A 57,671-nucleotide genomic window follows, 5' to 3' on the forward strand; every position below is an offset into this window, starting at 1 on the left:
TCAGTACCACACTCCACGCGCCGCGCTGCGCCATCGGTGCAGCGCATGACCTCAAAACGACGCACTGCCGCTTGCCCACCCGCCGCACGGAAGACCGCCGCTTCAGCGACCTGAAAATTCCCCGGCCCCTCGCCAAACACCACGCAATGCCCATCAACCCGGTGTTCGAAGTAATAGTGAAGCCGCTCCTGGGCGCACAGCCGCTGCAGAAACTGCAGGTCCGATTCCCGGTACTGCGTGCAGAAATCACGGGGCGGGTAATCGCCGGCCAGTTCAAAGCGCCGATCCTGATCGACAATGCCGTGCTCCCTGAGCACCTGATCCAGTATTTGCGGCACTGAACGGCTGCTGAAAATGCGCTGACTGAAGCGCTGGGCCAGACAGGCGAGTTTCGGCCCCAGCTGAACCTGACAGAGCCTGATCCCCAGGCTGTGATCGCGCTGGACCAGTTCATGCAACTGTCCATGTATGGCATTTCCCGCCGGCCCGAACAGCAAGGAGGCCGAACGATACAGCAAGCTGGCGAGGTCGAGCGCCGGGTCTTCGATCAGCAGGTCCACGTCGAACACGAACGGCTCGCTGATGGATTCTCTACCGGCAAAAGACAGAACCTCGAAGGCATTGGACAGACCTGCTACGTCCAGGCGAAATGACGGCTCGTTGACTGGATCGACCATGGGCGTTTCTCTACAGGAGGGACAGCCGGGGATTCTCGCCGAGAGACATGGCCGAGTAGAGAGGCGAAATACAACTTAGGAAAAGACCTACGCGAAAAGAGGACGAAATCCCTTGGACGGCCAAGTCGCGGTCTTTTTCGCTGAAAGAAAGAGAATTGCCCTACCGGGTCATCTGAAATTTCCGCAGCAAACGGTAAACTTTCAGACAACCCGATGAGCGCAGTGCTTACCTCAGGAAGACAGGTAAGAGGAACGGGTCAGGCCCAGACGCAGGGCATCGAGGAATTGGGTGCGCTCGCTGGCACTGATACGAGCACTGGCGCACTTGTCGCGGTAGTGAGTCATCAGTTCTTCCGGCGACAGGTGCACGTAGCGCAGCATGTCTTCGATGGTGTCGTGGGTCTCGATACCGGCGTGGTACACGCTGCCGTCGGCGTTCTGGTAGATGTTCACCGAGTCGGTGTCACCGAACAGGTTGTGCATGTCGCCGAGGATTTCCTGGTAGGCGCCGACCAGGAACACGCCCAGCAGGTAGTCCTCGCCTTCGTTCAGAGCGTGCACCGGCAGGCTGGTTTCGATGCTCTGCTCGTCGACGTACTGGTTGATCTTGCCGTCGGAATCGCAGGTCAGGTCCTGCAGTACCGCGCGACGCAGAGGCTCTTCGTCCAGGCGGTGCAGCGGGATGATCGGCAGTACCTGGTCGATGGCCCAGGTGTCCGGCAGGCTCTGGAACACCGAGAAGTTGCAGATGTACTTGTCGGCCAGCTTGTCGTTGAGCTCGTCCAGCACCTGGCGATGGGAACGCTGACGTGCCTTCAAGGAGTTGTGCAGGCGACGGCATACGGCGAAGTAGCATTGCTCGGCCAGGGCTTTTTCCGCCAGGGTCAGCTTGCCATCGGCGTACTGGGCGGCAACATCGCTCATGTAGTGCGTGGCGCGCCAGTAGGTTTCGGTGACCATCTCGATGTCGGTCGGGCCCAGCAGATCCACCAGCCACTGCACGGTTTCCGGCAGCGCTTCCTTGTTCTCGATCTGTGGCACGTCGTCGTTGTGTTTCTCGACGTCGGTCACCTGGATCACCAGCATGGCGTGGTGGGCGGTCAGGGAGCGGCCGCTCTCGGAGAAAATGTTCGGGTGCGGCAGGCTCTGCGCGTCGCAGAATTCCTTGAGCATCCCGACCACGACACCGGCGTAATCGTCCATGTCGTAGTTGATCGAACTGGCGTTACGCGAGTGCGTACCGTCGTAGTCCACGCCCAGGCCACCGCCGACGTCGATGTGATCGACCGGCAGGCCGAGGTTGCGCAATTCGCCGTAGTAACGGATCGCTTCCTTGAAGCCGTGCTGGTAGTCCGCCAGGTTGGCGATCTGCGAACCCATGTGGAAGTGCAACAGGCGGATGCCTTGGTCCAGGCCCGCGGCGCGGAAGCGCTCGACTACCGACAGCAATTGCGCCGCCGACAGGCCGAACTTGGATTTCTCGCCACCGGTGTCGGCCCACTTGCTCGACGCCAGGGACGACAGGCGCACGCGCAGGCCAACCTGTGGCTTGACCTTGAGCGAGGCGGCTTCTTCGATCACCAGGCCGACTTCGGATTCTTTCTCGATCACGATGAACACGTTGTGGCCAAGCTTCTGGCCCATCAGCGCCAGGCGGATGAACTCGCGGTCCTTGTAGCCGTTGCAGACGATGGTGCCGCCCTTCGGCGCCAGCGCCAGCACCGCCAGAAGCTCTGGCTTGGAGCCGGCTTCCAGGCCGATGGAGACGTTCTGGGTAGCGATGATGTTCTCGATCACCGCTTCTTGCTGGTTCACCTTGATCGGGTACAGCGCGGTGTACTTGCTCTGGTATTCCAGGCGCTCGATGTTGGCGTCGAACGCACCGGTCAGCTGACGCACGCGGTCTTGCAGGATGTCCGGGAAACGTACCAGCAGCGGCAAGGACAAGCCGCTTTCGCGCAGCTGTTCGACTTGCTCGAACAGATCGATGGGTGAGCTGCTCGGGCCGTTGGGACGAACTTCGACGCGACCGGCGTCATTGATCGCGAAGTACCCGGCCCCCCAATGGCGAATCCCGTAAACACTGCGGCTGTCCGCAACTGTCCATTGGCTGCCATCGTCTTTGCGTGTGCGTCGTACGGACATTGAAGTCCCCTATAAAGAAGTCATAGTGCGTCGCCTGGATTCAGGCCGGCGCAGTCTAAAGAATGAAAATGACGGTTCGTCAACGAAGGGATAGACCTCGCCGACCGCAGTGAGTTTAGAAACCGGTCATGAACAGGCTCTGTGAAAACCATGGTGACGACGCCAGGCCTGTACTCAGGCAGGTCTGGATCAAGCCGCGGGTGGTTTTCACAGAGGCTGCTAGCCGCCGGACTTCTTCGCCTTGAAACCGTGCTTGATCAGCTCAGCCAAGAGTAGCTCGACATGATCGCCCTGGATTTCAATGATCCCGTCTTTCAACGCCCCACCGGTACCACAGCGTTTTTTCAACGTTGTGGCCAGCTCCTTGAGTGCGTCTTCGGCCAAGGGCACGCCGGTGATGGTGGTCACCGTCTTGCCGCCACGGCCCTTGCTTTCACGACGCACGCGCGCAATGCCGTCGCCGGCCGGGATAACGGTCTGTTTGCAGATGCAGGCGTCAACCGGTTTACTGCATTCCGGGCAATGACGACCTGCGTCGGTGGAAAATACCAGGCCACCAAGGGCGGCGAAGGATGCGGCTTTTTTGGCCACCGGCAATCCTCTTGGGAGGACAAAGACTGGTCGCGGCAACCTGGGCAGGTGCCATCGACCGCGAAGCCCCACTCAGGCAGGGGCAGCGCTACTGAAACGGTAAAACCTTCATTTCACTGTAGGAGCGAACTTGCTCGCGATGGACGTCAACGATGACGCGGGGCATCAGTCAGTCCGTGTCGTTCTTGCGTTTTTCGCGAGCAAGCTCGCTCCTACAACAGAAAGCAATGCCGTTACAGTTTGAAAAGGTCGCGCAGTGTAACGGCAAAAACGCCGATTGCTAAGAGCCAATCGGCGCCAATTTATAGCTGTATTGCGACGTCTTGCCCGCGAGACTTCAGATAGCGTTTCAATGCCGCCAAAGAGTCCGGGCAGTAAGGCTTTTGCTCGATATCCCGCAGCACTTGCCCGATGGGCATGAAGCGCGCTTCCAGCACCTCTTCCGGCTGCAGGATCAGCGGGCCGTCCCACACCGCCGAAAACGCCGAACACCAGAGGCGATTGCCGGTGTCCTCGAAGAAAAAATGGTCGTGAACGGCCAATTCCACCCCGCTCACCCCCAGTTCCTCTTCCAGCTCCCGGGCGGCCGACTCGGCATAGGTTTCGCTGGCGAGCACCATCCCGCCCGCCGCCACGTCCCAATAACCCGGATAGATCGCCTTGCTCAGAGTGCGCCGGTGTACGCAAAGCTCACCGGCGGAGTTGAACAACATGATGTAGGTACCGCGCCCGATCAACCCGCGCTCGCGCAAGTCGGACCGGACCAAGGCGCCGAGCAGATTGTCCTGCTCGTCGACCCAGGCGATCTGTTCGGCATCCGAGGCCGCCCGATGGGCGGCCTCGCGCAGGTTATCGATAGAGCTATCGGCCATGGCTCAACCCTGATTCAGCAATTGACGCAAATCGATCACCGCGGCGTTGGCCCGGGAGATGTAGTTGGCCATCACCAGCGAGTGGTTGGCCAGCACGCCGAAACCGCTGCCATTGAGGATCATCGGGCTCCAGACCGCTTCCTGCGATGCTTCCAGTTCACGAATGATCTGGCGCACGCTGACCGTGGCGTTCTTCTTGGCCAGCACATCGGCGAAGTCCACCTCGATGGCGCGCAGCAAATGCGACAACGCCCAGGCCTGGCCGCGGGCTTCGTAGAACACGTTGTCGATCTGCAGCCATGGGGTTTCGACGATCTCTTCATCGACCTGCGGCACCTGCCCAGGGGCCACCACTTCGGTTTTCAGCGCCGTGTTGAGTTTGACCCGGCCAACGCTGGCCGACAGGCGTTGCGACAGCGAACCCAGACGGGTACCGACATCACCCAGCCAGTTGTTCAGGTTATCGGCACGGGCAAAGAACAGCGCGCTCTTCTGGTTCGGATCGGACAGGCGAGTCTGATAGCGGGTCAGGGAGTTGATGCCCTCCTGGAACTCGGACTCACTGGATGGCAGCACCCAGCTTTTATTGTCGAAGTTGAAGCGCGGCTCGGCCTTTGCCAGGTCGGCGTCTTCGGTGGACTGCGACTGCGAGCGGGCGAAGTCTTTACGCAACGCACGGCTCAGATCGCGCACCTGCACCAACACGCCATATTCCCAGCTCGGCATGTTGTCCATCCACAGGCCTGGCGGCAGGCGGTCGTTGGAAATGTAGCCGCCCGGCTTGTTCAACAGGGTACCGGCGACACTCTTGAGGGTTTCCACCGTGGTGTAGCCGACCACCATCTGCTTGCCGTCCCGTTCGGCGGCCAACTGCGCATTCTGCTGCACCGGAAACAGGTCAGGTTCCGCGCTCCAGTACCAACCCAGAGCAATCGTCACCAGCAGGTAGATGCCAATCAACGTGGCCAGCGCCCGGCTGAAAAACAGGCCGCCCAGATAACTGCGGGTTGCCGACTTCGGTTCAGCGGCACGTTCAGGCGCGCTACCGGCGCGGTTCTTCCAGTCCAGCATGGCGATATCCTTTCAATTACTTGCGTTCATCGATTCGACCACAACCATACAACAACGTGCCTTTGCCCGGCACCCGCCGTTGGCTTTACAGCGAAATTTATCCCATTACCCCTAAGGGAATCCCCTAGACCACCGAGAACGAAAACCTGTCCGGCTTCTGGCAATGCCACCGCTGCCCCGGGTACTGGGCGCCAGCAGCCTGAGGATTGCACTCGATGCCGGCCAAGCCCAAGGATTGCTGGACCTGCGCAAGAACTGGCGGGCAATTGGCGACTGTTTAGTCAGAAACTGAATGGGTGGGTGTCGCAGATTATTAACGTACGACACTCATGTAACGGAAAAGAGATGCTAGCATAGAGCCACCAGTCGACCTCAGCGTACCCCCTAACCAGTAGTCAGGATATGACCGAGCCAGAAGACCCCAGCCGCGAGCGCCTCAAGCATCACTTTGCCCAGCGGGTAATTCATCAAGCACGTCAGATTCTTGAGCTATGGCAACGCCTGCAACGCAATGAATGGTCGACCCAGGAACTGGCGGAACTGAGCGAGGCCAACCTTCGCCTGTTGCGTTTCGCCGAACGCTTCGAACAACCCGAACACACGCAACTGGCGCGTCTCATCGGCCAGTCCCTGGAGGCTGTCGACGCCAATCGCGGACGCCTCAGCAGCGGCCTGATCAGCGACCTCAACCGATTGATGCAACGCCTGTCGCGCACCGGCCTGCGCCATGGCGATCAGCTCGACCAAACGTTCCTGCCGCCCTTGCGCAAACCGGTCTATGTGATGCTGCAGGATCATGACCGTGCCGAGCGACTGGCCAAACAGCTGGAGTTTTTCGGCCTCAGCGCCCAATCCCTGGAGAGCGTGCCGGCATTCCGCGCCTCGATGGTCGAGCGCCTGCCCTCAGCCATCGTTATGGACGTTGACTTCAGCGGCCCTGGCGTCGGCCTGAAACTGGCGGCCGAAGCCCAGGAAGGTCTCGACCAGCGTTTGCCACTGCTGTTTTTCAGCCTGCATGAAACCGACACCCCGACCCGCCTCGCCGCCGTGCGCGCCGGTGGCCAGGAGTTCCTGACCGGCACCCTTGAGGCATCAAGCCTGCTGGAAAAAATCGAAGTGCTGACCTGCGTCGCCCAGTACGAGCCTTATAAAGTGCTGATCATCGACGATTCGCGCGCCCAGGCCTTGCACACCGAACGCCTGCTCAACAGCGCGGGGATCATTACCCGGACCTTGCTCGAGCCGATCCAGGCCATGGCCGAGCTGGCGGACTTCCAACCGGACCTGATCATCCTCGACATGTACATGCCGGCCTGCACTGGTACGGAGCTGGCCAAGGTGATCCGCCATAACGACCGTTATGTCAGCGTGCCGATCATTTACCTGTCGGCCGAGGATGACCTCGACAAGCAACTCGACGCCATGAGCGAGGGCGGTGACGACTTCCTGACCAAACCCATCAAGCCCCGGCACCTGATCACCACCGTGCGCAACCGGGCGGCACGGGCACGCAACCTCAAGGCACGGATGGTGCGCGACAGCCTCACCGGCCTGTACAACCACACGCACATCCTGCAATTGCTCGAAGACTGCAGCTTTCGCGCTCGCCGCGAGGGCAAGCCGCTAAGCTTCGCGATGCTCGACATCGACCACTTCAAGCGCGTCAACGACAGTCACGGCCACCCCATGGGCGACCGGGTGATCAAGAGCCTGGCGCTGTTCCTCAAGCAGCGCTTGCGCAAGACCGACTTCATCGGCCGCTACGGTGGCGAAGAGTTCGCCATTGTCATGCCCGATACCGACCTCGACGCGGCCGTCAAAGTGCTCGACGACATCCGCAAGCGTTTTGCCGAGATTCATTATCCCGCGCAACCCCAGGATCTCTGGTGCACGTTCAGCGCCGGAGTGGTGGACCTCAGCGAACACTCCGACAGCCTGTTGATGGCCAGCCAGGCGGATGAGGCGCTATACCGTGCCAAAGGCGCGGGACGCAACCGGGTGCAGGCCGCCCGAGCATAAAAGCAGAGTGCCACTTTTTCATCGAAAGAGCCCGATACGGTCATAACCCTGTAACACAAACGCAATAACTTCAGGCACTTACCATTCTGCCGTTGGTAGTCCTTGATGCGCCTGAAACTGCTGACCAATCTCAATACCCTGCTTTTAGTTGCCGTGTGCGTGGCCCTTGGCGCCACACTCTGGTGGTCGCAAAAAGCCCTCGAACGCCCCTATCTGTTGATGGAGCGCTATCTGGGCTTATCCCAGCAATTCCAGAATGACGTGGCACGCAATATTGTGGATTACCTCGCCAGCGGCGATGCGCTGCGCTTGAGCAGCGCCAGCCAGGCCATCGACACACTGCACGGTGAGCTCGGCGAGTTGCCACCGGACCTGGCTGAAACCTTGCGCCCGAGCCTGACCAACCTGGATGAATTCAGCAAAACCGATCTGCTGGCCGCCGGCAAGCTCGCGGGCGACCCACAGGCCCTGCTCCTGCAAGCCGAACGAGAGCTGGGCGCCAGCCTTGACCAACTCAGCCAGTACGCCAGTGGCAACGCGAGCTACCTGGCCCCGCTACTCACCGCCTCCCAGCACCTGGGCAAGCTGTCACTGGCCCGGGACAAACTGGTCAGCAGCGGCCGCAGCGAACTGGCCGCCGATGTCGAGCGCGAAATCAACAACATCCGCAGCCAGGCCGAACAGCTGGACGCCCTGCCGTTATTGGGCGTGACGGCCAGCGCTGAATCGAACACGGATGATTTCGCCGCGATGATGGGCCTGGAGAACAGCGAGAAAGCCGCCGCCGAAGATGCCGGCGTCGGTTTAAAGCGTGAGCTCAACAGCCTGCTCGGCCGCTACCCGGCGGAACTTTCGCGCACCCGCGAGCAGATCCAGAAACGCGCCGAACTCAGTGCCGCGACGCACCTGAAAATCGCCGCCGTGCAACAAGCCATCGCCGGGCTGGAGCCGGTGGTACGCGCCCAGCACGGGCAGATCCAGAGTGAAGTCCGAATGATGCAGGGGCTGATGATCGGCTTGATTCTGTTGATCGCCCTGCTGATCGACACCCTGCAACGACGCCTGGCGCGGACCCTGACCAACCTCGCGCCGGCCTTGTCGACCTGGGCGGAAGGCGATTTCAGCCGGGATATCCAACTGGGCAACACCAACCGCGAACTGCATGATATCGAAGCCTCGCTCAATCGCTTGCGCGCCTACCTGGTGGACCTGGTGGGGACCATTCGGCTCAATGCCGAACAGGTCGCCGGCAGCAGTCGAACCCTGGCCGAACTGAGCAATGACCTGCACAGCGGCGCCGAACACCAAGCCGGCGACACGGCAATGATCCGCGATTCCCTCGGCGAACTGGAAGCGACCATCCAGCAAGTCGCCGGCGACGCCAGCCAGGCCGCCGATGCCAGCCGCCATGCCGGCCAGGCGGTCGAACATGGCCAGAGAGTCATTGGCCTGAGCCTCACCGGCCTGCATGCGCTGGTGGGCGAAGTGCAAGGTAATGCGCAGATGATCGAGCACCTTGCCGAAGAGTCCGCGACCATCGGTGGCGTACTGACGGTGATCCGCTCGATTGCCGACCAGACGAACCTGCTGGCCTTGAACGCCGCCATCGAAGCGGCTCGGGCCGGGGAAATGGGCCGCGGCTTTGCCGTAGTGGCCGAAGAAGTGCGCTCGCTGGCACAACGCACCGCCGGGGCCACGGCCGACATCCAGACCCTGATCGCCGGCCTGCAAACCGCGGCGCGCCAATCGGTCGAAGGCATGCGCGCCCAGGTCGAACACGCCGAAGCCACCGCCAACCAGGCGCAGGCGGCGGACGGGGCGCTGGATAAGATCGTCGGGGCGATCCAGACCATATCCGACACCGCGGTACGCATCGCCGATGTCACCGCCCAGCAGAGCGGTGCAGTCAGTGAAATCCGCGACCACAGCGAGCGCATTCACCAGTTGGGTGGGGATAACTTGCTGCGTATCGGCCAGGGGCGTGAGCAAGGGGAGAATTTGTTGGTGTTGGGTGGGCGACTGCACACTGCCGTTCAAGCCTTCCGCGTCTGACCGCCCCCTCCTGATCGTTCCCACGCTCTGCGTGGGAACGATCACCTTGTCTCGCGCACTCGGCTATCATCCCCCCAATTCCGATACGCGAGATCGTCATGCGCCGTTTGCTTTGCCTGCTGCTTTTAGTACTCGCCCTGCCGGCCACCGCCGGCGGGTTGCTGGAGAGTCGCCCCAGTTCAACCCTGGGCTCGATCAACAACAGCGCCGATTTCCTGCCGGTGCGTGAAGCCTTTAAGTTGAGCCTGGTAGAAAGCACGCCGCAATCAATCAAGCTGCGCTTCGTCGCCACCGAGGGCTATTACCTTTACCGGCATCGCTTCCAGTTCCGCGCCGACCCGGCCGATGTCACCCTCGGCCCGGCACAACTGCCCAAGGGCGAACAAAAGCACGATGAGTACTTCGGCGATGTCGAGGTCTACCACGGCGTACTCGATGTAGAACTGCCGCGCACCGATCAACGCGCTTTCACGCTGGTGGTAACCTATCAGGGCTGTGCCGACAAAGGCCTGTGTTATCCACCGGAAACCGAGCGCCTGGGCATCGACGGCAGCGGCCCGACGACAACCCATGCCTGGAACTGGCGCGAGTTGGCGCTGTTTTTCCTGGCAGGCCTGGGCCTGACCTTCACCCCGTGCGTGCTGCCCATGCTGCCGATCCTTTCCGGCGTGGTGTTGCGTGGCCAGGTCGGCGGCTGGCGTGGTTTCAATCTGTCGTTGGCCTATGTGCTGCCGATGGCCATCTGTTTCGCATTGCTGGGTGCGCTCATGGGCCTGTTCGGTGCCCAGCTCAATCTGCAGGCACGCCTGCAATCGGCCTGGGTGCTGGTGCCGTTCGCGATGTTTTTTGCGCTGTTTGCCCTGGCAATGTTCGGCGTCTTCGAACTCAAATTACCCCACGCCATCAGCAGTCGCCTGGACCGCATTGCCGGGCGCACCGAGGGCGGCTCGCTGTGGGGCGCCGCGGTATTGGGCGTGGTTTCCAGCCTGTTGGTTTCGCCCTGCGTCTCGGCGCCGCTGGCCGGTGCGCTGCTGTACATCAGCGCCAGTGGCGATGCACTGGGCGGCGCCCTGAAACTGTTCATGCTTGGCTTGGGCATGGGTGCGCCGCTATTGCTGGTGGCCACCGGCGGAGCCGCCTGGTTGCCGAAAAGCGGACCGTGGCTGATCTACGTGAAAAACGCGATTGGCGTGTTGTTGCTGGGCCTGGCGATCGCCTTGCTCAGCCGGGTGCTGCCGGGCCAGATCACTTTGCTGCTGATCGGCCTGCTGGCCGCTGGCGTCGGGTTGTTCATGGGAGCACTGGAGTTCGTCTACAAACCGCCGCGAAAACGCCTGGGCCAATTGCTCGGGATATTCCTGCTGTTTTATGCGCTGGCCTGTTGGTACGGCGGCTTCAGTGGCCAGACCGATCCGTTCAACCCGGTCAGCCAGCCGCCCATGGTAGTTGGCAACGAGCCCGTGCAAAACCCCAGCGCCTGGCAAACCGTCAGCACCCCGGCAGACCTCGACCGCGTGCTCGCCGAAGCCCGCTCGTCCGGCACCCCGCTGCTGCTCGACTGGTACGCCGACTGGTGCATCAGCTGCAAAGTCATCGAACATGAAGTGCTCAACGATGCCAACGTCGTCGAACGCCTCAAGGGCTATCGGCTGATCCGCTTCGACATCACCGCCAGCAACGCCGAACAACGTGCCCTGCTCGACCGCTACCAACTGTTCGGCCCTCCCGCCCTGATGTTTTTCGGCAAGGACGGCGTCGAACGCGTCGATGTGCGGGTCATTGGCGAGATCAATGCCAGGGACTTCGCCGAACGTGTCGACAAGGCTAATGACCGGATTTAATCAGGCGGTCATATATTTCGCGCAAACATCGGTCATCGTGCTGGCTATTGCAGAGAACTGGACAGTCACAAAGGCTTTGCGGCATAGTCGCCGGGTTCTGACAAATGCACACGGATAACCAAGGAACAGCCGATGGCAACGCTACTCGTATTGCATGGACCCAACCTGAACCTGCTTGGCACCCGCGAACCGGGCACCTACGGCGCTACGACGCTGGCGCAGATCAACCAGGACCTGGAACGCCGCGCCCGTGAAGCCGGCCACCATTTGTTGCACCTGCAAAGCAATGCCGAGTACGAATTGATCGACCGTATCCATGCCGCCCGCAGCGAAGGCGTGGACTTCATTCTGATCAACCCAGCAGCTTTTACGCATACAAGTGTCGCATTACGTGACGCGCTGCTGGCGGTGAGCATCCCATTCATCGAAGTGCATTTGTCTAACGTGCACAAACGCGAACCTTTCCGCCATCACTCTTACTTCTCCGACGTAGCGGTAGGAGTGATCTGCGGCCTTGGCGCCAGCGGTTATCGACTGGCCCTGGAGGCCGCACTAGAGCAGCTTGAACAACAAGCTAAACGCCCCTGACCGACCCTTGGGAGTTGATGATTCATGGATATCCGTAAAGTTAAGAAACTGATCGAATTGCTGGAAGAGTCCGGCATCGACGAGCTCGAGATCAAGGAAGGCGAAGAGTCCGTACGCATCAGCCGTCATAGCAAGACCCCGGCTCAGCAGTACTATGCGCCAGCTCCAATGCCTGCTCCGGTTGCCGCGCCTGCCGCTGCCGCCGCTCCGGCTGTCGCTGCCGCCCCTGCAGCTCCGGCCGCGCCAGCATTGAACGGCGCCGTTGCCCGTTCGCCGATGGTCGGTACGTTCTACCGCAAGTCTTCGCCAACCTCGCCGTCCTTCGTTGAAGTCGGTCAGACCGTGAAGAAAGGCGACACCCTGTGCATCGTTGAAGCCATGAAGATGATGAACCACATCGAAGCTGAAACCAGCGGTGTGATCGAATCCATCCTCGTCGAAGACGGCCAGCCGGTTGAGTACGACCAACCGCTGTTCACCATCGTTTGAACTGCGGAGAGCCTTTGATGACTGCGAAGTTGGAAAAAGTTCTGATCGCCAACCGCGGTGAGATCGCACTGCGGATTCTGCGCGCCTGCAAAGAGATGGGCATCAAGACCGTCGCCGTTTATTCCAAGGCTGACAAGGAACTGATGCACCTGGGCCTGGCAGACGAGTCCGTCTGCATCGGTCCGGCATCGGCCGCCCACTCCTACCTGCATATCCCGGCAATCATTGCCGCGGCCGAAGTGACTGGCGCCACCGCCATTCACCCAGGCTACGGTTTCCTCGCGGAAAACGCCGACTTCGCCGAACAGGTCGAGAACTCCGGCTTCGCCTTCATCGGCCCGAAAGCTGAAACCATCCGCCTGATGGGCGACAAGGTTTCGGCCAAGCACGCGATGATCGCCGCTGGCGTACCGACCGTTCCAGGTTCCGACGGCCCGCTGCCGGAAGACGAAGAAACCGCTTTGCGCATCGGTCGCGAAGTCGGATACCCGGTGATCATCAAGGCCGCTGGCGGCGGCGGTGGTCGCGGCATGCGCGTGGTGCACAAGGAAGAAGACCTGATCGCATCGGCGAAACTGACCCGCTCCGAAGCGGGCGCAGCGTTCGGCAACCCGATGGTCTATCTGGAAAAATTCCTGACCAACCCGCGTCACGTGGAAGTCCAGGTACTTTCCGACGGCCAGGGCAACGCCGTGCATCTGGGCGACCGCGACTGCTCGCTGCAACGCCGTCACCAGAAAGTCCTCGAAGAAGCGCCGGCACCGGGCATCGACGAGAACGCGCGTGAAGAAGTCCTCGCCCGCTGCGTCAAGGCGTGCATCGACATTGGCTACCGTGGCGCCGGCACTTTCGAGTTCCTGTACGAGAACGGCCGCTTCTACTTCATCGAGATGAACACTCGTGTCCAGGTAGAGCACCCGGTATCGGAAATGGTCACCGGCATCGACATCGTCAAGGAGATGCTCAGCATCGCCGCCGGCAACAAGCTGTCGTTCACCCAGGATGACGTGGTCATCCGCGGTCACGCACTGGAATGCCGGATCAACGCCGAAGACCCGAAAACCTTCATGCCGAGCCCGGGCACGGTCAAGCACTTCCACGCACCAGGCGGCAACGGCGTTCGCGTCGATTCGCACCTGTACAGTGGCTATGCCGTTCCGCCGAACTACGACTCGTTGATCGGCAAGCTGATCACCTACGGCGCAACCCGTGACGAAGCCATGGCGCGCATGCGCAACGCGCTGGACGAGATCGTTGTCGACGGGATCAAGACCAACATCCCGCTGCACCGCGACCTGACCCGCGACGAAGGCTTCTGCAAAGGGGGCGTGAACATTCACTACCTCGAGCACAAGCTGGCTGGCGAGAAGCACTAAGCTTCGACCCATCAACAAGGCCGCCTTCGGGCGGCCTTGTTGTTTCTGAACATTACACACCCCCCCCGTAGGAGCGAGGCTTGCCCGCGAACCAGTCGCTGCGGTGTGTCAGGCGGAACAATGCGCCCCCCCCTTCGCGGGCAAGCCTCGCTCCTACGAAGAGCACGCTAGTGTCGACCTGTCGTCTTCTGCCTCGCGCTCGCGTAAACTTGCGCGCTTCTCGCAGCCCGCTAGGCTGCAATCAATATTTTTCAAAGGTGCCCGCCATGCCTTGGCTGCAAGTCCGTCTCGCCATCAGCCCAGAACAAGCCGAAACCTACGAAGACGCTTTCCTTGAAGTGGGCGCCGTGTCGGTGACCTTCATGGACGCCGAAGATCAGCCGATTTTCGAGCCCGAACTCAACACCACGCCGCTGTGGTCCCACACTCACCTGTTGGCGCTGTTCGAAGGCGGCACCGAGCCAGGCCCGGTACTGGCTCACCTTGAGTTGCTGACCGGCAGCCCGCTGCCCGAGCATCACAGCGAAGTAATCGAAGACCAGGACTGGGAGCGCAGCTGGATGGACAACTTCCAGCCCATGCGTTTCGGCCAGCGCCTGTGGATCGTGCCGAGCTGGCACGCCGCGCCCGAGCCAGACGCCGTGAACCTGTTACTGGATCCGGGCCTGGCCTTCGGCACCGGCACTCACCCGACCACCGCGCTGTGCCTGGAATGGCTCGACGGCCAAGACCTGAAGGACTGCAACGTGCTGGACTTCGGCTGCGGCTCGGGGATTCTGGCGATTGCCGCACTGCTGTTGGGCGCCAAACAGGCCGTGGGCACCGATATCGACGTGCAGGCGCTGGAAGCTTCCCGTGACAACGCCGGGCGCAACGGCATCGCCGACGAACTGTTCCCGCTGTACCTGCCCGAAGACCTGCCGCAGGTTCAGGCCGATGTGCTGGTGGCCAATATTCTTGCCGGCCCGCTGGTTTCGCTGGCGCCGCAGTTGTCGGGCCTGGTCCGTCCGGGCGGTCGCCTGGCACTGTCGGGCATCCTCGCCGAGCAAGGCGATGAAGTGGCCGCAGCCTATGCCAAGGACTTCGATCTGGACCCGATCGCCAATCGCGATGGCTGGGTGCGCATCACTGGCCGTCGGCGCTAGAATGGACGCCTGCATCTACCGGATCGCCGCATGACCGACAGTTTCGTCACCCAGTGCCCGCATTGCCAAACCAGCTTCCGCGTCAGCCATGCCCAATTGAGCGTGGCCCGCGGGGTCGTTCGTTGTGGCTCATGCCTGCAGGTGTTCAACGCCGCCAAGCAACTGCTGGAGCAGGCCGGCAAGGAAGCACCCGTGCCGACGCCGGCACCTCGGGAGACCGTCGAACCGCCGCCGCAGCGCGCCATCAGCCAAAAACAATGGACCGCCACCGAGCTGGACCTGGACAGTCTCGACCTGGACGAAGAACTCGCCCGGCTTGAACAGCGGGAAATCCAGCCGACCACCGAGTTCGGCCGGCACCGCGAAGACACACTCAGCGCTCGCCGCGACAGCGCCGAGCACGACGAAGCCCCCTGGCCCGACAGCCTGTTCAGCGAGTCAGCTGCCGATCGCGCCCAAGCGGCCGACACACTTGACGCGCTCGATGCGCTCGACACACCACCGCCACCGAGCGAACCCACGCGCACCGAACCGTCGCTGTCACTGGAACCGGTGGACCTGGACGATGAACCGCAGCCTGCGCAACTGCGCCTGAACGACCCACTCGTCCCCCCTGTACATCACGAGCGTATGACGGCAACGACAGAGATCGACGACGACCTGCCTTCGATCGAGCCGCCGCGTAAGCGTCGCGAACGCAGCGAAGCAGGCGTTCGCGCCGAAGCGCTGCAGGACCTGACCGACGATCCACTGCAACTGGATTGGCAAAAACGTCGTTCGCCATGGGGTCGTCGGCTGTTCTGGCTGTTGTTGATCCTGCTGGGAGCCGGTGCACTCGTCGGCCAATACGTCGCCTACCATTTCGACGAGCTGGCGCGCCAGGACCAGTACCGCCCCTGGTTCCAGCAACTGTGCCCGCAAATTGGCTGCACGGTGCCCTCAAAGGTCGACATCGCGAAAATCAAGAGCAGCAACCTGGTGGTGCGCAGCCACCCCGAGTTCAGCGGCGCCCTGGTGGTCGATGCGATCATCTACAACCGCGCCCCTTTCTCGCAGCCCTTCCCGCTGCTGGAGCTGCGCTTTGCCGATCTCAACGGCCACCTGATCGCCAGCCGCCGCTTCAAGCCCGGCGAGTACCTCAACGGCGACCTCGAAGGCAAGGTGGAGATGCCTCCGCAAACGCCAATTCACATCGCCCTCGACATCCTCGACCCTGGCGCCAAAGCGGTGAATTACAGCCTGAGCTTCCACTCCCCCGAGTGAAACGATTCACTGATCGGCCATTGACGACGGCTTCATGACGTTGCCCGCCCGGACCAAACCGCTGGCAATAACAGAATAACTGTTCAGATTTTGTTCAATTCAGCCTTTATCCAGTCATCGAGAGCGGGTATCATGCCAACCCTTTTTCGAACTCTCATGATCCGGCCCCACACCAGGGAAGTCCTATGTCGGCGGTACGCATCGGTCCATACACATTACACAACGGCTTGATTCTCGCCCCGATGGCGGGTGTCACCGACCAACCCTTTCGTCAGCTGTGCAAGCGATTGGGCGCGGGACTAGTAGTCTCGGAAATGGTCACCAGCGACATGAGTCTGTGGAACACCCGCAAGTCACGCATGCGCATGATCCATGCAGGTGATCCCGAGCCACGCTCGGTGCAGATCGCCGGTGGTGACGCACAGATGCTGGCGGATGCAGCCCGGGCCAATGTCGAGCTGGGTGCGCAGATTATTGATATCAACATGGGCTGTCCGGCCAAGAAGGTCTGCAACAAGGCCGCCGGCTCCGCGCTGTTGAAAGATGAAGCATTGGTAACCGAGATCCTTCAGGCCGTCGTGGCCGCGGTCGATGTACCGGTTACCCTGAAGATCCGCACCGGCTGGGACCGGGACAACAAGAACGGCCTGACGGTGGCGAAGATCGCCGAACAGGCAGGCATTACGGCGCTGGCGGTGCATGGGCGCACCCGTGCCGACCTGTATACCGGTGAAGCCGAGTACGACACCATTGCCGCGATCAAGCAGGCGGTGTCGATGCCGGTCTTCGCCAACGGCGATATCGATTCGCCAGAAAAGGCCCGGTACGTGCTCGACGCGACCGGTGCCGATGGCCTGTTGGTGGGCCGGGCTGCCCAGGGGCGGCCATGGATTTTTCGCGAGATCGACCATTTCCTGCGTACCGGCGAGAAGCTCCCGGCGCTGGACCTGATCGAGGTGGAACGCATCCTGCTAGAGCATCTGGTTGCACTGCACGCCTTCTATGGAGACGTGATGGGCGTACGCATTGCTCGAAAGCATGTGGGCTGGTATCTCGCAACCTTGCCGGGCGCCAGGGAGTTTCGCGCCCACTTCAATCGTTTGGATGGTACGGAAGCACAATGCGCCAACGTTCGGGAGTTCTTTGCCGGGCGTTACAAGAGCCTGACAGGGGACGGAGAGTGGGTGGCCGCATGACGATGATGACCGAGACTTTAGTGAGTGGAACAACACCCGTGAGCGACAACGTGAATTTGAAACAGCACCTCAATACGCCAAGCGAAGAAGGCCAGACCCTTCGCGGGAGTGTCGAGAAGGCGCTGCACAATTATTTCGCCCACCTTGAGGGCGCTGCCGTCACGGACGTGTACAACCTGGTGCTCTCCGAAGTCGAGGCTCCCCTGCTCGAGTGCGTGATGAACTACGTCAAGGGCAACCAGACCAAGGCCAGCGAGATGCTCGGATTGAACCGGGGCACGCTGCGCAAGAAACTCAAGCAGTACGATTTGCTGTAAGCATTCAATCAAACCAGAAAGGCGCCCGCGTAAGACCGGTCGCCTTTTTTGCTGACTCCTTTGCTTTTGATGGAAATTGAGATGACCGACCAGACTACCCGCCTGCCGATCCGCCGCGCCCTGATCAGCGTTTCCGACAAGACCGGAATCCTCGAATTCGCCAAGGAGCTTGAAGCCCTGGGTGTCGAGATTCTCTCCACCGGCGGGACGTTCAAGCTGCTGCAGGACAACGGCGTTGCCGCAGTGGAAGTCGCGGATTACACCGGCTTCGCCGAAATGATGGACGGCCGGGTGAAAACCCTGCACCCGAAAATCCACGGCGGGATCCTCGGTCGTCGCGGTATCGACGACGCCATCATGAACGAGCACGGCATCAAGCCGATCGACCTGGTAGCGGTCAACCTGTATCCGTTCGAAGCCACCATCAACAAACCTGGCTGCGACCTGCCGACCGCCATCGAGAACATCGACATCGGCGGCCCGACCATGGTTCGTTCAGCAGCCAAGAACCACAAGGACGTGGCCATCGTGGTCAACGCCAGCGATTACGCCAGCGTCCTGGAAAACCTCAAGGCCGGTGGCCTGACCTACGCCCAGCGTTTCGACCTGATGCTCAAGGCCTTCGAACATACCGCCGCCTACGACGGCATGATCGCCAACTACATGGGCACCGTGAACCAGGCGGCTGACACCCTCAGCACTGAAGGTCGCAGCGAATTCCCGCGCACCTTCAACAGCCAGTTCATCAAGGCCCAGGAAATGCGCTACGGCGAGAACCCGCACCAGAGCGCGGCGTTCTACGTTGAAGCCAAGCCTGCCGAAGTCGGCATCGCCACCGCGACCCAGCTGCAAGGCAAAGAGCTTTCCTACAACAACGTGGCCGACACCGATGCCGCGCTGGAATGCGTGAAGAGCTTCGTCAAGCCGGCCTGCGTGATCGTCAAGCACGCCAACCCGTGCGGCGTGGCCGTCAGCCCGGACGCCGAAGGCGGCATCCGCAAGGCCTACGACCTGGCCTACGCCACAGATACCGAGTCGGCATTCGGCGGCATCATTGCCTTCAACCGTGAACTGGACGCCGAGACCGCCAAGGCCATCGTCGAGCGTCAGTTCGTCGAAGTGATCATTGCCCCGAGCGTCAGCGAAGAAGCCCGCGCCATCGTCGCCGCCAAGGCCAACGTGCGCCTGCTGGCTTGTGGCGAGTGGTCGGCGGATCGCGCCGCTGCCTGGGACTACAAGCGCGTCAACGGTGGCCTGCTGGTGCAGAGCCGCGACATCGGCATGATCGGCGCCGATGACCTGAAGGTCGTGACCAAGCGTGCCCCGACCGAACAGGAAATCCATGACCTGATCTTCGCCTGGAAAGTCGCCAAGTACGTCAAGTCCAACGCCATCGTCTACGCCAAGAACCGTCAGACCATCGGTGTCGGCGCGGGCCAGATGAGCCGCGTTAACTCTGCGCGTATTGCTGCAATCAAGGCAGAGCATGCCGGCTTGCAGGTAGTGGGTTCGGTCATGGCTTCCGACGCCTTCTTCCCGTTCCGCGACGGTCTGGACAATGCGGCCAAGGCGGGCGTGACGGCTGTGATCCAGCCAGGCGGCTCAATGCGTGACAACGAAGTGATCGCTGCAGCTGACGAAGCCGGCATCGCCATGGTGTTCACCGGCATGCGCCACTTCCGTCACTGATTTCTTTGCTTGATCGTACCCACGCTCTGCGTGGGCACGCAGCCCGGGACGCTCCGCGTCCCTCGGACGCAGAGCGTCCGTAGAGGCATTCCCACGCAGAGCGTGGGAACGATCAGTCCCCTACAGAATTAGCGTCATCCGAGGTTTTTGAAATGAATGTTTTGATCATTGGCAGCGGTGGCCGTGAACACGCCCTGGCCTGGAAAGTGGCTCAGGATCCTCGTGTGCAGAAAGTGTTCGTGGCACCCGGTAACGCCGGCACCGCCATCGAAGCCAAATGCGAGAACGTCGCCATCGACGTGCTGGCCCTTGAGCAACTCGCGGACTTCGCCGAGAAAAACGTTTCCCTGACCATCGTCGGCCCGGAAGTGCCGCTGGTCGCCGGTGTGGTCGACCTGTTCCGCTCCCGTGGCCTGGACTGCTTTGGTCCGACCGCCGGCGCTGCGCAGCTTGAAGGTTCGAAAGCGTTCACCAAGGACTTCCTGGCGCGCCACAAGATCCCGACCGCCGACTACCAGAACTTCACCGAGATCGAGCCAGCCCTGGCTTATCTGCGTGAAAAAGGCGCGCCGATCGTGATCAAGGCCGATGGCCTGGCCGCTGGCAAAGGCGTGATTGTCGCCATGACCCTGCGCGACGCCGAAGACGCCGTGCGCGACATGCTGGCAGGCAATGCCTTCGGCGACGCTGGCTCGCGCGTGGTGATCGAAGAGTTCCTCGACGGCGAAGAAGCCAGCTTCATCGTCATGGTCGATGGCAAGAACGTCTTGCCAATGGCTACCAGCCAGGACCACAAGCGCGTCGGCGACGGCGACACCGGACCGAACACGGGCGGCATGGGTGCCTACTCCCCTGCCCCGGTTGTAACCAGCGAAGTACACAAGCGCGTCATGGACCTGGTGATCTGGCCGACCGTGCGCGGCATGGCCGAGGAAGGCAACGTCTACACGGGCTTCCTGTATGCAGGCCTGATGATCGACAAGGCTGGCAACCCGAAAGTCATCGAATTCAACTGCCGTTTCGGTGACCCGGAGACCCAACCGGTCATGCTGCGTTTGCAGTCGAGCCTGGTACTGCTGGTGGAAGCAGCCTTGGCGCAGGCGCTGGACAAGGTCGAAGCGCAATGGGATCCACGTCCGAGCGTCGGCATCGTCCTGGCGGCAGGCGGCTATCCTGGTGACTACGCCAAGGGTGCGGCCATCAAGGGCCTGGATGCAGCGGCGGCACTTGACGGCAAGGTCTTTCACGCCGGTACCGCACTCAAGGACGGTCAAGTCGTGACCGCCGGTGGCCGCGTGCTTTGCGCCACGGCCATGGGCGCCAGCGTCGATGCAGCCCAACAGCAGGCTTACAAGCTGGCGGCCAGCATCGATTGGGAAGGCTGTTTCTATCGCAAGGACATTGGCTACCGCGCCATTGCCCGCGAGCGCGGCGAACAGGAATAAGGCAACATTTCGACAGGCAGGGGCTTGCGACCCTTGCCTGGCTATTCCGGCGCCGCGCATAGTTATATTCTGGCATTAACCTACGAAGGGATTTCGCCGTGCGCTGGCTCAGGATTGCCATAAGTCTAACCGTCACGTTGCTGACCTTGCTCTGCATGCTCCCGGCCCAGGCCGCGCAAGGCAGTGGCTGGGCGGTATTGCTCGACGAACAGGGTGACCTACAGCTGAGCGACATCCGCTCCGCCCGCTACACCAATCAATTCAGCCCCATCGAACTCGACCACCTCACGGCGGCCGAGCCTGACGGTGCGCTATGGCTGCGTTTCCGGCTCGCACCGGGCAAGCATGAACAATTGCTGCGGGTGTTCGCGCCCGACCTGCTGCACTTCAACATGTATGTGCTGGACGGCGACAAGCTGATTGACCAGTCACAGACAGGCAATGAACAACCCCTGGCGGACCGACCCTTGCCCAGCAGCGACTTCATGCTGCCGCTGCCGCAAAGCGACAAGACCCTGGATGTCTACCTGCGACTGGTTTCTGAACACCAGTTGCGACCCTATATCACCTTGCAATCTGCGGTCGTCACCGCGGCCAACCAGAACCAGACGCTGATCTACGGACTGCTGCTGGGCTGCATTTGCATGCTGATCCTGCACAACCTCATCCGCTACGCCTATACCCGCTCGACCAGCAGTGTCTGGCTGGCGGTGTGCGAAGCCTTGCTGATGCTCAGCCTGGTGCTGTTGTTGAACCTGGCGGGCCCCTGGATCCCGGACTGGCAGGCCGTGCAGACGCCCGGCGCCTATCTCGCCTTGCTGCTGACGGCCCCCAGCGGGCTGATATTTGCCTATCGCTTCTTCAAGCCCCTCGGGCCACATCCGCTGAACAAGCTGATCGTGGGCGACATCCTGTTCATCATGATCTGCAGTCTGCTGCTGCTGTTCGTCAACACGCTGCCGCTCAATATCATCACCTACGCACTGGTCGCCCTGGCAGGCCTCAGCATGTTGTTCGTCAGCACCTATCACTGGCAAAAAGGTTATCGCCCGGCGCGGCTATTCGTGGCGGCCATGGTGGTGTTCAACCTTGGCACCCTGATCATCCTGCCAGCCTTGCTGGGGCTGACCCTGATCGAACCCCATGACCTGATCACCACCCTGCTGGCATTCATCTGCATCAGTGGCCTGTTGATGAGCATTGCCCTGAGCGAACGCCAGCGCAGCATCACCGAAGCGCGTTTCAGCATCAGCCGCGACCTGGCGGCCAGCAACGCCGAGATCAATGCCAAGGCTGAGTTCCTGGCAAAGATCAGCCATGAGATCCGCACCCCGATGAATGGCGTGCTGGGCATGACCGAGTTGTTGCTGGGCACACCGCTGTCGGTCAAGCAGCGCGACTATGTGCAGACCATCCACAGCGCAGGCAACGAACTGCTGACATTGATCAACGAGATTCTCGACATCTCCAAACTCGAGTCCGGACAGATCGAACTCGACGATGTGCAGTTCGATCTCAACGCACTGATCGAAGACTGCCTGAGCATCTTCCGCGCCAAGGCCGAGCAGCAGAACGTCGAACTGATCAGCTTCATTCAGCCACAAGTTCCGCGCGTCATCAGCGGTGACCCGACGCGCCTGCGCCAAACCTTGCTGAGCCTGCTGGAAAACGCCCTGAAGAAAACCGACGAAGGCGAGATCCTGATCGTCGTCGCCCTCGACGAACGCAGCAGCCATCCTCGCTTGCGCATCGCCGTGCAGGACAGCGGCGAACCGATGGATGCCGAAGAGCGCGACGCGCTGATGCACGCCGAACTGCACAGCAAGCATTTCCTCTCGACCAACCACCTGGGCGGTAATCTGGGGCTGGTGATCGCCCGTCAGCTGATCCGCCTGATGCAAGGCGAATTCGGCATCAAGAGTGGCAACAACCAGGGCAGCACCTTGTGGCTGACCTTGCCCATGGACCCGGACCGCCTGGAGCATCCAACCTGCGACCTCGATGGCCCGCTGCAGGGTGCGCGGGTGTTGGTGGTGGATGACAACGACACGTGCCGCAAGGTGCTGGTGCAGCAGTGCAGCGCCTGGGGCCTGAACGTCAGCGCGGTGCCCTCGGGCAAGGAGGCCTTGGCGCTGTTGCGCACCAAGGCGCACCTGCGTGACTACTTCGATGTGGTCCTGCTGGACCAGAACATGCCCGGCATGACCGGCATGCAACTGGCCGCCAAGATCAAGGAAGACCCGAGCCTGAACCACGACATCCTGCTGATCATGCTGACCGGCATCAGCAATGCGCCGAGCAAGATCATCGCGCGCAATTCGGGAATCAAACGCATCCTTGCCAAACCGGTGGCCGGCTATACCCTCAAGACCACCCTGGCCGACGAACTGACCCAGCGCAACAAGGGGCTGGCGGTGCCGCAGCACCTGCCACCCGGTCCGCCTCTGCCAATCAAGGTTCCCAGCGATTTCCGCATTCTGGTGGCCGAAGACAACAGCATTTCGACCAAGGTCATCCGCGGCATGCTGGGCAAGCTCAACCTGCAACCAGACACTGCCAGCAATGGCGAAGAAGCCCTGGTGGCCATGAAGGCGCATCGCTACGACCTGGTGCTGATGGACTGCGAAATGCCGATCCTCGACGGTTTTTCGGCGACCCAACAGCTGCGTGCCTGGGAAGTCGGCAATCAGCGCACTCGCACCCCGGTGGTGGCGTTGACCGCACACATCCTCGCCGAGCATAAGGAGCGTGCACGCCAGGCCGGCATGGATGGGCACATGGCCAAACCGGTCGAGCTCTCGCAATTGCGCGAATTGATCGAACACTGGGTTGCCCAGCGCGATCAGCAGAACCGCGCAACGACGCCAGCGTCCTGAGCCGACAGAGCCCCCGGCGCCTGTTAGACTCCCCCTCGACTTCCCCCACCAGTGAGCCTGCCCCATGCTCCACGTGTTGTTCAGCGTTTACCTGAAGATGTTGGTGCTCTATAGCCCGTTCTTCGTGTTGTCCTGCTTCATCAGCCTGACCCGCGGTTATTCGCGCAAGGAACAACGTCGACTGGCGTGGAAAGTGGCCATTGCCACGCTGGTCTCCAGCGTCTTGCTGTACCTGTTCGGGCGGGTGATTTTCAGCGTCTTCGGCATCACCGTGGACGCGTTCCGCATCGGCGCCGGCAGCGTGCTGTTCATCTCGGCGCTGGGCATGGCGCAAGGCAAGTCGGCGGTGCAGACCGATAATGTGCAGCAGGACGTGACCATCGTCCCCCTGACCATTCCGCTGACAGTCGGCCCAGGGACTATCGGTGCCCTGCTGGTAATGGGCGTCAGTCAGCCGCACTGGGACGACAAACTCACGGCCATTGTCAGTATTGCCCTGGCCAGCTTCACCGTCGGCGTGGTGCTGTACCTTTCCAACCGTATCGAACGGATCCTCGGTGATCAGGGCTTACAGATCGTCAGCCGCTTGATGGGCTTGTTCGTGTGTGCGTTGGCGGCGCAGATTATCTTTACCGGGGTGAAGGGGTATTTGGTGCCCTGAATGCACAAGGCACCTGCCAGGACCTGCTAAATCTTCAGGCTGGTGATCTCGAGACGTTCAGACTGCCGCCGTGCACCTAGCCACTGCACGGTATCCTCCCTGTACTCGCCATAAATGCCTGCATTGAAGCGAGCCGTATAAAAATACGCGTTTACCGCACCATGCAGATCGCTAAAAGCAAACTCACGCCCTGTGAAAAGCCTGCCGACTGGTCCGCGAGTATCAAAAAAAACCGAAGCGCTACTCAGGGACCCACGTTCATTGATCACCCCAATGCACGCCCTGATGCGCGTCAGCCCCTTCACTTTCAGCGCTGCCTGTTGGCGGAAGATCTGCTCCACGTTCAGCTTGTCCGGCAACTCGGCTACCTTATCCAAAACTGCCAGTAAAACGCTCGCCTGCTCACCATCCAGATTGTTTTCAAAGACCGTCGCAAACGCCTCTCTCAACGAGAACGCCTTTTCGGCAAGGGATGTAAAGGTACCGGTCGTCACATTTTGCCAATCGTAGATCCAGCCACACTCATACAAGGTACTTTTGTAAGCCTCGAACCAATCCAGGCCGTTCGGTTCGTCAGGGAAGTCTTCATCGGCAGCAAACTGAGTAAAAAGCAAAGCATCAATCACATCTTGTTTCGTTGCGGACGATAACGCTTTTGATACAGCCAGCACGCAACATCCATTGATGTAAATCGAATAATCCATCTGTATTTATCCTTCGTGCAAACCAGAGAAAAACACCTCTGACCCAGGCCAACTACCTTTACTTCCTGTGCCGCGCAAATCTTTTGGCCCGCACGTCTCTGCGCCGCAGCCCAAGGACAGACTCAATATCATCTTTTACTTCAGCGTAGGCAAAAGGATTGAAAGTGAGAAAATTTGAACCCTGGTAAATATCAACATTGGCGACCTTGAGATCAAAGAACATAACCTCGCCACCAAACTTATTACTTTCATGATTAACAGACGAAAAGGAAATGATAATGAGGCCATTCTTCGCTTGTTCACACGGCAATATGGCCAGCTTCACGCCTTTTGCTGTCACGACTTCGTAGTTGAACAACTTTACTGTTTCAGGTTCTTTTTCCAAAGCAGCCAATGTGGAGTCTGCCACGGCACTCAGCACCGTTGCACCGGGAATGGCGGCTTTTGCCGCAGCGATCCCCGCTTGGACAATAGACGTGACGACGTTTTTCATCGTCCCCGAGCCAGACTGCTTGTTGTATTCCACGCTCGCATGGACTGGAACAGCACACCCCATATCCAACATGCAATTGATAAATGCTCGATGCCACGCAGCGGGATTCGGATCATTTTTAGTTTCGTGATCGGCCTCCAGCTTCGAAAAACTGATGAGGTTTTCGATAATCATCATGTTCTCAAGCGATATACCATCGCCATAACCGATGAGTGAATTACCCAGAACCAAAGCATCCAGTTCCTTGGTAGGGCTCGAAGCAGCCGAATCCACTAAACTTCTTGCGCGAGGGGCGTCAACCAACAGTGCCTTGGCCCTGGCAAGACGCGCCTTGCCCAAATCCGTGCAACCCTTGAGAGCGTTTGTATCTTCAAAACTTTGCATATCCAACATTCCTTTGAATTCGTTTATAGCCCTCCTGGGCGTAAAAACGAATTTAACCCACTCCCTTACCGAGCAACAAACCCAATTAAATTTCCACATATGTAAAAGCTGAACAAGCACACCAAAGGGCGGATTATTCGAGCAAAAGAACCCGAATAAACCGCCCTATACAACTGCGACTTGTTTAGTTGATGTCGAGCAACTTTTCGCCGTAGCTACGCGGCGTGTACACCCATGACGCCCCTTGAGGCCGAGGAAACACACGAGTCGTCGATGAGCCAATCAACACCATGGTCCGCATGTCGACCTGATCCGGCGTCAATTGACCCAGCGTCGTGACCCGCAATGTCTGACCCGGACGCCCGACATCACGTCCCAATACAACGGGCGTGTCAGCACTGCGATGCAGGGCGACGATCTCCAGCGCACGCCCCAGCTGCCAAGGCCGGGAACGCGAGATCGGGTTGTAGAAAGCCATCGCCAGATCGGCTTGCGCCGCCAGGTCCAGACGCTTCTCGATGATGTCCCACGGCTTGAGATTGTCCGACAGCGACAGTACGCAGAAATCATGCCCCAACGGTGCACCCGCTTGTGCAGCTGTTGCCAGCGATGCCGAAACGCCCGGCAGGATTTCAAGGTCAACGTTGTGCCACGCTGGATCGCGGGACTCATGCAGTGCCTCGAGCACCGCCGCAGCCATGGCAAATACACCGGGATCCCCGGAAGAGACGACCACTACGCAGCGCCCCTGCGCCGCGAGCTCAAAGGCGTGGCGGGCACGCTGCATTTCTTCACGGTTGTCGGTGCAGTGCAGGACCTGATCCCCACGGAATGGTCCCGCCATGCGCACATAGGTTTCGTAACCGAGAACGTCATTGGCACGGGCCAGTTCCGCCTTGACCGCAGGCACCATCAGGTCAGCAGCGCCAGGGCCAAGACCGATCACCGCCAGACGACCGCGAGGACGGCCAATCGACAAGGGGTCCAGAGGCTGCTCGGCAACGGCAATGGCAATGGCCACATCGCCGAATAGGGAAACAGGCTGGTCGATGGCGTCATGCACCCATTGACTGACGGGGCCGACCTCATCGACAAATCGCAGGGGCACACCAAGCTCAAGCGCCGCTTCACGCAGCGACGCACTCGACATTTCACTGGCGGCGGCCAGCAGACAGGCCAACGACTGCACGGCGATTTTTGCCTGATGCAAAGCCACGCGAACCGCACTTGGCACATCGGCCACGTCGGCACTGACAGCCACCACTACGTTGCGTGGATAAATCAGCAGTTCATTGGCCGCCGGCACACGCTCGGCATGCCCGACGTGAACGGCCAGCCGCGCTTGCGGGTTTTCCGGTAACTGCGCCTGCACCAGCCAGGGTGCCGCGCCTTCGATGCGCACCGACTCACCGGCGAGCAAATCGCAAACGAAGCGTTTGCCCAGCTCAAGATCACCCAACGCGTAACCGCTGGGCGGGTTCAGCAGGCAGGTACCAAAACGCAATTCGCCACTGGTGGTGATCGCCGCCGACACGTCCAGCGCAACAGCAATCTCCCGCGCCAGCACGTTCACGCCTGCCAACCCACCGAGCAACGGCACCACGGCGCTACCGTCTTCGGCGACGGCAAGCACGGGGGGCTCGGCCCCCTTCTCCAGCAGCATCGGCGCGAGGGTGCGAATGACAATGCCGGCCGCACACAGGGCGATGATCGGCGTGTCTTGTTGATAAAGCTCACGCAATGTCGCACCGAACTCGTGGTACGTGCGATCGGCACCGACGACCCGTTCGGCCAGGCCGTGGATCAAGGCGCCGGGGTACAGCTGTTGAATGCTGCGTGCGGTAGCGAGGCTGCCATTGCCGAGAATGACAATGGCCGGAGCTGGACGAGTCATCAGCCTTGCCACCTCTCACCGGGAACGATGATCAGCGAGAAGTACGGCGACGACATCGGCTCGACCTGATCCAGCGGCACGATCTTCTGGTTGGCCATGGTCGCGCGTTCGACGTACAGCGCACGCTCGGCCAATCCGAGTTCTTCCAGCACCTGACGGACTTTCGGGAAGTTACGTCCCAGTTTCATGATCACCGCCGCATCGGCGTCGGCCAGACGACGCTTGAGATCATCGTGAGGCAGCACGCCGGACAGCACCGACAAGCTCTGATTGCGATACACCAACGGCGCACCCAGTACCGAAGCGCCGCCGAGCATCGAGCAGACACCCGGCACCACTTCGGCTTCATAACGCTCTGCCAACCGATCGTGCAGGTACATGTAGGAACCGTAGAAAAACGGATCGCCTTCGCAGATCACTGCCACGTCACGACCCGCATCAAGATGCGCTGCCAGCTCTTCACCGGCCGCATCGTAGAAATCGCTGATCACTTGCTCATAGGACAGCGGTGCCGGCAATGCCTCGGTGGTCACCGGATACACCAGTGGCAGCAAGGTTTGTGCGTCCTGTAAATGCGCTTCGATGATGCCGAAGGCGTTGCCCTTTTTACCCTTGGCGACGAAGTACGCCACCACCGGCGATTCGCGCAGCAGGCGCAGGGCTTTGACGGTTATCAGTTCCGGATCACCCGGTCCTACGCCAAGGCCGATCAAGCGTCCAGGTTGCTGCATCATTCGATCTCCGTGGCGAGGGCATTGACGGCGGCGGCGGCCATGGCGCTACCGCCCAGCCGGCCTTGCATGATAACGAACGGCACGCCGCGACTGTCGGCGGCCAGCGCTGCCTTGGATTCGGCGGCGCCAACGAAGCCCACCGGGAAGCCCAGGATCAGCGCCGGTTTCGGGGCACCGGCGTCGAGCATTTCAAGCAGGTAGAACAGTGCCGTCGGCGCGTTGCCGATCACTACCACACTGCCTTCCAGATGTGGACGCCAAAGCTCCAATGCAGCGGCGGAACGGGTGTTGCCCAATTCACGGGCAAGCTCGGGAACGCTTTCATCACGCAGGGTGCAGATGACCGGGTTGTTCGCCGGCAAACGCGTGCGGGTTATGCCCTCGGACACCATCCGTGCATCACACAGGATCGGCGCGCCGGCGGCCAGCGCATCGCGCCCGGCCTTGCCCGCGCCTGGGGAAAACTGCAAACCGTCAATCGCATCGACCATGCCGCAAGCATGGATCACACGGACCGCGAGTTTTTCCAGATCGGCCGGAATGCGCTCGAGGTTGGCCTCGGCACGAATGATCGCGAAGGAATTGCGATAGATCTCCTGACCGTCGCGGATGTAATCAAGCATCAAGGGGGCTCCGTGAGCGGGCGTCGAGCAAGGCCGCGACCGCGTCGATAGTAAGATTGCGAGCGTGCAGCGCGCCGAAACCCGGCTGCGCGGCATCGCGAAAATAGAGGTCGTAGTGACCAGGGCACGTCGCCAACAATGTGACGGGCGCCGTGTGTGCGCACGCGCAGGAGCGCGGGCAACCCGACAAGTGAACCTGCACCTGTGCGCATTGATCATGCAGCCGTTCGGCCAGTTGCCGCGCGTCGCCCTTGGTATCCGCCAAGCCTTTGCCGCAACCGGCCGATCCGGTGCAGGCCACCAGATGGGCCAGGGTCTGATCGGCGTCGACCAGATAACCCAACGCCTGCAATTGTTGGCGCAGGGCTGGTGAATCCTCATTGCGAACATTGGGCAGCAACAGGCTCTGCCAGGGGGTCAGGCGCAGGCTGGCATCACCAAACGCCTCGGCCAGATGAGCTGCCCCCTTGAGCATCGTCGGGTCCAGCCGCCCCAAGGGCGGCACGGCGCCGACATAGACCAGGCCTTCCTGACGCTGTGGGTAACTGCCGATGTGCAATCGCGCAGGGGCAGTCGGGCGCTGCCATGGTTCTATGGCAAACAAGGGCACTCGCTCGGCCAGGCGTTGCAGCAGCGAATCAAGCGAATGCTCGGCCAACAGATGCCGCATCCGGGTCTGATCCGGCCGTGCAAGTTCAAGAAACAACTCCAGCACTGCCACCACCAAGGCATGTCCGTCACACAGCAATACCGCTGCCGCCGGTGGCTCGGAGGGGCACCCCGCCAGGCCGAAAGCCAGCACTGGCTCGCCGTTTCGCGCAACCGCACTCAGCCAGAGGTCATGGGGATGTTCGAGCATTGCCAAGGCTTCACCGCCATCCAGTTGCACGGCGAACTTGGCCGATAACTCATGGAAGCGCACATGGGTTTGCAAGCTGTCGAGAATTTCCCGGGCCAAGGGTCTGCTGTCGATCAGCATGTGCCGGTCAATGCCGGCGCTGGGGCTGAGCATCAGGTTGCGCACATCATCGCCTGCCACGTTGACAGGCCCCAGCCCGACGGCCAGCAGGCTGTCGATCAACGCCGAGGCCTGTTGGCCAATCCCGCGAATTTGCAAATTGGCGCGGTTAGTCGCCTCTATCACGCCCCCGGCATATCGTTCGGCGGCATCAGCCACCGCCACCGCCTGATCTGCGCGGATAGCCCCGCCAGCGAGTTTGATCCGACAAATACCGCCATCCAGTGCCTGAACGACACGCAACAACCCGGGACAGGCCGATGGGCGCAAGGGACTGGATGTCTGGGGTGAATTCACGGGGGATGACCGGCAACGGGACGAAGGGGCGCATTATGCCTGCTTTGCCCGGTCGGATGAAAAAGCTCAACTGGATTGACGACGAAGCGCGCCACTCAAGGTCATCGCTCGTGTCGCTTGAAGACTCAAACGCCCACCGGATTTTCTGTTTTGAGTGCAACCCCCGTGCATTTAACAGCAAGTAGCAGTTCTTCACGCCAACTTCATTTCAACCTCAAACAGGCTGCTGTACTTTCACCAACAGGAAAATTACTTCCTCCAATACAATATTTATTCACGGACTGAATATGAACAATAACAACTTCTCCGGCGTATTGACCGGCCCGAATCTGCTTTCGTGCATTGAAGACATGTCACTTGCGGATCATGACCACCTGACCCACTGCACACAGATCGCCACCCTATCCGCCGACACGGCCTGCAGCCGCTTTGTCGATTCGACAAAGTGGCTGAATGAATATGTAAATACGCTGGACTTCTTAGGTTGGTCCGTCTTCCAGGATGCAATCTTTACCCGCACCCGTCACGACGTCTTGAGAAGCGTCGCGGACTTCCTGGTCGAGAGCGCTGGGAAGATGCCCGACCGCCGACAAGGCAACGCGATGATTGACACGCTCGACGCACTGAAACCCGACAAGCCGGCGCTGCTCTCCCTGGACCAGGAAAGTCTCCTGGGGCGGCACTTTCAGGTTATCCCTGCCCGCTATGACGCCAACGGGTTTCTTGAAATCGCGGTGTTCAATCTTGAATTGGTGGCGTCCACAAAAGAAAGCAACTTCCTGTACGTTGAATCGGAAAAGCGCTCCGCCACAATCATCCAGCAACGAGCCTGTCTCAAACTGGACAAAGGAAAACTTGAAACAAAAAGAACGCTTATTGATAAAAAACGTCGCGAGATCAGAATGAAAAGATTCGACCTTCCCAGAACCAACCCATAAGACAATCTGATTAAATCTCCATCACTTTTCAGGGCAACCATCGCCCTTGACCGCGATTTCATCGACTGCCGACGGGCGAATGCAATCGACACCGCGTTATGATGCGCAACCGCGCCGGGCGAGACAGACATGAGCGCGGTGATGATTTGGCTTTTGTCTATAGAAGAGGAATGGCATGCCCCCTTGGCTGACAGTTGTAGGCATCGGTGAAGACGGCTTCAAGGGCTTGGGCAAGAACGCTCGAAACGCCCTGCTGGGCGCTTCGCGGATCATTGGCGGTCAGCGGCAACTGGATTTGCTGCCGGTATGCATTCGTGGCGAGCGACAATTGTGGCCCAGCCCGTTTTCGCTGGCCCCGGTGCTGGAACGGCACGGTGAACCGGTTTGCGTGCTGGCCAGCGGCGACCCGATGTTCTTTGGTGTCGGCGCCAGCCTCGCCCGGCAATTGCCCAGCGATGAGATGCTGATCTTGCCTGCACCCTCTTCCTGCTCACTCGCCGCCGCGCGCATGGGCTGGCCGCTGCAGGATGTGGTGACGCTGTCGGTGGTTGCCCGCCCCATCGCGGCACTTAATGCGCAATTGTCCGGTGGCGTTCGTTTACTGGTGCTGAGCAATGACGGCCAAAGCCCTGCCGCGATCGCGGCGCTGTTGCGCGAACGCGGTTTCGGGCCGAGCCGCCTGAGCGTGCTGGAACATTTGGGTGGTGAGACCGAGCGACGCATCGACGGTAGCGCCAACGACTGGGCCGACCCGGCTGTCGCCGACCTGAACCTGATCGCCATCGAATGCATCGCACAAGCAAACGCGCCGCGCCTGTCGCGACTGGCCGGCCTGCCAGACTCCGCCTTCAAGCACGACGGACAACTGACCAAACGCGATGTGCGCGCGATCACACTCGCTCGACTGGCACCGATTCCCGGCGACCTGTTATGGGATGTCGGTGCCGGCAGCGGCTCCATTGGCATCGAATGGATGCGCGCGCATCCAAGTTGCCGCGCGCTGGCCATTGAGGCTGATGAAGGTCGGCAACTGTTGATCGAGCACAACCGCGACGCACTCGGCGTGCCCGGCCTGCAACTGATTCGCGGCAGCGCACCGCAAGCCCTGGCGGGCCTCGAACGCCCGGACGCGATTTTCATCGGCGGCGGGGTCACTCGCGAAGGCGTGCTCGACACTTGCTGGGCAGCGCTCAAACCTGGCGGCCGCCTGATCGCCAATGCGGTCACGCTGCAAAGTGAAATGACCCTGATGGCCTGGCGCGAACGGCACGGCGGCGAGCTGACGCGTATTCATATCGCCCAGGCACAGCCCCTGGGCGACTTCGACACCTGGCGCCAGGCGTTGCCGATTACCTTGCTGGACGTGGTCAAACCCTTCGATGCGTGACGAAACCGCCGAACAACCTGCCCCATTGCGCAGCGGCCTGACCACGGGCAGCTGCGCCACCGCGACCAGCCTGGCAGCGGCTCGCCTGCTACTCGGTGGTGTGAGCTCGGACGCGGTGGAGATCGTGCTGCCCAAAGGCAAGCAGGTGCAGATGCGCCTGGAATTCTGTCGCCTCATGGAAGGCGGCGCCGAGGCCGGGACAATCAAGGATGCCGGGGACGATCCCGACGTAACCCACGGTGCGCTGCTCTACTCTCAAGTGCGCCTGCGCAGTGAGCCGGGGACAGGTTTCATTGCGGGCCGTGGTGTTGGCACGGTAACCCGACCGGGGCTGGTGCTGGGTGTCGGCGAGCCAGCGATCAATCCGGTGCCGCGCAAGATGATCAGCGATCACCTGGCGCTACTCGCCAACGAATTCGGTTACCGCGGCGGTTTCGAGGTCACAGTGAATGTCGAGAACGGTGAGGCCCTGGCATTGAAAACCATGAACCCGCGCCTGGGCATTCTCGGTGGCCTGTCGATCCTGGGCACCAGCGGCATTGTCCGGCCGTTTTCCTGCGCAGCCTACATCGCCTCGATCCACCAGGGGATCGACGTGGCCAAAACCAACGGCTATCTGCACATCGCCGCGTGCACGGGCAACGCCAGCGAAGACACCATGCGCAGGGTCTACAACCTGCCGGAAATCGCCCTGATCGAAATGGGCGATTTCGTCGGTGCAGTGCTCAAGCACCTGCGCAAGGTACCGGTGGAAAAACTCAGCCTGTGTGGCGGCTTCGGCAAGATCAGCAAACTGGCAGCCGGGCACATGGACCTGCACAGTCGGCACTCGAGCATCGATCTGCCGCAACTGGCCGAATGGGCCGCCGCGGTCGGTGCCGATACGGCGTTGCAGCAAGGCATCCGTGAAGCCAATACCAGTCAACAGGCCCTGGCGATGGCCAGCGCCGCAGGAATCGCCCTCGGCGATGCCGTGTGCCAACACGCCCTGCTCTTTGCCCGCAGTGTGGTGCCGGCGCAGGTTCAGGTCGAAGTGTTTGCCATCGATCGCCAGGGCGGGATTGTCGGCCATGCGGGAGCTTTTCAATGAAGCGCATTCTGCTGCTGGGCGGCGTGACCGAGGCCCTGGCGATTGCCCGGACCCTCGGCCCACGACACATCTATAGCCTGGCGGGTGTCGGTCGAGTGCCGACGGACTTGAACTGCCAGGTGCGTGTGGGTGGCTATGGCGGCGCCGAAGGCCTGGCGCAGTTCATCCGCCATGAACGGATTGATCTGTTGCTGGATGCGACTCATCCCTACGCCGCCCAGATCAGTCAAAACGCTGCGCTGGCGGCTCGCTTGAGCGGTATCGCCTGCTGGGCGCTGCGACGTCCGGCATGGCAACCACAAGCCGGCGATGACTGGCGCGATGTCAGTGATTGGCCCGAGTTGATCGAGGCGCTGAAACCCTTCCGTCGACCGTTGTTCACCCTGGGTCGCGAGCCCTTGCAACATCTGGACGAAATCCCGCCGGAGCAGTTCTGGACCTTGCGCGCGCTGGACGTATACCCCGGCAATGACCGCTGCGAAGTGATCGGCGCCCGTGGACCGTTCCAGATCGTTGATGAACGCGAGTTGTTCGAACGTCGCAACATCGACGTACTGATCAGCAAAAACAGCGGCAGCACGGCCACCGAGCCGAAGCTGGAAGTGGCGCGCGAGCGTGGAGTGCCGGTGCTGGTGTTGAAGCGGCCGGAGTTGCCGGTGCCAGATCGAGAGTTTGGGTCGGTGGTAGATGTGCTGGACGCCCTAACGGAGTCGGACTATTCCTGAGACCTGTTGAGCCCTGCGATTTGCTGACAACACTCTCGGACTGATCTGACTGTCCGCACCAGGACTCTAACCCTATAGTCCTCTCCCTCCTGATCTATCAAGAGTAAGTCATGGCCGAACGATTTACCCGTTTTGACGCCGCCGAGTTTCTCAAAACACCGGAAGAAATGGCGGCTTATCTGGACGCCTGCTTTGAAGAGGATGCAGGCGACGGTGTACTGATACGCGCAGCTCTGAACGATATAGCCCGAGCAAAGGGCATGACACAAATTGCCCGTGATGCCGGCCTGGGACGCGAGAGTCTGTACAAAGCGCTGAGCAGTAGTGGCAATCCGGAATTCGCGACTATCATGAAGGTTATGAAAGCCTTGGGCCTGCGCTTGCATGCCATCGCTGATTGATTGCGCTGCGACACCACACCGCACGCAGTGTTTTTACTTATCGGCCCTGATCAGGCTAAATAGCCGCGCCTGATCGCCCACCCACCGGATTTGTCCCATGTCCCGACAACGGCTCGCAATTGCCTGGATCGCCTGCTTCGCAGTGCTGTTCAACATGCTCGCCATGCCGATGTCCGGAGCGATGGCGCAGACGGCGAAACTGCCAGCCGAACAGTTGCTGTGGGGCAGTTTCTGCTCGTCCAGCGGCACCAGGATGGTGGCGATTTCCCTGGGCGACATCGAGCAGAAAGCCCCGCAAAGCGACGACCATTCCAACATGCAGCATTGCTGGTGCTGCAGCGGCTCCGCGCCACTGGTGGCGTTGCCCGGGCATGAACCCCAACTGTATTACGCGCAGTTCGAATCGAATCGAAGCCTGCCTCCCGCTGCATTCAATACCCCGACACCCCGCCAGCAATGGCCCAGCCTCAACCCCCGTGCCTCTCCTCTGGTGTGATTGTTTCTCGCAATTGATCTGCGTTTTGAATCGCCTGGAGAACTGCCATCTTGAACAGACTCATCGTTCTGGCCGCGTTGCTGCTGCCTGCCTGCTTTGCCAATGCCCACGAATACACACAAGGCGATCTGCAGATCGCTCATCCCTGGTCGCAAGAGTTGCCGCCCAATGCGCCGAACGTCGCGGCCTATTTCGTGATCCACAACGCAGGCAAGACCGCCGACCGCCTGCTCAGCGTCGACTCGCCGATTGCGGGTGAGGCCCAGCTGCATGAACATCTGATGCAAAACGACGTGATGAAAATGCAGCACGTACCGAGCGTGGAAATCCCCGCTGGCGGCGAAGTCACTTTTGCGCCGATGGCCTATCACGTGATGCTGCTGAACCTGAAGGACCGCAGCCTGCTGAGCGACGGCAAGCGCTTCCCGCTGACCCTGCACTTCGAGAAGTCCGGTGACGTGACGGTCGAAGTGGCGGTGCAGAAGCAAGCGTCCGAGGCCACGCAAAAGCACGCGCACGTTCAGTAAACAGCTATCGCGACGCCGCCCATGCGCCCGCCAGGCACCAGGTCATCCGCCCACCGTCGTCAGCCATTGAGCCTGACGCGCGGCAGCTGGATCAGCCTGTTCGCCATGTTGATGATCTTTATCGGTCCGCTGATTTCTCAGTCGATGCCGATGGATCAGCGCGCCTCAATGTCCATGAGCATGTCGATGGACATGAGCATGGACATGTCGGCGATGGAGCACGCGGATCACGCCGCACAACCGACTGACGAGCATTGCCCGCCAGCATCCGGGCACCACGCAATCTGGGAAAAATGCGGCTATTGCAGCCTGCTGTTCAATTGCCCGGCGCTCACCGGGGGCGGGGTATTCACAGCGTTCGACACCCCACCCGCCAACACATGCACCACACCATCCCCTCGCCTGGGCCATGCCCGGCAAACCTTCTTCCCCGGCGCCCGCACCCGCGCCCCGCCCGTCGTCGCGTAAACACCCACCGCTGGTTTCACACGGTCCTGTAGGAGCGACCGTGTCGTTTACGACTGTTCGATGGAAATTGTCATGTCCAGGATTGCCGCTGTCCCCTGCTTGAGCGCTGCCCAAGCCACCCTCACCCTGAACGAATCCAGCATTCGTTTCAGGCACGCCACCGCCATCCTGTGCGGTGCGTTGCTGGCGCCATCCGCGCTGGCCGATGAACACGCAGATCATAGTGAAGAACTGAGCCCGACGGTCATCACCGCCATTGCCCCGAGTTCGCCACTGACCATCGTCACCAACCCCAGGGACCCGCGCCAACCCGTGCCGGCCAGCGACGGCTCGGACTATCTGAAAACCATTCCAGGCTTCGCCCAGGTGCGCAATGGCGGCACCAATGGCGACCCGGTGCTGCGCGGCATGTTCGGCTCGCGCCTGAACATCCTCACCAACGGCGGCATGATGCTCGGCGCGTGCCCCGGCCGGATGGACGCACCGACCTCGTACATCTCCCCGCAAACCTACGACAAGCTAACCGTCATCAAAGGTCCGCAGACCGTGCTCTGGGGACCGGGTGCCTCGGCCGGCACCATCCTCTTCGACCGTGAACCGGAACGTTTCGGCGAGCTCGGCACGCGGGTGAACGCCAGTGTGCTGGCCGGCTCCAACGGCCGCTTTGACAAGTTGGTCGACGCCGCCGCCGGCGGACCATTGGGCTATGTGCGGGTGATCGGCAACACCGCCCAGGCCGACGACTACAAGGATGGCAACAACGACACCGTGGCATCGCGCTACGACAAATGGAACGGCGACGTCGCGCTCGGCTGGACCCCGGATGCCGATACCCTGCTCGAGTTCACCGCCGGCAAGGGTGACGGCGAGGCGCGCTACGCAGGACGCGGCATGGACGGTTCGCAGTTCAAGCGCGAGAGCCTCGGCCTGCGCTTCGAGAAGTCCAACATCAGCGACGTGCTGGAAAAGCTCGAGGCGCAGGTCTACTACAACTACGCCGACCATGTGATGGACAACTACACGCTGCGAACGCCGTCCGGCACCGGGATGATGGCCGGCCCCATGGCGTCCAACGTCGACCGTCGGACCCTTGGCGCGCGAGTCAAGGCCACCTGGCGTTGGGCCGACGTGCAGTTGATCGGCGGCATTGACGCGCAGACCAACGAGCACCGCCAACACAGCGCCATGGGCATCGACACCTACAAGGACCTGCCGTACACCAAAGATGCCGACTTCCATAACTACGGAGTGTTCAGCGAACTGACCTGGTACGCCGCCGAGCGTGACCGACTCATCACCGGCGCACGCCTGGACCGCGCTTCGGCCAAGGATTACCGGCAAACCATCGGCTCGGGAATGATGACCCGCCCCAACCCGACCGCCGACGACACCCGCGTCGATACGCTGCCCAGTGGTTTCATCCGCTACGAACATGACCTGGCCGACAGCCCGACCACGGTGTATGCGGGCCTGGGTCACACCCAGCGTTTCCCGGACTACTGGGAACTGTTTTCACCCAATTCCGGCCCCGCCGGATCGGTGAATGCCTTCGATTCGATCAAACCCGAGAAAACCACCCAGCTCGACTTCGGCCTGCAATACAAGTCCGAAGACCTCGATGCCTGGGCCTCGGCTTACATCGGCCAGGTGCGCGACTACATCCTGTTCAACTACACACCCGCCATGATGGGCATGAGCTCGCAAGCGCAGAACATCGATGCGCGAATCATGGGTGGCGAACTGGGCTCCGCCTACGAACTCACCGAACACTGGAAAGCCGACGCCACCCTGGCCTACGCCTGGGGCAAGAACAGCAGCGATGGCAATGCCCTGCCGCAAATGCCACCGCTGGACGCCCGCTTCGGCTTGACCTACATCGAAGACAACTGGAGCGCCGGCGCACTGTGGAGAGTGGTCGCCGCGCAAAACCGTATCGACCAGAACAAAGGCAACGTGGTCGGCAAGGACTTCGACAAGACCCCGGGTTTTGCCGTGTTCTCGCTCAACGGCGCCTATCGGATCAACCAGCACTGGAAGGTCAGCAGCGGCGTCGACAACCTGTTCGGCAAGGCCTACGCCGAACACCTGAACCTGGCCGGCAACGCCGGTTTCGGCTACCCGGCCAATGACCCGCAAGCCATCAAGGAACCGGGGCGCACGCTCTGGACCAGGATTGATATGAGTTTCTAACAAAAAAAGTCAAAAGATCGCAGGCTGCGCCAGCGCCTACATTGGCACGCGTACACCCTGTAGGAGCTGTCGAGTGAAACGAGGCTGCGATCTTTTACAGACAATTGATTCGCCAAGCGGAGCACAACCGATGAAACAGCCCAAAGTGAATTTCTACAACCTGGCCTGGCGCTGGCACTTCTATGCCGGATTGTTCGTTGCACCATTCATGGTGATGCTGGCCCTGACCGGCACGATCTACCTGTTCAAACCGCAACTCGACTCATTGATGTACAGCAGCCTGCTCAACGTCCCGGCCGGGCACCACACAGTGCCGGCCGATGACCTGCTCAACCGGGTGAAAACCGCTTATCCACAAGCAACGATCAAACAATACCTGCCGCCTGTAAACGCCGAGCGCAGCGCCCAGTTTGTCGTGCTCAACGGTGAAAACGAGCTGAACGTGTTCGTCGACCCGTACCACGGCGACATTCTCGGCGAGCAAGACGCCAAGAAGAACCTGCAAGCGGTCGCGCGGGCGATTCACGGCGAACTGATGATCGGCACCGTCGGTGACCGACTGGTGGAACTGGCCGCTGGTTGGGCAGTGGTGCTGGTGGTGTCCGGCGTGTTCCTGTGGTGGCCGCGCGGTCAGGCCGCGGGCATTCTCTGGCCGCGCCTGAGCAGTCGAGGCCGGGTGTTGTGGCGAGACCTGCACGCCGTCACCGGTTTCTGGGGCGCCTCGTTGCTGTTGGTGATGCTGCTCAGCGGCATGACCTGGACCGGCTTCTGGGGCCAGCAATACGCCGCCGTCTGGAACGTCTTTCCGGCCGCGATGTGGGACAACGTGCCCAAGTCCGACGTCGAAGCGCGCAGCCTCAACAGCGCCACCCGCCAGACTGTGCCGTGGGCCATGGAAAATACGCCGATGCCGATGTCGGGCGATCATGCCGAACACATGGCCCACGATGCAGCGCCAGCCGGTCCGGCCGCGCCGACCATCAGCCTGCAGGACGTGCAGAACATCGCCGTGCAACGCAAGGTCGAGCCAGGCTACAGCATCACGTTCCCGACCACGGCCACCGGCGTTTTCACCATCGCCGTGTTCGCCGATGACCCACGCAACGACGCTACCCTGCATGTCGATCAATACACCGGCGACGTCCTCGCCGACGTACGCTACGAGCAGTACGGCGCCGTCGCCCGCGCCACGGAAATCGGTGTGATGCTGCACGAAGGCAAGATGTTCGGCGCGCTCAACCAGATCATCGTCCTGCTGATCTGCCTGATGATCTTGCTCAGTGCGGTCAGCGGCGTGGTGATCTGGTGGAAGCGTCGTCCACAAGGCAAGTTGGGTGTCCCGCCGCTGCGCCACGACCTGCCAAAATGGAAAACCGCGATGGTGATCATGTTCGCCCTGGCGGTGGCGTTTCCGTTGGTGGGCGTTTCGCTGGTAGTCGTCTGGCTGCTCGACCGGCTGCTACTGTCACGCTTCAATCGACAAACTGAAAGCACCTCGACTTAACCATGAGCCTGGCGAGATGCGCGGGATTGCCGCGCATCTCGCCCGCCCCAATGTGGCGCATCCCGACGCACCACTACCCTGACCACGTCCCGTGATGGTGCGCTCTCAAACCCGCGCAACCGCTCTAACACGACATTCCCCTGCCTTTTCCCGACTGGGCACAGCCCTTGCTAAAGACCCTTCAGTAGTCCGCATCTGCCAACCAAGAAAATTCATAAGTTCATGGAGATCGCACAATGAAGCGTCGCAGTTTGATCAAGGCTTTCACACTCACGGCAAGCATTGCCGCGATGGGCATGACCTGGACTGTCCAGGCCGCCGAGACCATCAAGGTCGGTATCCTGCATTCGTTGTCCGGCACCATGGCGATCTCCGAAACATCGCTCAAGGACATGGCGCTGATGACCATCGACGAGATCAACGCCAAGGGCGGCGTGAACGGCAAGATGCTCGAAGCGGTGGTGGTGGACCCGGCGTCGAACTGGCCTCTGTTCGCTGAAAAAGGCCGGCAGTTGCTGACCCAGGACAAGGTCGCCGTGGTGTTCGGATGCTGGACCTCGGTGTCGCGCAAATCAGTGTTGCCAGTGTTCGAAGAACTCAATGGCCTACTGTTCTACCCAGTGCAGTACGAAGGCGAAGAGATGTCGCCGAACGTGTTCTACACCGGCGCCGCGCCGAACCAGCAAGCGATCCCCGCCGTCGAGTACCTGATGAGCGAAGAAGGCGGCAGCGCCAAGCGTTACTTCCTGCTCGGCACCGACTACGTCTACCCACGTACCACCAACAAGATCCTACGTTCGTTCCTGCACTCCAAAGGCGTGGCCGACAAGGACATCGAAGAGGTCTACACGCCGTTCGGCCACAGCGACTACCAGACCATCGTCGCCAACATCAAGAAATTCTCGGCCGGCGGCAAGACTGCGGTCATCTCGACGGTCAATGGCGACTCCAATGTGCCGTTCTACAAGGAACTGGCGAACCAGGGTCTGAAAGCCACCGACGTGCCGGTCGTGGCGTTCTCGGTGGGCGAAGAAGAACTGCGCGGCATCGACACCAAGCCGCTGGTGGGCAACCTCGCGGCATGGAACTACTTCGAGTCGGTCGAGAACCCGGCGAACAAGAAATTCGTTGCCGACTGGAAAGCCTACGCGAAGAAACACAACCTGCCAGGCGCCGACAAAGCCGTGACCAACGACCCGATGGAGGCCACTTACGTCGGCATCCACATGTGGGCGCAGGCGGCCGAAAAAGCCAAGTCCACCGACGTCGACAAAGTCCGCGAAGCCCTGGCCGGCCAGACTTTTGCCGCGCCGTCCGGCTACACCCTGACCATGGACAAGACCAATCACCACCTGCACAAGCCGGTGATGATCGGCGAGATCCAGGCCGACGGTCAGTTCAACGTGGTGTGGCAGACCGAAGGGCCGATCCGCGCCCAGCCGTGGAGCCCGTTCATCCCGGGCAACGACAAGAAGCCGGAGTATGCGGTGAAGAGCAACTGAGCCAACCCGCACAGCCTGATCGTTCCCACGCTCTGCGTGGGAATGCAGCCAAGGACGCTCCGCGTCCCAAAAGCGGACGCGGAGCGTCCGTTGAGGCATTCCTTTGCGGCGCGCGGGAACGATCGACATAGGACATCCGCTATGCCCACCGCCCTTTATCGCTTCATCCTTGCCATCGCACTTCTGTTGCCGATGGCCACTTTCGCCAGCGACGCCGAAGACTTCGTCGCCGCCAATCCCGTGCAGCAAGCCAGGCTTCTCGAAGCTTGGGCCGCGCAGCCTGACCCTGCGCGCATCGAACTGATCAACGCCCTGCAACAGGGCGAACTGACGGTCGATGGCCAGCCGAAAACCCTGCGCCTGAATAACCGCCTGCGGGGTCTGATCGACACCGCCCTGGCCAGCCACCAACTGCTCGCCGCCGACGCCAAAATCCGCCTGGGCGCCGCCCTGCAATTGCAGAAAAGCGCCAAAGCGGCGCAGCTGAAATTCCTCGACCAGCAACTGGCTGGCGAAAAAGATGAAAGCGTTCACGCCGCACTCAGCCTGGCCCTGGCCAACCTGCAACTGGTAGACAGCGATCCGGCCGTGCGCCTCGCCGCTGTACGCCTGCTCGGGGAAACCGGTGATCCACTGGCCCGCACTCGCCTGGAAAGTCTGCTGGAACCGGGTGTCGAAGCCGACGCCAATGTGCGCACGGCTGCCGAAACCAGCCTGGCCCAGGTCAAACGCAAACTGCTGATCGGCGAAATGCTCGGCCAGGCCTTCAGCGGCATGTCCCTCGGTTCGATCCTGCTGCTCGCCGCCCTGGGACTTGCGATCACCTTCGGCCTGCTCGGCGTGATCAACATGGCGCACGGCGAAATGTTGATGCTCGGTGCGTACTCGACCTATGTCGTGCAATTGATGTTCCAGCGCTTCGCCCCGCAGGCCATCGAGTTCTATCCGTTGATCGCGCTGCCCGTGGCATTTTTCGTCACGGCCGGGATCGGCATGGCGCTGGAGCGCACCGTGATTCGCCACCTCTACGGTCGCCCGCTGGAAACCCTGCTCGCCACTTGGGGCATCAGCCTGATGCTGATCCAGTTGGTGCGCCTGGTGTTCGGTGCGCAAAACGTCGAGGTGGCCAACCCGGCGTGGTTGTCCGGCGGAATTCAAGTACTGCCCAATCTGGTGCTGCCGTACAACCGTATCGTGATCATCGCGTTCGCGCTGTTTGTGGTGGTGCTCACCTGGCTGCTGCTGAACAGGACGCGCCTGGGTCTGAACGTGCGCGCCGTCACCCAGAACCGCAACATGGCGGCCTGCTGTGGCGTGCCCACCGGGCGCGTGGACATGCTCGCCTTCGGCCTCGGCTCGGGCATTGCCGGCCTCGGTGGCGTGGCGCTGAGCCAGATCGGCAACGTCGGCCCGGACCTCGGCCAGAGCTACATCATCGATTCGTTCCTGGTGGTGGTGCTCGGCGGTGTCGGGCAACTGGCCGGTAGTGTGTTGGCCGCGTTCGGGCTGGGTATCGCCAACAAGATTCTCGAACCGCAAATCGGTGCCGTGCTCGGCAAGATCCTCATCCTCGCGCTGATCATTCTGTTCATCCAGAAACGTCCGCAAGGCCTCTTCGCACTGAAAGGACGGGTGATCGACTGATGAACCAGCCCCTGATGCTCACGGCCAGCCAAAAGGCCGGTCCCAAAGTCACGATTGCCGTCGGTGCGGTGATCCTTGCTTTACTATTGGCGTTACCGTTGCTGTCATTGTTGTCGCCGGACAGCACTTTCCACGTCTCGGCCTACACGCTGACGTTGGTGGGCAAGATTCTGTGCTACGCCATCGTCGCCCTCGCCCTCGATCTGGTCTGGGGTTATGCCGGCCTGTTGTCTCTCGGCCACGGCCTGTTCTTCGCCCTCGGCGGTTACGCCATGGGCATGTACCTGATGCGCCAGGCCTCGGGCGATGGGTTGCCGGCCTTCATGACGTTCCTGTCGTGGACTGAACTGCCCTGGTACTGGACCGGCACCGAAAGCTTCCTCTGGGCCCTGTGCCTGGTGGTGCTGGCGCCGGGATTGCTGGCGTTGGTGTTCGGCTTCTTCGCCTTCCGCTCGCGGATCAAGGGCGTGTATTTCTCGATCATGACCCAGGCCCTGACATTCGCCGGCATGCTCCTGTTCTTCCGCAACGAAACCGGTTTTGGCGGCAACAACGGCTTCACCAACTTCCGCACCATACTCGGCTTTGGCATCACGGAGCCTGGCACCCGTGCGGTGCTGTTTTTCGCCACGGTGCTGCTGTTGGTGGCGAGCCTGTACATCGGCTGGCGCCTGGCGCAGAGCAAGTTCGGCCGAGTGCTGACCGCATTGCGCGACGCGGAAAACCGCTTGATGTTCTGCGGCTACGACCCGCGCGGATTCAAGCTGTTCGTGTGGGTGTTGAGCGCGGTGTTGTGCGGCCTGGCCGGTGCGCTGTACGTGCCGCAGGTGGGCATCATCAACCCGAGTGAAATGTCGCCGACCAACTCGATCGAAGCGGCGGTCTGGGTGGCCCTCGGTGGTCGTGGCACCTTGATCGGCCCATTGCTGGGCGCAGGCGTGGTCAATGGCATGAAGAGCTGGTTCACCGTGGCGTTCCCGGAGTACTGGCTGTTTTTCCTCGGTGCGCTGTTCATCGTCGTGACCCTGTACCTGCCCAAGGGCGTGATCGGTTTGCTGAAGAAAAGAGGTGAACAATGAGAGTCACTGCAAGCGCTGAATTCATGCTCGAACCGGCATTTTTTCCGCCCCTGGAACCGAACAGGGATGCCGGCAGCAGCCGCGATGCCATCGGCCTCGGCCAGCGTGCCGGCAAAGGCCTGAACACCCGCCACGGCACCATCCTGACCCTGGAGGACATCAGCGTCAGCTTCGATGGCTTCAAGGCGTTGAACGACCTGAACCTGTACATCGGGGTCGGCGAGTTGCGCTGCATCATCGGCCCTAACGGCGCGGGCAAGACCACGCTCATGGACGTGATCACCGGCAAGACCCGCCCCAGTCACGGCAAGGCCTGGTTCGGCGAAACCCTGGATCTGACGCAAATGAGTGAAGTGCAGATTGCCCAGGCCGGCATCGGCCGCAAGTTCCAGAAACCGACCGTGTTCGAAGCCTTGAGTGTGTTCGAGAACCTGGAGTTGGCGCAGAAAACCGACAAATCGGTGTGGGCCAGTCTGCGGGCGCGCTTGAGCGGCGAGCAGAAAGACCGTATCGCCGAGGTGCTCGACACCATTCGCCTGACCGCTTCGGTCAATCGTCCCGCCGGTTTGCTGTCCCACGGCCAGAAGCAGTTCCTGGAAATCGGCATGCTGTTGATGCAAGACCCGCAGTTGCTGCTGCTCGACGAACCGGTGGCCGGCATGACCGACGCCGAAACCGAATTCACCGCCGAACTCTTCAAGACCCTGGCCGGCAAGCATTCGCTGATGGTGGTGGAACACGACATGGGGTTTGTCGGCTCGATCGCCGACCACGTCACCGTGTTGCACCAGGGCAGTGTGCTGGCCGAAGGTTCGCTGGAACAGGTGCAGGAAAACGAACGGGTGATCGACGTGTATCTCGGTCGCTAGGCTTGATCGTTCCCACGCTCTGCGTGGGAATGCCGCCCGGGGCGCTCCGCGTCCCACTGACAATGCAGGGCTCAAGTCCTGCGCATGGGTGACGCGGAGCGTCACGGTATGCATTCCCACGCAGAGCGTGGGAACGATCACGGGGGAGAATTCGAAGATGCTGCAAGTCGACAAGCTGCACCAGTACTACGGCGGTAGCCACATCCTGCGCGGCCTGACGTTTGACGTGAAGGTCGGCGAAGTCACCTGCCTGCTCGGCCGTAACGGCGTGGGCAAGACCACCCTGCTCAAGTGCCTGATGGGCCTGCTGCCGGCCAAGGAAGGTGCGGTCAACTGGGAGGGTAAGCCGATCACCACGTTCAAGCCGCACCAGCGGGTGCATGCCGGCATCGCCTACGTGCCGCAGGGCCGGGAAATCTTCGGCCGCCTGACCGTGGAGGAAAACCTGCTGATGGGCCTGTCGCGATTCCCGGGCTCCGAGGCGAAGGAAGTCCCGGCGTTCATCTACGAGCTGTTTCCGGTATTGCTGCAAATGAAGCAACGGCGCGGTGGTGATTTGTCCGGCGGCCAACAGCAGCAGCTTGCAATCGGCAGAGCCCTGGCCAGCCGCCCACGGTTGCTGATCCTCGACGAACCCACCGAAGGCATCCAGCCGTCGGTGATCAAGGAGATCGGCGCGGTGATCAAGAAACTCGCGGCGCGTGGCGACATGGCGATTTTGCTGGTAGAGCAGTTCTACGATTTCGCCGCCGAACTGGCCGATCAGTACCTGGTGATGTCCCGTGGCGAGATCGTGCAGCAGGGACGTGGAGAAAACATGGAAGCCGAAGGTGTACGCGGCCTGGTAACGATCTAATCTGTGGCGTCCCGGCGATAATCAGAAAATATGAATTTACCTCTTCCCACTGCCCTGTTTACCCCGAGCTGGCATGCCGAGCTGGAACTGGGCTACGCCCGATTCGGCGACAGCACACGCCCGGTCCAACGACGACACAACGGCCCGCTGCGGGTGCAGAAGCACCTGTATGCAGAAGGGCCCCAGGTGTGCCAGCACATCATAGTGCATCCGCCAGGCGGGATCGCCGGCGGTGACCGGCTGGACATCAGCGCCAGCGTCGGCCACGCGGCGTGGGCGCAAATCACCAGCCCCGGCGCCGCCAAGTGGTATCGCGCGGCCGCGCCGGCTTATCAGAAACTCGAGCTGAACGTGGCCCACGGCGCGACACTGGAGTGGCTGCCGCAGGAGACGATCATCTTCAGCGATGCCCGCGCCGAGCTCAGCACGTCCATCGATCTGCAAGGCGATGCACGACTGTTCTACTGGGACGTGGTGGCGCTGGGTCGTCCGGCCAGTGGCGAGCGTTTCGACCATGGGCATTTCCAGGCGCAACTGGATATTCGTCGTGATGGACAGTTGCTCTGGCATGAGCGCCAGCGCATCGTCGGCAATGACGGTTTGCTCGATTCGCCAATTGGGCTGGACGGGCAACCGGTGTTCGCCACGTTGCTGGTGACTGGCGAGATTGATAGTCCATTGCTGGAGCAGTGCCGTTCGCTGCCCCATGACGTGCGCGGGGATTTGACTCAGTTGCCGGGGTTGCTCGTGGCCCGCTGCCTGGCCAGCGAGGCGCTGCTGGCACGCGGCTGGTTGATTGAATTATGGCGACTGCTCAGGCCTGCGTTGCTTGGCCGCGAAGCCGTCCCACCGAGAATATGGAGCACTTGAACATCGCTCCTGCAAACACCTTTTTAACTGCCGAAACTGGATTCCTACGATGGACCTGACCCCACGTGAAAAAGACAAGCTGCTGATCTTCACCGCCGGCCTCGTCGCCGAGCGGCGTTTGGCCCGCGGTGTGAAACTCAACTACCCGGAAGCCATGGCCTATATCTCCGCCGCGTTGCTCGAAGGCGCCCGCGACGGCCAGACCGTAGCCGAGCTGATGCACTACGGCACCACCCTGCTCAACCGCGAACAAGTGATGGAAGGCATCCCGGAAATGATCCCGGAGATCCAGGTGGAAGCGACCTTTCCCGACGGCACCAAACTGGTCACCGTCCACCAACCCATCGCCTGAGGCTGCGCCATGACTTACACCATTCGCGATGCCGTGCATGCCGACCTGCCGGCAATCCGTGACATCTACAACGACGCCGTGCTCAACACCACGGCGATCTGGAACGAACAGGCGGTCGACCTCGGCAACCGCCAGGCGTGGTTCAGCGCCCGGCAATCCCAGGGTTATCCGATCCTGGTGATCGTCGACGGCGAGAACAGCGTACTGGGCTACGCTTCGTTCGGTGACTGGCGACCGTTCGATGGTTTCCGCCACACCGTCGAGCACTCGGTCTACGTGCGCAGCGACCAGCGCGGCAATGGCCTGGGCCCGAAACTGATGGATGCCCTGGTCGAGCGCGCCAGAGACTGCGGCAAACACGTGATGGTCGCGGCCATCGAAAGTGGCAACGCCGCCTCGATTCGCCTGCATGAGCGCATCGGATTCGTGATCACCGGGCAGATGCCTCAGGTGGGCACCAAGTTCGGTCGCTGGCTGGACCTGACCTTTATGCAACTGACCCTCAATCCTGGCGCGCAACCACCGACCGCCAGCAAGGAGTAATACCCGATGAACCCCGCCCAACTGCGACGCGTCAACGTTGAAAGCTTTGCGCACTATCGTCAGGGATTGAGTGACCTGCTGCTCGACGCCGTCGGCTATGGCGCCAGCGTCGGCTTCATGGCCAACCTCGATGCCACACAGGCCCGCGCGTATTTCGATGAAGTTCAGGAGAACCTGAACAAGGGCAACGTGTTGTTGTGGGTGGTGGTCAAGGACGAACAAGTGCAGGCCAGCGTACAGCTGACCCTGTGCCAGAAAGCCAATGGCCTGAACCGCGCCGAGGTGCAGAAATTGCTGGTGCGCGAGCATGCGCGGCGCCGCGGCCTGGGCCAACAATTGATGGCGGCTGTAGAGCAGGCCGCCCTGCAACACAAACGCGGCTTGCTCTACCTCGATACCGAGGCCGGCTCCCCGGCTGAAGACTTCTACAAGGCGCTGGGCTACACCCGTGCCGGTGAAATCCCCGATTACGCCTGCGACCCGAGCGGCCGCTACAAGCCGACTGCCCTTTACTACAAGATTCTCCAAGGAGCCCATTGATGATTCCCGGTGAATACCAGATCCAGCCCGGCGACATCGAACTCAACGCGGGTCGTCGCACCGTCAGCTTGAAAGTGGCCAACAGCGGCGACCGTCCGATCCAGGTCGGCTCGCACTACCACTTTTTCGAAACCAACGACGCCCTCACTTTCGACCGCGACGCCAGCCGCGGCATGCGCCTGAACATCCCCGCCGGCACCGCCGTGCGTTTCGAACCGGGCCAAAGCCGCGAGGTCGAGCTTGTCGACCTGGCCGGGCATCGCCGGGTGTTCGGGTTTGCCGGGCGGATCATGGGCGGCCTCTAAGTTATGTAGTGCGTGCACCGGCCCCTTCGCTGGCAAGCCAGCTCCTACAGAGATCCACAGCCATGCACACCCTGTAGGAGCTGGCTTGCCAGCGATAGCGAGCAACGCGAGCGGTCTCGAAATCAATTGAATCCCAAGGCAAGCCCATGAAAATCTCAAGACAAGCCTACGCCGACATGTACGGCCCCACCGTCGGTGACAAGATCCGCCTGGCCGACACCGAGCTGTGGATCGAAGTGGAAAAAGACTTCACCACCTACGGCGAAGAAGTGAAGTTCGGCGGCGGCAAGGTTATCCGCGACGGTCAGGGCCAGAGCCAACTGTTGGCACGCGAGGTGGTCGACACCCTGATCACCAATGCGCTGATCATCGACCACTGGGGCATCGTCAAGGCGGACGTCGGCCTCAAGGACGGTCGCATCGCCGCCATCGGCAAGGCCGGCAACCCGGATGTCCAGCCCGACGTGAACATCGCCATCGGCGCCAGCACCGAAGTGATCGCCGGTGAAGGCATGATCCTGACCGCCGGCGGCATCGACACCCACATCCACTTCATCTGCCCGCAGCAGATCGAAGAAGCGCTGATGAGCGGTGTTACCACCATGATCGGCGGTGGCACCGGGCCGGCCACCGGCACCAATGCCACCACCTGTACCTCCGGGCCGTGGCACCTGGCGCGCATGCTCCAGGCCGCCGACGCCTTCCCGATGAACATCGGCCTGACCGGCAAGGGCAACGCCAGCCTGCCCGAACCGCTGATCGAACAGGTCAAGGCCGGCGCCATTGGCCTCAAGCTCCACGAAGACTGGGGTACCACCCCGGCCAGCATCGATAACTGCCTGAGTGTCGCCGATCAGTACGACGTACAAGTGGCCATTCACACCGATACCCTCAACGAATCGGGCTTCGTCGAAACCACCCTCGCCGCGTTCAAGGGCCGCACCATCCACACCTACCACACCGAAGGCGCCGGTGGCGGCCATGCCCCGGACATCATCAAGGCCTGCGGTTTTGCCAACGTGCTGCCAAGTTCGACCAATCCGACTCGCCCCTTCACCCGCAACACCATCGACGAACACCTCGACATGCTGATGGTCTGCCACCACCTGGACCCAAGCATTGCCGAAGACGTGGCCTTCGCCGAAAGCCGCATTCGCCGCGAAACCATCGCGGCCGAAGACATCCTTCACGATCTCGGCGCATTCTCGATGATCAGCTCCGACAGCCAGGCCATGGGCCGCGTCGGTGAAGTGATCACCCGCACCTGGCAAACCGCCGACAAGATGAAAAAGCAGCGCGGCCCGCTGCCCCAGGACGGTGAAGGTAACGACAACTTCCGCGCCAAACGCTACATCGCCAAGTACACCATCAACCCGGCGATCACCCACGGCATCAGCCATGAGGTGGGCTCAATCGAAGTGGGTAAATGGGCCGATCTGGTGCTTTGGCGACCGGCGTTCTTCGGGGTCAAACCGACGCTGATCCTCAAGGGTGGCGCCATCGCGGCCAGCCTGATGGGCGATGCCAACGCGTCGATTCCGACACCGCAACCGGTGCATTACCGTCCGATGTTCGCCAGTTACGGTGGTTCGCTGCACGCCACCAGCCTGACGTTCATCAGTCAGGCGGCGCAGGAGGCCGGCTTGCCCGAGACCCTGGGTTTGAAAAAGAAAATCGCCGTGGTCAAAGGTTGTCGTGATGTGCAGAAAACCGACCTGATTCACAACGACTATCTGCCGAGCATTGATGTCGACCCGCAGACATATCAAGTCAAGGCCGATGGCGTATTGCTGTGGTGTGAGCCAGCCGATGTGCTGCCGATGGCGCAACGTTACTTCCTGTTCTGACCATTGGACCAGCCTGCAGGAACCTGGCGTGCCAGGTTCCTGCGATATCAACAGCGATCAGCTTGCCGGTTGAACGGTGAAGGGGGTTTCTACCCGCTGCAGCTTTGCCCGGTCAATCGCCTGACGTGTCAACGTCTTGAGCAGCGCCATCCTCTCCTCCTCTATCGCCTGTACATCAGCGGCATACTCCGCTTCAGTCATGACGCGGCCAGGGGCAAACGTGCTGTCCGGTTTGCCCAGCTCTGCGGCAAGCACCCTGATCTCGATCTTGAGTCCGGCTTTCTCCTCAAGGGACAGGTCAGAGTCATTCATTCGCTCCTGCAGCGCCATGTAGAACTCAGTGGTAGCGCTGATCCGGCGCCTGAAACCTTTGAAAGCGCTGCGGTTGGAACCTTCGACATAGGACGACCAGAACGGCTGGTCAATGAGCAAATCATCCAGCAACGCTCCTGCCTCAAGGTCCAGCACTCTTCGATAGGCCGCATCGATCATTGCCTGGTCGACGCCCGCGATCTCTCGGAATTGCATTTTGCGAAACTGCCAGGGCAAGTCCAGTCGATCAGCCAGGTCCGTCATGAAAGCCATATGCACTTCAACTTCGTCGATCGTGCCTTCAACCTGACCCTGGGCATTGACGCGCCTGAAACGCTCGCCCTGCTCCAGACGCTCGGAAACCGTCTTGTGGGCGATCCGGCTCAACTCGTCCAGGCGCGATTTACCCTGGGCCAGCGAGGCCAGTTCGGCCTCCACCAGGCCTGGATTGGCGAGCTCGTACGCCTCATGAATCAATACCTCCATGCCCATCGCGTTGAACAGTTGCGCGCCGGCATCGACGCAGGAGGTGCCGGGGGTGGCCATGGTGAACAGTTTCAGGCGCAACTCGCTATTCCTGGACATCGCCTCAAGCATTCGCCACACCTTGGCAGTCAGATCGACTCGATAGAGCGTGTCATGAACATAGTGTGATGACCCGGTCAGTTTACGGATCTCGTTGAAAAACGGCACCGATCCGGTCTCATCCTCGACGCTGTTCCAGACTGCCTGGCGGGCGACCCACTCGAATCGTGACAGGCCCTCCTCCCAGTCGAGACTGTCGCGCACGCCACGTGGCGGATAGGGTCTGTCAGGGTCCAGACCAACAGACTGGATGTAATCGCGTAGCGTCTGCAAATGGCTTGCCGAGAGAAATTCCGGATCGCGGCTCACCACGGTTCGCGCCAGCAGTTCCGCCTGCACTGAACCACGGGGTACCGCCGGTATTTCCGTTATCGCATTGAGCTGGATATCCAGGTAAAAATGCCGGAACCGCGGTTGCGAAAACAGTCCGCGCGGCCAGGTTCGAATACCTGTCTCGGCCAGCAGGACCGTATGCAACATTCTCATCCTGCCAATGTCCGGCACCTCTCTCAAAGGATTACCCACAAGGTCCAGAGTATGAAGCTCAGTGAGGTCAGCCAGGTTCGCAATGCCTTGTGGGTCCAGCACGATCCGGTTTTCGCGCAGGCCCAATTCGGTCAAGTTGCGCATGCGACCGACGACATTCGGAATTCTGGTGAGTGAATTGCCGTTGATGTTGAGCGAGCGCAAGTGGGGAAAATTGCCGAGGAACGTCATGTGACCATCGGCTAATTCGGTGTTGGACAAATTCAGTCGGGTGACGTGATCAAAATTACCCTCCAAGGCTGGCATGGTTGCCAGATGCCGTCCCATTGGGAGATCGTGAAGATCGAGCACCGCGCCTTGCAGGTCGCCATATGAATCCACATCGCGCAGGCCGGTCTGCTGCCAGGCTTCCCTGACGGCCTTGTACACCGCGTTACGGCCCTGCCATTCGGCGATGCCGGCGGACGAGTAACGGAACGACTGGGTCGGTGAGTTCAGCCAACGCTGAAAATTTGCGTTGAGCCGATTGAATTCGGCTTCAAGTGCGCCAGCCCTCTGCTCAACATTCGCCTGACCGCCCCCGGCCCGCAGGTAATTCAGGGCTTCTTCCTCCGACCACCCGGGGCGTACGACACGGACACGCTCCTGGGCGGTCAGTTGCCCACGGACCTGATCGAGCCCACGAGAAACGCCGCGCATGCCGCCTCGCAGGCGCATGGTTAGCGGATCGTACGATGGCTTGCGGATGGGATGGTCCGCCAGCAGGACGTTGAACCTGTCTCGTGACAATGGCGCCTGTTGAATGGCCTGCTTGAGTGTGGCGCCCTGATTGATCTGATACCCCAGAGCATCGCGTTCGGCGTCGGGCACGGCATGTAACATGGAAGCGTACAAGTCGTCGGGACCATGCAGGTGCAGATCATCGGCATCTCGTGCTTCGTATTGGCCGTTTTCGCTGACGAGAACCCGGCGAATGACGGCATCCTCCGCACCGACGCTGTTGCTCAACGGTCCATCAAATGACGAGGTACGAATTTCGATTCGCAGGTTTTCGGGCCAAGTGGGCAATGCCTGCAACGAATGCAACGCCAGGCGCTCGGTGTCCGCGCTGTAAGGCACATCGAGGAACAATTCTTCATATGCGCGTGCGGCTCGTGATGTCAGCAGAGAGACTTTCGCACGCTCCCTGAGCGCCAGGGGTATGCGCGACGAGTCGGTAATCTTGAGCAAATCCTCGGGGGTGACGTCGGCCAGCAACTCTTCGGCAGCGGCCGTGGACAGTCCGCTGAAAGCATCCTGCAGCGCCACCACCTGCACGGAGCCAGTCTGCTGCTCGCGGTTGAGCGCTGAAAACAGGGATTCACGCCGGATGTTCGCTTGCTCGGCGAGCTTGTTCCTCAAGGCATTGATCCGCTCGGGCTGCTCTCGGGAAATACCCTGCCCGAGCATGGCGTGGATGTCGTCTTCGCCCATGAACTTCACGGCGAACTCAGGCAGTCTTCCTGAGCGAACTTCAGCGCGGGTGATCTTCAAGGTGTTCGCTGGCGATGCGTCGATGTCACCTAATTTCATCGACGGCCCCCAGTGTTCGGCACCTTCAAAGAGTTCGATGCCGATGCGCTCGGGCCATCTGGGCAGTTGGAGCAGCAAGCGGGTTACCTGCTCAGTGAACGCTTGCGGCACCACGTCAAGCCGAATCTGCTCGGGCAATTTACCCACATCGGCCCTGGCCTTGAAGCGCTTGAGCGTGTCGGTCAGCACTGCGGGTGGCGGCTTGTTGACGACATGCAGCCTGCGTAATTCGCCCTCTTCTACCCCACTGGCGATACGGATCTGCTCCAGGGTGGAGTCGGAGAAACTTTCGGCTACCGGCCCCATTCGGCGCATCAGCCTGGCGTTGTCCCACTCGATCGGGCGGTCGAGCTCGGTCTTCCATCCCCCCGCACCGTTGTGCTCAAGCCTGGGTTGATACGCCCGGGACCGGTTCGGATGCTGCAAGACTGATTGGCCAGTGCGCGGATCCTTGCGCACTTCAAAATGATTGTTTTCATGCTTGAGAATGTCTTTGTCACTGTGCCGGAACAATCCTGACTCGTTGGGCTTCGCCTGCGCAGGGAGAGCAATATCGTGGCCGTAGGCGGTGAGGTTTTTGTTCCACAGTCGCACGCTGCCATCGGGCAGTTGGACCGGCTTCAGGCCGTCGATGAGCGAAGACGGCTTGACCGGCACAGGTACACCGGTGGGCAGTACATGCCCCGCCATCATCAGGGCCAACTGCGCGGCATTGATCATGACCCCCACAAGGTGAGCTGCCGCTTCTTCCTTGTCACCCTTGCTCCACTCTTCGATCCCTTCCATGGTTTCAAACAGCATTTGCCCGACCATGACGGCCAGCAGCGGTCCGCCGAGCCCTGGAACCAGCATGGCGCCAAAATTGAACACGTTCCAGCCGATGTTCAGGTAAGTGGTCAGCCTGTTCCAGCGGGTGGTGGCGTCTTCATCATCGGTGGGCACTGCGATTTGCCGCGCGTCAGCAATTGACTTTATCCTGCGCCAACCACCCAATTGTGGCCACAAAGTGCCCTGGATGAGGTTGGTGATCGGTTCGACACTGGGGTTCTCGATGGCGGTTTCGCGCCACCAGGGTCCCATGTCCAATGGGCCACGCTCAGTCCAGGTGAATGTACTCAAGCGCTCGCGCACCCGGCTGTAAAATTTGCCCTTGTCCTTCTGTGCGACAAAACGACTGAAAAACTGCTGATAACTCGGCGAGCGCAACTGGCTCGCCAGTTCCTTCATGAAGTCCGCCAGGGAGTCATACTCCTTGACGGGGTGATCTGGGTCATCGGGCACGTAAACCAGCAACGTTCCATCAAGTCGACTCTGCTGGTAAATATCATTGCGTTGCAGCATGGCTTCGACCAAAGCCTTGGGGCCATTGGCGAAAAACGCCTTCAGCAACTTGAACTGATCGAATTCCTGTCCCGGCAACACCGCCAAGCGACGTGACCATTCCAAAAGCGTGCGCTGATGCTGTGGGACCAGGCCGTCATAAAGTCGCTTGACTTCTGAAGGGTCCGCAACGGCGCTGAACAGTACGATTCCGGACAGCTTGAACCCCATGAGCGAAAGGCGATGGGATAACAACGGACGACGCCCCTGGAGGATGCCCTGTTTCTCGTCGTGCACCTGCAGCAGCTTTGCGAAACTTGCCGAAGAGATATCTTTTTTCAAGTAAGCGATGAAGGTCGATTCTTTGAAAGCGGCTTTTTCGATGTTGATCGCCTGTTGTGCGACCTTTGCGCCTGCAGCGGCATCCTCGGGTTTCAGAAATGCCTTTATATGCTGCTGATACTGCGCACCCAGATCGAGTTTGCGACTCAGGGTTGCAAATTGCTCGACAGTCAGTGCATGCCGCTGCAACTCATTGGTGCTGTCAACGGTGAAGATGCCGGAGCCATCACGAAACGCCCCCGCCCGTGTTTCTGGTTCCTCGAAGTTGTGCAGCGCCGCCTCAAGCAATGAAGATTGCCGAAGTCGACTTGCATTGTTGTCGACACCGGGGAATAGATTAGCCGGGGTGTACAATCGAATCACTGTGGCATTGACGTCCAGTTCCAGCTCCAACTCCTCCTTCAACGCCTTGACCAGCAAGGGTTCAGCAAAGGCATTGATGTCATGCTGCAGGTTTTCCAGCGTTGTTTCCAATGGCCCCTGCAAACGCCAGCGATCGTCAATCAGATCCTTGAGGTGCTGACGGTCTATCGATCGCGCATTCATGTACCAATCAGGAAAGTTCGGTTGGGCATTGGCGAGCGAGACCAATCGCGAGGGTGGAGCATCTCTTATCGGTGTCGGCAACTTGCCCAGAAGATAATCACGATAGACGTTTTGCTGTCCCACCCCATATGAGTACAACACTTCTATTTCGGGGGCACCCGATACCTGGCTCATCTCGCATATCCTTATGCAGTCAATTGACTCGCCAGTTTTAGGGAGGCTTTAAAAAAACAAAAGATTAAAAAACAGTGGGAAAAATTATTGTTTATCTGAAATCGCATTGAATTTCAGAATCTAAAAAATAATTAATTACCACCCTCGTCTCCCACGCAGCTGCTTGCGCCGCGTAATGGTAGTTTTTAGCGCTCGGCAAAAGGGCTAAGATGCCTGACCTACCTCTCAGGAATCTGGCCATGCGTCTCCCCGACTTCATCAGGCAACACGTGGACCGAATCGTTGATGAATGGGAGCAGTTCGCCAGAACCATCACGCCGGCGGCAGTCAACCTGGACCGTGCAGCCTTGCGCGACCATGCCAAGGCAATTCTGCTGGCCGCCGCGCGCGACATGAACACTGCGCAGACTGCCAGCGAACAGCTGGCCAAGGCCAAGGGCGAAGGCCCCGAAAAAACCCCAAGCCTGGATGAAGCCGGCGCCAGCCATGGCGAGTTGCGGCATACCGTGGGGTTCGATCTGGTACAGATGACCAGCGAATTTCGCCACCTGCGCGCCTGTGTGATTCGCTTGTGGGTCAACAGCCTGGAATCGCCGGACATGGCGTACTTCCAGGACATGATCCGTTTCAACGAAGCCATCGACGAAGCCCTCGCCGAATCCACTGCCGCCTATGCCGAACAGGTCAATCGTTCGCGGGATATCTTCCTGGCAATTCTCGGCCATGACCTGCGCGCGCCCCTGCAAGCAGTGAGCATGTCCACCGAATTGCTGATGCGCAAAACGCCGCTGGAGGGCGTGGCACTGACCTGCGCCAACAACATCAAGCGCGGCACGCGGCACATGGCGGCGATGGTCAATGACTTGCTGGAACTGGTGCGCAACCGTCTGGGCAAAAGCCTGCCGATAGCCCCCACGCCCACGGACCTGGCTGCCGTGGCGCATGAGGCGATTGCGCAGGCTTGCGCAGGAAACCCCGAGTGCAATCCAACGCTGAAAGTAGAGGGGGATATGCAAGGTGTCTGGGATGCCGCGCGGCTGAGTCAGTTGCTGCAAAACCTTATCGGCAATGCATTGCAGCATGGCTCGAAAGGCGATGTCACGGTGACGCTCAGCGGCAAACCCGACACCGTTTACCTCACGGTGCACAACTACGGCGCACCGATTGCCGAGAAGGACATCGGTACGATCTTCGATCCACTGGTACGCAGCGCCGACGAAGAACTGGGCCAGCCATCCACCAGCCTCGGTTTGGGACTGTTTATCGTCAAGGAAGTGGTGGATGCGCACGGTGGGACGGTTGAGGTCAGTTCGAGCGAAACAGACGGAACGCTGTTTACCGTGATGCTGCCAAGAAAGGTATGACGCATCGATAGCGCCACCTACTCCACCACCAAGCGCCCCAACCGCTGCTTGAGCATCCGGTTCTCGGCCCGCAGCTGCTGGACCTCCTCAAGTAGGTCCAGCGCCAAGGCGACGCCTTCCCATTCCAGCTCCAGATCGCGCCGCAGCTTGGCGGCGCGTTTGGCCAGGGTCAGTTCGTAATCGGTGAAGCGCCAGTCCTTGGGCTGCGCGCCCTGAGGTTCGAGGATGCCGTGCTCGACGATTTCGATCACGTAGACGTCTGTCAGGTCGCTCGCCTCACAAAATTCTGCCAGGTCCAGTTGAACGGTCAGGGGGCTGCTCATGATGGGCTACTCCGTCGCTGGGTTCAAAAATTTTCTCGTGGGTTGAAGGCGGCT

Annotated in this window: 49 protein-coding genes and 1 pseudogene (2 of these 50 running past the window's edge); 36 read left to right on the forward strand and 14 right to left on the reverse strand. The window is 60.7% G+C overall.

Annotated features, from left to right (window positions below; translation table 11 throughout):
- From ACIO0C_RS17515 to ACIO0C_RS17535, 5 genes are all read right to left on the reverse strand, one after another.
- Positions 1 to 677 carry the 5' portion of a contractile injection system protein, VgrG/Pvc8 family gene (locus ACIO0C_RS17515; RefSeq protein ID WP_401314072.1) on the reverse strand. Its footprint begins 649 nt before the window's first position, so the window shows 677 of its 1,326 coding nt (coding positions 1–677); the start codon lies at positions 675 to 677; the stop codon falls past the left edge of the window.
- A 231-nt stretch (positions 678 to 908) separates the two neighbouring features.
- Positions 909 to 2,822, reverse strand: a complete 1,914-nt coding sequence (speA, locus tag ACIO0C_RS17520) for an arginine decarboxylase (protein ID WP_008058799.1) — start codon at positions 2,820 to 2,822, stop codon at positions 909 to 911.
- A 219-nt stretch (positions 2,823 to 3,041) separates the two neighbouring features.
- Complete coding sequence (locus ACIO0C_RS17525) at positions 3,042 to 3,413, reverse strand: translation initiation factor Sui1 (protein WP_007914613.1); 372 nt, start codon at positions 3,411 to 3,413, stop codon at positions 3,042 to 3,044.
- Between the two features lie 302 nt (positions 3,414 to 3,715).
- Positions 3,716 to 4,285, reverse strand: a complete 570-nt coding sequence (locus ACIO0C_RS17530; protein ID WP_401314074.1) for an NUDIX hydrolase — start codon at positions 4,283 to 4,285, stop codon at positions 3,716 to 3,718.
- A 3-nt stretch (positions 4,286 to 4,288) separates the two neighbouring features.
- Complete coding sequence (locus ACIO0C_RS17535) at positions 4,289 to 5,356, reverse strand: DUF2333 family protein (protein WP_401314076.1); 1,068 nt, start codon at positions 5,354 to 5,356, stop codon at positions 4,289 to 4,291.
- A gap of 402 nt (positions 5,357 to 5,758) precedes the next feature.
- Here ACIO0C_RS17535 and ACIO0C_RS17540 point away from each other — a divergent pair, with 402 nt between their 5' ends.
- The 14 genes and pseudogenes from ACIO0C_RS17540 (at position 5,759) to ACIO0C_RS17605 (ending at position 24,313) form a co-directional block, all read left to right on the forward strand.
- On the forward strand, positions 5,759 to 7,375 hold the full coding sequence (locus tag ACIO0C_RS17540) for a diguanylate cyclase (protein ID WP_401314077.1): 1,617 nt from the start codon (positions 5,759 to 5,761) through the stop codon (positions 7,373 to 7,375).
- 1,536 nt (positions 7,376 to 8,911) lie between these two features.
- Positions 8,912 to 9,427 (forward strand): annotated as a pseudogene (locus ACIO0C_RS17545) (methyl-accepting chemotaxis protein); the annotation flags it as partial.
- Positions 9,428 to 9,525: 98 nt separating this feature from the next.
- Positions 9,526 to 11,268: a protein-disulfide reductase DsbD gene (locus ACIO0C_RS17550; RefSeq protein WP_401314079.1), complete on the forward strand. Its 1,743-nt coding sequence runs from the start codon at positions 9,526 to 9,528 to the stop codon at positions 11,266 to 11,268.
- A gap of 132 nt (positions 11,269 to 11,400) precedes the next feature.
- Entirely contained in the window at positions 11,401 to 11,856 is a 456-nt protein-coding gene (gene aroQ / locus ACIO0C_RS17555; RefSeq protein ID WP_008058809.1) for a type II 3-dehydroquinate dehydratase, read from the forward strand.
- 24 nt (positions 11,857 to 11,880) lie between these two features.
- The gene (accB, locus tag ACIO0C_RS17560) at positions 11,881 to 12,345 is read left to right on the forward strand and encodes an acetyl-CoA carboxylase biotin carboxyl carrier protein (RefSeq protein WP_401314081.1); all 465 of its coding nucleotides are present in this window, start codon (positions 11,881 to 11,883) and stop codon (positions 12,343 to 12,345) included.
- A 17-nt stretch (positions 12,346 to 12,362) separates the two neighbouring features.
- Positions 12,363 to 13,721, forward strand: coding sequence for an acetyl-CoA carboxylase biotin carboxylase subunit (gene accC, locus ACIO0C_RS17565; RefSeq protein WP_401314083.1), 1,359 nt, complete (start codon positions 12,363 to 12,365; stop codon positions 13,719 to 13,721).
- Between the two features lie 266 nt (positions 13,722 to 13,987).
- Positions 13,988 to 14,866, forward strand: coding sequence for a 50S ribosomal protein L11 methyltransferase (gene prmA / locus ACIO0C_RS17570; RefSeq protein WP_008058831.1), 879 nt, complete (start codon positions 13,988 to 13,990; stop codon positions 14,864 to 14,866).
- 30 nt (positions 14,867 to 14,896) lie between these two features.
- Positions 14,897 to 16,129, forward strand: coding sequence for a DUF3426 domain-containing protein (locus ACIO0C_RS17575; protein WP_401314086.1), 1,233 nt, complete (start codon positions 14,897 to 14,899; stop codon positions 16,127 to 16,129).
- 185 nt (positions 16,130 to 16,314) lie between these two features.
- Positions 16,315 to 17,325 carry a tRNA dihydrouridine synthase DusB gene (gene dusB, locus ACIO0C_RS17580; RefSeq protein WP_401314088.1) on the forward strand — a complete coding sequence of 337 codons (1,011 nt, stop codon included), beginning with the start codon at positions 16,315 to 16,317 and terminating at the stop codon, positions 17,323 to 17,325.
- Positions 17,322 to 17,642, forward strand: coding sequence for a DNA-binding transcriptional regulator Fis (gene fis, locus ACIO0C_RS17585; protein WP_015093301.1), 321 nt, complete (start codon positions 17,322 to 17,324; stop codon positions 17,640 to 17,642). Before dusB ends, fis begins: the two co-directional genes overlap by 4 nt.
- A gap of 81 nt (positions 17,643 to 17,723) precedes the next feature.
- The gene (gene purH, locus ACIO0C_RS17590) at positions 17,724 to 19,331 is read left to right on the forward strand and encodes a bifunctional phosphoribosylaminoimidazolecarboxamide formyltransferase/IMP cyclohydrolase (RefSeq protein ID WP_401314090.1); all 1,608 of its coding nucleotides are present in this window, start codon (positions 17,724 to 17,726) and stop codon (positions 19,329 to 19,331) included.
- A gap of 152 nt (positions 19,332 to 19,483) precedes the next feature.
- On the forward strand, positions 19,484 to 20,776 hold the full coding sequence (gene purD, locus ACIO0C_RS17595; protein WP_401314092.1) for a phosphoribosylamine--glycine ligase: 1,293 nt from the start codon (positions 19,484 to 19,486) through the stop codon (positions 20,774 to 20,776).
- Positions 20,777 to 20,874: 98 nt separating this feature from the next.
- Positions 20,875 to 23,652 carry a response regulator gene (locus ACIO0C_RS17600; RefSeq protein WP_401314094.1) on the forward strand — a complete coding sequence of 926 codons (2,778 nt, stop codon included), beginning with the start codon at positions 20,875 to 20,877 and terminating at the stop codon, positions 23,650 to 23,652.
- 64 nt (positions 23,653 to 23,716) lie between these two features.
- Positions 23,717 to 24,313: a MarC family protein gene (locus tag ACIO0C_RS17605; protein WP_008058841.1), complete on the forward strand. Its 597-nt coding sequence runs from the start codon at positions 23,717 to 23,719 to the stop codon at positions 24,311 to 24,313.
- 26 nt (positions 24,314 to 24,339) lie between these two features.
- Here the strand turns inward: ACIO0C_RS17605 and ACIO0C_RS17610 are convergent, their stop codons facing one another.
- From ACIO0C_RS17610 to cobG, 6 genes are all read right to left on the reverse strand, one after another.
- A complete protein-coding gene (locus tag ACIO0C_RS17610) occupies positions 24,340 to 25,017 on the reverse strand; it encodes a hypothetical protein (RefSeq protein WP_401314096.1) in 678 nt (225 codons plus the stop codon).
- A 58-nt stretch (positions 25,018 to 25,075) separates the two neighbouring features.
- Entirely contained in the window at positions 25,076 to 25,894 is an 819-nt protein-coding gene (locus ACIO0C_RS17615) for a hypothetical protein (RefSeq protein WP_401314098.1), read from the reverse strand.
- A gap of 184 nt (positions 25,895 to 26,078) precedes the next feature.
- Positions 26,079 to 27,788: a precorrin-3B C(17)-methyltransferase gene (gene cobJ / locus ACIO0C_RS17620; RefSeq protein ID WP_401314100.1), complete on the reverse strand. Its 1,710-nt coding sequence runs from the start codon at positions 27,786 to 27,788 to the stop codon at positions 26,079 to 26,081.
- Complete coding sequence (locus tag ACIO0C_RS17625; RefSeq protein WP_017336332.1) at positions 27,788 to 28,519, reverse strand: precorrin-2 C(20)-methyltransferase; 732 nt, start codon at positions 28,517 to 28,519, stop codon at positions 27,788 to 27,790. Before ACIO0C_RS17625 ends, cobJ begins: the two co-directional genes overlap by 1 nt.
- Positions 28,519 to 29,145 (reverse strand): precorrin-8X methylmutase, encoded by a 627-nt coding sequence (locus ACIO0C_RS17630; protein WP_272604485.1) that lies wholly within the window; start codon positions 29,143 to 29,145, stop codon positions 28,519 to 28,521. The genes ACIO0C_RS17625 and ACIO0C_RS17630 overlap by 1 nt, the downstream gene beginning before the upstream one ends.
- Entirely contained in the window at positions 29,138 to 30,460 is a 1,323-nt protein-coding gene (cobG, locus tag ACIO0C_RS17635; protein ID WP_401314102.1) for a precorrin-3B synthase, read from the reverse strand. Before cobG ends, ACIO0C_RS17630 begins: the two co-directional genes overlap by 8 nt.
- A 287-nt stretch (positions 30,461 to 30,747) precedes the next feature.
- On the opposite strand from cobG, the gene ACIO0C_RS17640 reads away from it, so the two are divergent.
- The 21 genes from ACIO0C_RS17640 to ureC all read left to right on the forward strand — a co-directional run bounded on the left by ACIO0C_RS17640 (position 30,748) and on the right by ureC (position 50,593).
- Complete coding sequence (locus ACIO0C_RS17640; RefSeq protein ID WP_401314104.1) at positions 30,748 to 31,398, forward strand: hypothetical protein; 651 nt, start codon at positions 30,748 to 30,750, stop codon at positions 31,396 to 31,398.
- Positions 31,399 to 31,573: 175 nt separating this feature from the next.
- A complete protein-coding gene (gene cbiE / locus ACIO0C_RS17645) occupies positions 31,574 to 32,785 on the forward strand; it encodes a precorrin-6y C5,15-methyltransferase (decarboxylating) subunit CbiE (protein ID WP_401314106.1) in 1,212 nt (403 codons plus the stop codon).
- On the forward strand, positions 32,778 to 33,875 hold the full coding sequence (locus ACIO0C_RS17650; RefSeq protein WP_401314108.1) for a cobalt-precorrin-5B (C(1))-methyltransferase: 1,098 nt from the start codon (positions 32,778 to 32,780) through the stop codon (positions 33,873 to 33,875). Before cbiE ends, ACIO0C_RS17650 begins: the two co-directional genes overlap by 8 nt.
- Complete coding sequence (locus ACIO0C_RS17655) at positions 33,872 to 34,600, forward strand: cobalt-precorrin-6A reductase (protein WP_401314109.1); 729 nt, start codon at positions 33,872 to 33,874, stop codon at positions 34,598 to 34,600. Before ACIO0C_RS17650 ends, ACIO0C_RS17655 begins: the two co-directional genes overlap by 4 nt.
- A gap of 110 nt (positions 34,601 to 34,710) precedes the next feature.
- Positions 34,711 to 35,001 carry an addiction module antidote protein gene (locus ACIO0C_RS17660; protein WP_008058866.1) on the forward strand — a complete coding sequence of 97 codons (291 nt, stop codon included), beginning with the start codon at positions 34,711 to 34,713 and terminating at the stop codon, positions 34,999 to 35,001.
- A gap of 97 nt (positions 35,002 to 35,098) precedes the next feature.
- Positions 35,099 to 35,497: a DUF2946 domain-containing protein gene (locus tag ACIO0C_RS17665; RefSeq protein ID WP_401314112.1), complete on the forward strand. Its 399-nt coding sequence runs from the start codon at positions 35,099 to 35,101 to the stop codon at positions 35,495 to 35,497.
- 47 nt (positions 35,498 to 35,544) lie between these two features.
- Positions 35,545 to 36,024 (forward strand): copper chaperone PCu(A)C, encoded by a 480-nt coding sequence (locus ACIO0C_RS17670; protein WP_401314211.1) that lies wholly within the window; start codon positions 35,545 to 35,547, stop codon positions 36,022 to 36,024.
- A 21-nt stretch (positions 36,025 to 36,045) separates the two neighbouring features.
- Positions 36,046 to 36,492 (forward strand): DUF2946 domain-containing protein, encoded by a 447-nt coding sequence (locus ACIO0C_RS17675; RefSeq protein WP_401314114.1) that lies wholly within the window; start codon positions 36,046 to 36,048, stop codon positions 36,490 to 36,492.
- Positions 36,493 to 36,564: 72 nt separating this feature from the next.
- Positions 36,565 to 38,682: a TonB-dependent copper receptor gene (locus ACIO0C_RS17680; RefSeq protein ID WP_401314116.1), complete on the forward strand. Its 2,118-nt coding sequence runs from the start codon at positions 36,565 to 36,567 to the stop codon at positions 38,680 to 38,682.
- 130 nt (positions 38,683 to 38,812) lie between these two features.
- Positions 38,813 to 40,186: a PepSY-associated TM helix domain-containing protein gene (locus ACIO0C_RS17685; RefSeq protein WP_401314117.1), complete on the forward strand. Its 1,374-nt coding sequence runs from the start codon at positions 38,813 to 38,815 to the stop codon at positions 40,184 to 40,186.
- Positions 40,187 to 40,422: 236 nt separating this feature from the next.
- Positions 40,423 to 41,688, forward strand: coding sequence for an urea ABC transporter substrate-binding protein (gene urtA / locus ACIO0C_RS17690; protein ID WP_020797581.1), 1,266 nt, complete (start codon positions 40,423 to 40,425; stop codon positions 41,686 to 41,688).
- A 141-nt stretch (positions 41,689 to 41,829) separates the two neighbouring features.
- Positions 41,830 to 43,332, forward strand: coding sequence for an urea ABC transporter permease subunit UrtB (gene urtB, locus ACIO0C_RS17695; RefSeq protein WP_401314119.1), 1,503 nt, complete (start codon positions 41,830 to 41,832; stop codon positions 43,330 to 43,332).
- Positions 43,332 to 44,411 carry an urea ABC transporter permease subunit UrtC gene (urtC, locus tag ACIO0C_RS17700; RefSeq protein ID WP_401314121.1) on the forward strand — a complete coding sequence of 360 codons (1,080 nt, stop codon included), beginning with the start codon at positions 43,332 to 43,334 and terminating at the stop codon, positions 44,409 to 44,411. The genes urtB and urtC overlap by 1 nt, the downstream gene beginning before the upstream one ends.
- Positions 44,408 to 45,280 carry an urea ABC transporter ATP-binding protein UrtD gene (gene urtD, locus ACIO0C_RS17705; RefSeq protein WP_401314123.1) on the forward strand — a complete coding sequence of 291 codons (873 nt, stop codon included), beginning with the start codon at positions 44,408 to 44,410 and terminating at the stop codon, positions 45,278 to 45,280. The genes urtC and urtD overlap by 4 nt, the downstream gene beginning before the upstream one ends.
- A gap of 157 nt (positions 45,281 to 45,437) precedes the next feature.
- The gene (gene urtE, locus ACIO0C_RS17710; RefSeq protein ID WP_008031204.1) at positions 45,438 to 46,136 is read left to right on the forward strand and encodes an urea ABC transporter ATP-binding subunit UrtE; all 699 of its coding nucleotides are present in this window, start codon (positions 45,438 to 45,440) and stop codon (positions 46,134 to 46,136) included.
- A 30-nt stretch (positions 46,137 to 46,166) separates the two neighbouring features.
- The gene (locus tag ACIO0C_RS17715; protein WP_401314125.1) at positions 46,167 to 47,006 is read left to right on the forward strand and encodes an urease accessory protein UreD; all 840 of its coding nucleotides are present in this window, start codon (positions 46,167 to 46,169) and stop codon (positions 47,004 to 47,006) included.
- A 49-nt stretch (positions 47,007 to 47,055) separates the two neighbouring features.
- On the forward strand, positions 47,056 to 47,358 hold the full coding sequence (gene ureA / locus ACIO0C_RS17720) for an urease subunit gamma (RefSeq protein ID WP_077045336.1): 303 nt from the start codon (positions 47,056 to 47,058) through the stop codon (positions 47,356 to 47,358).
- Positions 47,359 to 47,367: 9 nt separating this feature from the next.
- Complete coding sequence (locus ACIO0C_RS17725; RefSeq protein WP_272604468.1) at positions 47,368 to 47,901, forward strand: GNAT family N-acetyltransferase; 534 nt, start codon at positions 47,368 to 47,370, stop codon at positions 47,899 to 47,901.
- Positions 47,902 to 47,907: 6 nt separating this feature from the next.
- Positions 47,908 to 48,441: a GNAT family N-acetyltransferase gene (locus ACIO0C_RS17730; protein WP_401314127.1), complete on the forward strand. Its 534-nt coding sequence runs from the start codon at positions 47,908 to 47,910 to the stop codon at positions 48,439 to 48,441.
- Positions 48,441 to 48,746, forward strand: a complete 306-nt coding sequence (locus tag ACIO0C_RS17735) for an urease subunit beta (protein ID WP_401314129.1) — start codon at positions 48,441 to 48,443, stop codon at positions 48,744 to 48,746. Before ACIO0C_RS17730 ends, ACIO0C_RS17735 begins: the two co-directional genes overlap by 1 nt.
- Before the next feature lie 146 nt (positions 48,747 to 48,892).
- On the forward strand, positions 48,893 to 50,593 hold the full coding sequence (gene ureC, locus ACIO0C_RS17740) for an urease subunit alpha (protein ID WP_401314131.1): 1,701 nt from the start codon (positions 48,893 to 48,895) through the stop codon (positions 50,591 to 50,593).
- A gap of 57 nt (positions 50,594 to 50,650) precedes the next feature.
- On the opposite strand, the gene ACIO0C_RS17745 is transcribed toward ureC, so the two are convergent.
- Entirely contained in the window at positions 50,651 to 55,930 is a 5,280-nt protein-coding gene (locus tag ACIO0C_RS17745; protein ID WP_401314133.1) for a dermonecrotic toxin domain-containing protein, read from the reverse strand.
- Between the two features lie 239 nt (positions 55,931 to 56,169).
- Between ACIO0C_RS17745 and ACIO0C_RS17750 the strand changes: the two genes are divergently transcribed.
- Complete coding sequence (locus ACIO0C_RS17750) at positions 56,170 to 57,294, forward strand: sensor histidine kinase (protein WP_401314135.1); 1,125 nt, start codon at positions 56,170 to 56,172, stop codon at positions 57,292 to 57,294.
- Positions 57,295 to 57,311: 17 nt separating this feature from the next.
- Here ACIO0C_RS17750 and ACIO0C_RS17755 read toward each other — a convergent pair whose 3' ends face one another.
- Both ACIO0C_RS17755 and ACIO0C_RS17760 read right to left on the reverse strand, forming a co-directional pair.
- A complete protein-coding gene (locus tag ACIO0C_RS17755) occupies positions 57,312 to 57,617 on the reverse strand; it encodes a chaperone modulator CbpM (protein WP_272604463.1) in 306 nt (101 codons plus the stop codon).
- A 23-nt stretch (positions 57,618 to 57,640) separates the two neighbouring features.
- On the reverse strand, positions 57,641 to 57,671 hold the final stretch of the coding sequence (locus tag ACIO0C_RS17760) for a DnaJ C-terminal domain-containing protein (protein WP_401314138.1). It continues 917 nt past the right edge of the window; 31 of the gene's 948 nt are visible here — the last part of the coding sequence; the start codon falls outside the window, past its right edge; its stop codon occupies positions 57,641 to 57,643.

Origin of the sequence: Pseudomonas sp. NPDC087336 (assembly GCF_044744285.1) — a bacterium.
Taxonomy (GTDB): domain Bacteria; phylum Pseudomonadota; class Gammaproteobacteria; order Pseudomonadales; family Pseudomonadaceae; genus Aquipseudomonas.

Coding starts and splice junctions, on each gene's coding strand:
- speA (WP_008058799.1), bottom strand. CDS start 2,822: ATGTCCGTACGACGCACACGCAAAGACGATGGCAGCCAATGGACAGTT.
- ACIO0C_RS17530 (WP_401314074.1), bottom strand. CDS start 4,285: ATGGCCGATAGCTCTATCGATAACCTGCGCGAGGCCGCCCATCGGGCG.
- ACIO0C_RS17535 (WP_401314076.1), bottom strand. CDS start 5,356: ATGCTGGACTGGAAGAACCGCGCCGGTAGCGCGCCTGAACGTGCCGCT.
- ACIO0C_RS17540 (WP_401314077.1), top strand. CDS start 5,759: ATGACCGAGCCAGAAGACCCCAGCCGCGAGCGCCTCAAGCATCACTTT.
- ACIO0C_RS17550 (WP_401314079.1), top strand. CDS start 9,526: ATGCGCCGTTTGCTTTGCCTGCTGCTTTTAGTACTCGCCCTGCCGGCC.
- aroQ (WP_008058809.1), top strand. CDS start 11,401: ATGGCAACGCTACTCGTATTGCATGGACCCAACCTGAACCTGCTTGGC.
- accB (WP_401314081.1), top strand. CDS start 11,881: ATGGATATCCGTAAAGTTAAGAAACTGATCGAATTGCTGGAAGAGTCC.
- accC (WP_401314083.1), top strand. CDS start 12,363: ATGACTGCGAAGTTGGAAAAAGTTCTGATCGCCAACCGCGGTGAGATC.
- prmA (WP_008058831.1), top strand. CDS start 13,988: ATGCCTTGGCTGCAAGTCCGTCTCGCCATCAGCCCAGAACAAGCCGAA.
- ACIO0C_RS17575 (WP_401314086.1), top strand. CDS start 14,897: ATGACCGACAGTTTCGTCACCCAGTGCCCGCATTGCCAAACCAGCTTC.
- dusB (WP_401314088.1), top strand. CDS start 16,315: ATGTCGGCGGTACGCATCGGTCCATACACATTACACAACGGCTTGATT.
- fis (WP_015093301.1), top strand. CDS start 17,322: ATGACGATGATGACCGAGACTTTAGTGAGTGGAACAACACCCGTGAGC.
- purH (WP_401314090.1), top strand. CDS start 17,724: ATGACCGACCAGACTACCCGCCTGCCGATCCGCCGCGCCCTGATCAGC.
- purD (WP_401314092.1), top strand. CDS start 19,484: ATGAATGTTTTGATCATTGGCAGCGGTGGCCGTGAACACGCCCTGGCC.
- ACIO0C_RS17605 (WP_008058841.1), top strand. CDS start 23,717: ATGCTCCACGTGTTGTTCAGCGTTTACCTGAAGATGTTGGTGCTCTAT.
- ACIO0C_RS17610 (WP_401314096.1), bottom strand. CDS start 25,017: ATGGATTATTCGATTTACATCAATGGATGTTGCGTGCTGGCTGTATCA.
- ACIO0C_RS17615 (WP_401314098.1), bottom strand. CDS start 25,894: ATGCAAAGTTTTGAAGATACAAACGCTCTCAAGGGTTGCACGGATTTG.
- cobJ (WP_401314100.1), bottom strand. CDS start 27,788: ATGACTCGTCCAGCTCCGGCCATTGTCATTCTCGGCAATGGCAGCCTC.
- ACIO0C_RS17625 (WP_017336332.1), bottom strand. CDS start 28,519: ATGCAGCAACCTGGACGCTTGATCGGCCTTGGCGTAGGACCGGGTGAT.
- ACIO0C_RS17630 (WP_272604485.1), bottom strand. CDS start 29,145: ATGCTTGATTACATCCGCGACGGTCAGGAGATCTATCGCAATTCCTTC.
- ACIO0C_RS17640 (WP_401314104.1), top strand. CDS start 30,748: ATGAACAATAACAACTTCTCCGGCGTATTGACCGGCCCGAATCTGCTT.
- cbiE (WP_401314106.1), top strand. CDS start 31,574: ATGCCCCCTTGGCTGACAGTTGTAGGCATCGGTGAAGACGGCTTCAAG.
- ACIO0C_RS17650 (WP_401314108.1), top strand. CDS start 32,778: ATGCGTGACGAAACCGCCGAACAACCTGCCCCATTGCGCAGCGGCCTG.
- ACIO0C_RS17655 (WP_401314109.1), top strand. CDS start 33,872: ATGAAGCGCATTCTGCTGCTGGGCGGCGTGACCGAGGCCCTGGCGATT.
- ACIO0C_RS17660 (WP_008058866.1), top strand. CDS start 34,711: ATGGCCGAACGATTTACCCGTTTTGACGCCGCCGAGTTTCTCAAAACA.
- ACIO0C_RS17665 (WP_401314112.1), top strand. CDS start 35,099: ATGTCCCGACAACGGCTCGCAATTGCCTGGATCGCCTGCTTCGCAGTG.
- ACIO0C_RS17675 (WP_401314114.1), top strand. CDS start 36,046: ATGCGCCCGCCAGGCACCAGGTCATCCGCCCACCGTCGTCAGCCATTG.
- ACIO0C_RS17680 (WP_401314116.1), top strand. CDS start 36,565: ATGTCCAGGATTGCCGCTGTCCCCTGCTTGAGCGCTGCCCAAGCCACC.
- ACIO0C_RS17685 (WP_401314117.1), top strand. CDS start 38,813: ATGAAACAGCCCAAAGTGAATTTCTACAACCTGGCCTGGCGCTGGCAC.
- urtA (WP_020797581.1), top strand. CDS start 40,423: ATGAAGCGTCGCAGTTTGATCAAGGCTTTCACACTCACGGCAAGCATT.
- urtB (WP_401314119.1), top strand. CDS start 41,830: ATGCCCACCGCCCTTTATCGCTTCATCCTTGCCATCGCACTTCTGTTG.
- urtC (WP_401314121.1), top strand. CDS start 43,332: ATGAACCAGCCCCTGATGCTCACGGCCAGCCAAAAGGCCGGTCCCAAA.
- urtD (WP_401314123.1), top strand. CDS start 44,408: ATGAGAGTCACTGCAAGCGCTGAATTCATGCTCGAACCGGCATTTTTT.
- urtE (WP_008031204.1), top strand. CDS start 45,438: ATGCTGCAAGTCGACAAGCTGCACCAGTACTACGGCGGTAGCCACATC.
- ACIO0C_RS17715 (WP_401314125.1), top strand. CDS start 46,167: ATGAATTTACCTCTTCCCACTGCCCTGTTTACCCCGAGCTGGCATGCC.
- ureA (WP_077045336.1), top strand. CDS start 47,056: ATGGACCTGACCCCACGTGAAAAAGACAAGCTGCTGATCTTCACCGCC.
- ACIO0C_RS17725 (WP_272604468.1), top strand. CDS start 47,368: ATGACTTACACCATTCGCGATGCCGTGCATGCCGACCTGCCGGCAATC.
- ACIO0C_RS17730 (WP_401314127.1), top strand. CDS start 47,908: ATGAACCCCGCCCAACTGCGACGCGTCAACGTTGAAAGCTTTGCGCAC.
- ACIO0C_RS17735 (WP_401314129.1), top strand. CDS start 48,441: ATGATTCCCGGTGAATACCAGATCCAGCCCGGCGACATCGAACTCAAC.
- ureC (WP_401314131.1), top strand. CDS start 48,893: ATGAAAATCTCAAGACAAGCCTACGCCGACATGTACGGCCCCACCGTC.
- ACIO0C_RS17745 (WP_401314133.1), bottom strand. CDS start 55,930: ATGAGCCAGGTATCGGGTGCCCCCGAAATAGAAGTGTTGTACTCATAT.
- ACIO0C_RS17750 (WP_401314135.1), top strand. CDS start 56,170: ATGCGTCTCCCCGACTTCATCAGGCAACACGTGGACCGAATCGTTGAT.
- ACIO0C_RS17755 (WP_272604463.1), bottom strand. CDS start 57,617: ATGAGCAGCCCCCTGACCGTTCAACTGGACCTGGCAGAATTTTGTGAG.